Origin of the sequence: Commensalibacter oyaizuii (assembly GCF_029953265.1) — a bacterium.
Taxonomy (GTDB): Bacteria; Pseudomonadota; Alphaproteobacteria; order Acetobacterales; family Acetobacteraceae; genus Commensalibacter; species Commensalibacter oyaizuii.
The window spans coordinates 1,330,172-1,387,842 of sequence record NZ_JASBAO010000001.1 but is presented as its reverse complement, the minus strand read 5'-3'; the positions used below and the strand labels follow the sequence as shown (position 1 = coordinate 1,387,842).

Annotated in this window: 57 protein-coding genes, 1 pseudogene and 1 riboswitch (2 of these 59 running past the window's edge); of the genes and pseudogenes, 28 read left to right on the top strand and 30 right to left on the bottom strand. The window is 38.7% G+C overall.

Annotated features, from left to right (window positions below; genetic code table 11):
• On the bottom strand, positions 1–1,344 hold the 5' portion of the coding sequence (locus QJV27_RS06175; protein ID WP_281448075.1) for a lytic transglycosylase domain-containing protein. It extends 513 nt beyond the left edge of the window; only the first 1,344 of its 1,857 coding nucleotides appear in the window; it begins with the start codon at positions 1,342–1,344; its stop codon lies off the left edge, out of view.
• 125 nt (positions 1,345–1,469) lie between these two features.
• On the bottom strand, positions 1,470–2,240 hold the full coding sequence (locus tag QJV27_RS06170) for a uracil-DNA glycosylase (protein ID WP_281448074.1): 771 nt from the start codon (positions 2,238–2,240) through the stop codon (positions 1,470–1,472).
• A gap of 62 nt (positions 2,241–2,302) precedes the next feature.
• Between QJV27_RS06170 and QJV27_RS06165 the strand changes: the two genes are divergently transcribed.
• The 3 genes from QJV27_RS06165 to QJV27_RS06155 all read left to right on the top strand — a co-directional run bounded on the left by QJV27_RS06165 (position 2,303) and on the right by QJV27_RS06155 (position 5,404).
• Positions 2,303–4,063: a tetratricopeptide repeat protein gene (locus QJV27_RS06165; protein ID WP_281448073.1), complete on the top strand. Its 1,761-nt coding sequence runs from the start codon at positions 2,303–2,305 to the stop codon at positions 4,061–4,063.
• Positions 4,064–4,070: 7 nt separating this feature from the next.
• Complete coding sequence (locus tag QJV27_RS06160; RefSeq protein WP_281448072.1) at positions 4,071–4,961, top strand: 4-(cytidine 5'-diphospho)-2-C-methyl-D-erythritol kinase; 891 nt, start codon at positions 4,071–4,073, stop codon at positions 4,959–4,961.
• Positions 4,962–5,029: 68 nt separating this feature from the next.
• Complete coding sequence (locus QJV27_RS06155; protein ID WP_281448071.1) at positions 5,030–5,404, top strand: hypothetical protein; 375 nt, start codon at positions 5,030–5,032, stop codon at positions 5,402–5,404.
• 75 nt (positions 5,405–5,479) lie between these two features.
• Here QJV27_RS06155 and QJV27_RS06150 read toward each other — a convergent pair whose 3' ends face one another.
• From QJV27_RS06150 to QJV27_RS06135, 4 genes are all read right to left on the bottom strand, one after another.
• Positions 5,480–6,058 carry a YqaA family protein gene (locus QJV27_RS06150; RefSeq protein ID WP_281448983.1) on the bottom strand — a complete coding sequence of 193 codons (579 nt, stop codon included), beginning with the start codon at positions 6,056–6,058 and terminating at the stop codon, positions 5,480–5,482.
• 83 nt (positions 6,059–6,141) lie between these two features.
• Positions 6,142–7,527, bottom strand: a complete 1,386-nt coding sequence (locus QJV27_RS06145) for an ATP-binding protein (RefSeq protein WP_281448070.1) — start codon at positions 7,525–7,527, stop codon at positions 6,142–6,144.
• Entirely contained in the window at positions 7,520–8,239 is a 720-nt protein-coding gene (locus tag QJV27_RS06140) for a response regulator (RefSeq protein ID WP_281448069.1), read from the bottom strand. Before QJV27_RS06140 ends, QJV27_RS06145 begins: the two co-directional genes overlap by 8 nt.
• A complete protein-coding gene (locus tag QJV27_RS06135; RefSeq protein ID WP_281448068.1) occupies positions 8,215–8,607 on the bottom strand; it encodes a GNAT family N-acetyltransferase in 393 nt (130 codons plus the stop codon). Before QJV27_RS06135 ends, QJV27_RS06140 begins: the two co-directional genes overlap by 25 nt.
• Positions 8,608–8,704: 97 nt before the next feature.
• Between QJV27_RS06135 and QJV27_RS06130 the strand changes: the two genes are divergently transcribed.
• Positions 8,705–9,112 carry a rhodanese-like domain-containing protein gene (locus QJV27_RS06130; protein WP_281448067.1) on the top strand — a complete coding sequence of 136 codons (408 nt, stop codon included), beginning with the start codon at positions 8,705–8,707 and terminating at the stop codon, positions 9,110–9,112.
• A 6-nt stretch (positions 9,113–9,118) separates the two neighbouring features.
• Here QJV27_RS06130 and QJV27_RS06125 read toward each other — a convergent pair whose 3' ends face one another.
• On the bottom strand, positions 9,119–10,015 hold the full coding sequence (locus QJV27_RS06125) for a DUF2272 domain-containing protein (protein WP_281448066.1): 897 nt from the start codon (positions 10,013–10,015) through the stop codon (positions 9,119–9,121).
• A gap of 242 nt (positions 10,016–10,257) precedes the next feature.
• On the opposite strand from QJV27_RS06125, the gene panC reads away from it, so the two are divergent.
• Positions 10,258–11,079, top strand: a complete 822-nt coding sequence (gene panC / locus QJV27_RS06120) for a pantoate--beta-alanine ligase (protein WP_281448065.1) — start codon at positions 10,258–10,260, stop codon at positions 11,077–11,079.
• Between the two features lie 47 nt (positions 11,080–11,126).
• On the opposite strand, the gene dksA is transcribed toward panC, so the two are convergent.
• The gene (dksA, locus tag QJV27_RS06115) at positions 11,127–11,558 is read right to left on the bottom strand and encodes an RNA polymerase-binding protein DksA (protein ID WP_281448064.1); all 432 of its coding nucleotides are present in this window, start codon (positions 11,556–11,558) and stop codon (positions 11,127–11,129) included.
• Between the two features lie 424 nt (positions 11,559–11,982).
• Here dksA and speD point away from each other — a divergent pair, with 424 nt between their 5' ends.
• The gene (gene speD, locus QJV27_RS06110) at positions 11,983–12,447 is read left to right on the top strand and encodes an adenosylmethionine decarboxylase (protein WP_281448063.1); all 465 of its coding nucleotides are present in this window, start codon (positions 11,983–11,985) and stop codon (positions 12,445–12,447) included.
• A 98-nt stretch (positions 12,448–12,545) separates the two neighbouring features.
• Positions 12,546–13,415: a polyamine aminopropyltransferase gene (speE, locus tag QJV27_RS06105; protein WP_281448062.1), complete on the top strand. Its 870-nt coding sequence runs from the start codon at positions 12,546–12,548 to the stop codon at positions 13,413–13,415.
• A gap of 69 nt (positions 13,416–13,484) precedes the next feature.
• Here speE and QJV27_RS06100 read toward each other — a convergent pair whose 3' ends face one another.
• Positions 13,485–13,793: a hypothetical protein gene (locus QJV27_RS06100; RefSeq protein ID WP_281448061.1), complete on the bottom strand. Its 309-nt coding sequence runs from the start codon at positions 13,791–13,793 to the stop codon at positions 13,485–13,487.
• 240 nt (positions 13,794–14,033) lie between these two features.
• Between QJV27_RS06100 and QJV27_RS06095 the strand changes: the two genes are divergently transcribed.
• Positions 14,034–14,177, top strand: a complete 144-nt coding sequence (locus tag QJV27_RS06095) for a hypothetical protein (protein ID WP_281448060.1) — start codon at positions 14,034–14,036, stop codon at positions 14,175–14,177.
• An 86-nt stretch (positions 14,178–14,263) separates the two neighbouring features.
• Positions 14,264–14,791 (top strand): histidine phosphatase family protein, encoded by a 528-nt coding sequence (locus QJV27_RS06090; RefSeq protein ID WP_281448059.1) that lies wholly within the window; start codon positions 14,264–14,266, stop codon positions 14,789–14,791.
• Here QJV27_RS06090 and cobS read toward each other — a convergent pair.
• Genes cobS through QJV27_RS06075 form a run of 3 tightly spaced genes read right to left on the bottom strand, consistent with a single transcriptional unit; the run spans position 14,788 to position 17,894 of the window.
• Complete coding sequence (gene cobS / locus QJV27_RS06085) at positions 14,788–15,513, bottom strand: adenosylcobinamide-GDP ribazoletransferase (RefSeq protein ID WP_281448982.1); 726 nt, start codon at positions 15,511–15,513, stop codon at positions 14,788–14,790. The genes QJV27_RS06090 and cobS overlap by 4 nt on opposite strands.
• Positions 15,514–15,552: 39 nt before the next feature.
• On the bottom strand, positions 15,553–16,575 hold the full coding sequence (locus QJV27_RS06080) for a nicotinate-nucleotide--dimethylbenzimidazole phosphoribosyltransferase (protein WP_281448058.1): 1,023 nt from the start codon (positions 16,573–16,575) through the stop codon (positions 15,553–15,555).
• On the bottom strand, positions 16,572–17,894 hold the full coding sequence (locus QJV27_RS06075; protein WP_281448057.1) for a cobyrinate a,c-diamide synthase: 1,323 nt from the start codon (positions 17,892–17,894) through the stop codon (positions 16,572–16,574). Before QJV27_RS06075 ends, QJV27_RS06080 begins: the two co-directional genes overlap by 4 nt.
• 27 nt (positions 17,895–17,921) lie before the next feature.
• Between QJV27_RS06075 and QJV27_RS06070 the strand changes: the two genes are divergently transcribed.
• Positions 17,922–18,989 (top strand): cobalt-precorrin-5B (C(1))-methyltransferase, encoded by a 1,068-nt coding sequence (locus QJV27_RS06070; protein ID WP_281448981.1) that lies wholly within the window; start codon positions 17,922–17,924, stop codon positions 18,987–18,989.
• Positions 18,990–19,347: 358 nt separating this feature from the next.
• Positions 19,348–22,041: a Hint domain-containing protein gene (locus tag QJV27_RS06065; protein WP_281448056.1), complete on the top strand. Its 2,694-nt coding sequence runs from the start codon at positions 19,348–19,350 to the stop codon at positions 22,039–22,041.
• 151 nt (positions 22,042–22,192) lie between these two features.
• Here QJV27_RS06065 and cobM read toward each other — a convergent pair whose 3' ends face one another.
• The 3 genes from cobM to cbiE form a co-directional block, all read right to left on the bottom strand.
• Positions 22,193–22,948, bottom strand: coding sequence for a precorrin-4 C(11)-methyltransferase (gene cobM, locus QJV27_RS06060; protein ID WP_281448055.1), 756 nt, complete (start codon positions 22,946–22,948; stop codon positions 22,193–22,195).
• Positions 22,949–22,956: 8 nt separating this feature from the next.
• A complete protein-coding gene (locus QJV27_RS06055; protein WP_281448054.1) occupies positions 22,957–23,376 on the bottom strand; it encodes a cobalamin biosynthesis protein in 420 nt (139 codons plus the stop codon).
• Between the two features lie 626 nt (positions 23,377–24,002).
• On the bottom strand, positions 24,003–25,205 hold the full coding sequence (gene cbiE / locus QJV27_RS06050) for a precorrin-6y C5,15-methyltransferase (decarboxylating) subunit CbiE (RefSeq protein WP_281448053.1): 1,203 nt from the start codon (positions 25,203–25,205) through the stop codon (positions 24,003–24,005).
• Between the two features lie 192 nt (positions 25,206–25,397).
• On the opposite strand from cbiE, the gene QJV27_RS06045 reads away from it, so the two are divergent.
• The 3 genes from QJV27_RS06045 to QJV27_RS06035 all read left to right on the top strand — a co-directional run bounded on the left by QJV27_RS06045 (position 25,398) and on the right by QJV27_RS06035 (position 28,086).
• Positions 25,398–26,513 (top strand): lipase, encoded by a 1,116-nt coding sequence (locus tag QJV27_RS06045; protein WP_281448052.1) that lies wholly within the window; start codon positions 25,398–25,400, stop codon positions 26,511–26,513.
• Positions 26,514–26,554: 41 nt separating this feature from the next.
• Complete coding sequence (locus QJV27_RS06040) at positions 26,555–27,295, top strand: cobalt-precorrin-6A reductase (protein WP_346771196.1); 741 nt, start codon at positions 26,555–26,557, stop codon at positions 27,293–27,295.
• 62 nt (positions 27,296–27,357) lie between these two features.
• Complete coding sequence (locus tag QJV27_RS06035; protein ID WP_281448051.1) at positions 27,358–28,086, top strand: tetratricopeptide repeat protein; 729 nt, start codon at positions 27,358–27,360, stop codon at positions 28,084–28,086.
• Positions 28,087–28,217: 131 nt separating this feature from the next.
• Here the strand turns inward: QJV27_RS06035 and cobJ are convergent, their stop codons facing one another.
• From cobJ to QJV27_RS06000, 7 genes are all read right to left on the bottom strand, one after another.
• On the bottom strand, positions 28,218–28,979 hold the full coding sequence (cobJ, locus tag QJV27_RS06030) for a precorrin-3B C(17)-methyltransferase (RefSeq protein ID WP_281448979.1): 762 nt from the start codon (positions 28,977–28,979) through the stop codon (positions 28,218–28,220).
• 12 nt (positions 28,980–28,991) lie between these two features.
• Entirely contained in the window at positions 28,992–29,702 is a 711-nt protein-coding gene (locus QJV27_RS06025) for a precorrin-2 C(20)-methyltransferase (RefSeq protein ID WP_281448050.1), read from the bottom strand.
• A gap of 1 nt (position 29,703) precedes the next feature.
• Positions 29,704–30,339 carry a precorrin-8X methylmutase gene (locus QJV27_RS06020; protein WP_281448049.1) on the bottom strand — a complete coding sequence of 212 codons (636 nt, stop codon included), beginning with the start codon at positions 30,337–30,339 and terminating at the stop codon, positions 29,704–29,706.
• A 12-nt stretch (positions 30,340–30,351) separates the two neighbouring features.
• Positions 30,352–31,545 carry a hypothetical protein gene (locus QJV27_RS06015; RefSeq protein WP_281448048.1) on the bottom strand — a complete coding sequence of 398 codons (1,194 nt, stop codon included), beginning with the start codon at positions 31,543–31,545 and terminating at the stop codon, positions 30,352–30,354.
• Positions 31,538–34,882, bottom strand: coding sequence for a cobaltochelatase subunit CobN (cobN, locus tag QJV27_RS06010; RefSeq protein WP_281448047.1), 3,345 nt, complete (start codon positions 34,880–34,882; stop codon positions 31,538–31,540). The genes QJV27_RS06015 and cobN overlap by 8 nt, the downstream gene beginning before the upstream one ends.
• Before the next feature lie 14 nt (positions 34,883–34,896).
• A complete protein-coding gene (gene cobW / locus QJV27_RS06005) occupies positions 34,897–35,931 on the bottom strand; it encodes a cobalamin biosynthesis protein CobW (protein ID WP_281448046.1) in 1,035 nt (344 codons plus the stop codon).
• Between the two features lie 131 nt (positions 35,932–36,062).
• Complete coding sequence (locus QJV27_RS06000) at positions 36,063–36,845, bottom strand: hypothetical protein (protein WP_281448045.1); 783 nt, start codon at positions 36,843–36,845, stop codon at positions 36,063–36,065.
• A 357-nt stretch (positions 36,846–37,202) separates the two neighbouring features.
• Between QJV27_RS06000 and QJV27_RS05995 the strand changes: the two genes are divergently transcribed.
• Together QJV27_RS05995 and QJV27_RS05990 are read left to right on the top strand one after the other, a co-directional pair.
• Complete coding sequence (locus QJV27_RS05995; RefSeq protein WP_281448044.1) at positions 37,203–37,868, top strand: nucleoside/nucleotide kinase family protein; 666 nt, start codon at positions 37,203–37,205, stop codon at positions 37,866–37,868.
• Between the two features lie 35 nt (positions 37,869–37,903).
• Positions 37,904–38,410, top strand: coding sequence for a nuclear transport factor 2 family protein (locus QJV27_RS05990; protein WP_281448043.1), 507 nt, complete (start codon positions 37,904–37,906; stop codon positions 38,408–38,410).
• Between the two features lie 202 nt (positions 38,411–38,612).
• On the opposite strand, the gene QJV27_RS05985 is transcribed toward QJV27_RS05990, so the two are convergent.
• Complete coding sequence (locus QJV27_RS05985; RefSeq protein WP_281448042.1) at positions 38,613–39,647, bottom strand: HoxN/HupN/NixA family nickel/cobalt transporter; 1,035 nt, start codon at positions 39,645–39,647, stop codon at positions 38,613–38,615.
• A gap of 96 nt (positions 39,648–39,743) precedes the next feature.
• A riboswitch (cobalamin riboswitch) is annotated at positions 39,744–39,922 on the bottom strand.
• Between the two features lie 55 nt (positions 39,923–39,977).
• Between QJV27_RS05985 and QJV27_RS05980 the strand changes: the two genes are divergently transcribed.
• On the top strand, positions 39,978–40,415 hold the full coding sequence (locus QJV27_RS05980) for a hypothetical protein (protein WP_281448041.1): 438 nt from the start codon (positions 39,978–39,980) through the stop codon (positions 40,413–40,415).
• 114 nt (positions 40,416–40,529) lie between these two features.
• Here QJV27_RS05980 and QJV27_RS05975 read toward each other — a convergent pair whose 3' ends face one another.
• A complete protein-coding gene (locus QJV27_RS05975) occupies positions 40,530–41,462 on the bottom strand; it encodes a 2-hydroxyacid dehydrogenase (RefSeq protein WP_281448040.1) in 933 nt (310 codons plus the stop codon).
• 114 nt (positions 41,463–41,576) lie between these two features.
• On the opposite strand from QJV27_RS05975, the gene cobU reads away from it, so the two are divergent.
• Genes cobU through QJV27_RS05960 form a run of 3 tightly spaced genes read left to right on the top strand, consistent with a single transcriptional unit; the run spans position 41,577 to position 44,158 of the window.
• Complete coding sequence (cobU, locus tag QJV27_RS05970) at positions 41,577–42,077, top strand: bifunctional adenosylcobinamide kinase/adenosylcobinamide-phosphate guanylyltransferase (RefSeq protein ID WP_281448039.1); 501 nt, start codon at positions 41,577–41,579, stop codon at positions 42,075–42,077.
• Positions 42,078–42,092: 15 nt separating this feature from the next.
• Positions 42,093–42,698, top strand: coding sequence for a cob(I)yrinic acid a,c-diamide adenosyltransferase (gene cobO, locus QJV27_RS05965; protein ID WP_281448038.1), 606 nt, complete (start codon positions 42,093–42,095; stop codon positions 42,696–42,698).
• The gene (locus QJV27_RS05960) at positions 42,698–44,158 is read left to right on the top strand and encodes a cobyric acid synthase (protein ID WP_281448037.1); all 1,461 of its coding nucleotides are present in this window, start codon (positions 42,698–42,700) and stop codon (positions 44,156–44,158) included. Before cobO ends, QJV27_RS05960 begins: the two co-directional genes overlap by 1 nt.
• 275 nt (positions 44,159–44,433) lie before the next feature.
• Here the strand turns inward: QJV27_RS05960 and cbiB are convergent, their stop codons facing one another.
• The gene (gene cbiB / locus QJV27_RS05955; protein WP_281448036.1) at positions 44,434–45,444 is read right to left on the bottom strand and encodes an adenosylcobinamide-phosphate synthase CbiB; all 1,011 of its coding nucleotides are present in this window, start codon (positions 45,442–45,444) and stop codon (positions 44,434–44,436) included.
• An 88-nt stretch (positions 45,445–45,532) separates the two neighbouring features.
• On the opposite strand from cbiB, the gene cobD reads away from it, so the two are divergent.
• A complete protein-coding gene (cobD, locus tag QJV27_RS05950; RefSeq protein WP_281448035.1) occupies positions 45,533–46,546 on the top strand; it encodes a threonine-phosphate decarboxylase CobD in 1,014 nt (337 codons plus the stop codon).
• Here the strand turns inward: cobD and QJV27_RS05945 are convergent.
• A complete protein-coding gene (locus QJV27_RS05945; RefSeq protein ID WP_281448034.1) occupies positions 46,522–48,078 on the bottom strand; it encodes a S10 family peptidase in 1,557 nt (518 codons plus the stop codon). The genes cobD and QJV27_RS05945 overlap by 25 nt on opposite strands.
• Positions 48,079–48,336: 258 nt before the next feature.
• Between QJV27_RS05945 and QJV27_RS05940 the strand changes: the two genes are divergently transcribed.
• Positions 48,337–48,936, top strand: coding sequence for a DUF3106 domain-containing protein (locus QJV27_RS05940; RefSeq protein WP_281448033.1), 600 nt, complete (start codon positions 48,337–48,339; stop codon positions 48,934–48,936).
• 212 nt (positions 48,937–49,148) lie between these two features.
• A complete protein-coding gene (locus tag QJV27_RS05935) occupies positions 49,149–49,628 on the top strand; it encodes a hypothetical protein (protein ID WP_281448032.1) in 480 nt (159 codons plus the stop codon).
• A gap of 56 nt (positions 49,629–49,684) precedes the next feature.
• On the opposite strand, the gene QJV27_RS05930 is transcribed toward QJV27_RS05935, so the two are convergent.
• Positions 49,685–51,520, bottom strand: a complete 1,836-nt coding sequence (locus QJV27_RS05930) for a DEAD/DEAH box helicase (protein WP_281448031.1) — start codon at positions 51,518–51,520, stop codon at positions 49,685–49,687.
• Between the two features lie 323 nt (positions 51,521–51,843).
• Between QJV27_RS05930 and QJV27_RS11140 the strand changes: the two are divergent.
• Positions 51,844–52,487, top strand: a pseudogene (locus tag QJV27_RS11140) (D-lyxose/D-mannose family sugar isomerase).
• Positions 52,488–52,653: 166 nt separating this feature from the next.
• Complete coding sequence (locus tag QJV27_RS05915) at positions 52,654–52,893, top strand: hypothetical protein (protein WP_281448028.1); 240 nt, start codon at positions 52,654–52,656, stop codon at positions 52,891–52,893.
• Positions 52,894–52,970: 77 nt separating this feature from the next.
• On the opposite strand, the gene QJV27_RS05910 is transcribed toward QJV27_RS05915, so the two are convergent.
• The 3 genes from QJV27_RS05910 to QJV27_RS05900 are packed head-to-tail and all read right to left on the bottom strand — an operon-like array spanning position 52,971 to position 55,018.
• Complete coding sequence (locus QJV27_RS05910) at positions 52,971–53,765, bottom strand: DODA-type extradiol aromatic ring-opening family dioxygenase (RefSeq protein WP_281448027.1); 795 nt, start codon at positions 53,763–53,765, stop codon at positions 52,971–52,973.
• Positions 53,762–54,331: a DUF4145 domain-containing protein gene (locus QJV27_RS05905; RefSeq protein WP_281448026.1), complete on the bottom strand. Its 570-nt coding sequence runs from the start codon at positions 54,329–54,331 to the stop codon at positions 53,762–53,764. The genes QJV27_RS05910 and QJV27_RS05905 overlap by 4 nt, the downstream gene beginning before the upstream one ends.
• Positions 54,332–54,385: 54 nt before the next feature.
• On the bottom strand, positions 54,386–55,018 hold the full coding sequence (locus QJV27_RS05900) for a class I SAM-dependent methyltransferase (RefSeq protein WP_281448025.1): 633 nt from the start codon (positions 55,016–55,018) through the stop codon (positions 54,386–54,388).
• A gap of 76 nt (positions 55,019–55,094) precedes the next feature.
• Here QJV27_RS05900 and dapF point away from each other — a divergent pair, with 76 nt between their 5' ends.
• The 3 genes in view from dapF to ftsY are tightly spaced (each overlapping or abutting the next) and all read left to right on the top strand, a layout consistent with a single transcriptional unit that may run on beyond the window.
• Entirely contained in the window at positions 55,095–55,919 is an 825-nt protein-coding gene (dapF, locus tag QJV27_RS05895; protein ID WP_281448024.1) for a diaminopimelate epimerase, read from the top strand.
• Positions 55,916–57,175: a tRNA (N(6)-L-threonylcarbamoyladenosine(37)-C(2))-methylthiotransferase MtaB gene (gene mtaB / locus QJV27_RS05890; protein ID WP_281448023.1), complete on the top strand. Its 1,260-nt coding sequence runs from the start codon at positions 55,916–55,918 to the stop codon at positions 57,173–57,175. Before dapF ends, mtaB begins: the two co-directional genes overlap by 4 nt.
• Positions 57,175–57,671 carry the 5' portion of a signal recognition particle-docking protein FtsY gene (gene ftsY / locus QJV27_RS05885; protein ID WP_281448022.1) on the top strand. It continues 484 nt past the right edge of the window, so the window shows 497 of its 981 coding nt (coding positions 1–497); its start codon is at positions 57,175–57,177; its stop codon lies beyond the right edge, outside the window. Before mtaB ends, ftsY begins: the two co-directional genes overlap by 1 nt.

The window sequence follows — 57,671 nt, the reverse complement described above, 5'->3', positions numbered from 1 at the left end:
AGCAGGATTAATTTTATATCCGTGTCGTGGTTTTAAGATTGGAATAGGCAGTAATGCATCATTTTTAACGTAAGTATCATTACGTTTCAAAATGGTTGACAGCTGATTGGACAGCTCTTTAAAACCCGCTGCTTTTGCAACAAGCTGTATAGAGTGCGATAAAGCCAGGTTGTGGTTGGCTTGCATCCATAATTGTCTTAAAACAACTTCGGCTCTGTCTTTTTCATTCACCTGTAGGAGGGCGAAAAATCGTTTTCCCAAAGCTGTATCTTCTACGGCATTGATATCTGCTGAATTAAGTTGCGTTGAGAAAAGATCAGATTTGTTTTCGTTTAAAAGATGAGTTGCCAATATTCCATAAAACGTATGTGGGGCGTTGGCAGCCTTGCGTAACCATATTTGATAATCGTGTTGATCGTTGACTTTTAATCGGGTACGGGCCGCCCAAAAAAAGCATCCAGCTTGGATATGAGGGGCGGTAACTGTCGCACGTGAGGCTTTAGAAAACAGATAAAATGCCAGATCGTCTTCGTTTCGTTTCCAAGCAATAAGGCCGGCAATATATCCAGCAAGTCCGATTTTCCCTTTGGACAAGGAAAAAGCCCTTTGAGCAATTGATAAAGCCTCGCTATCTTGTCCGATTGAAAAAAGTTGTTGCGCGATTTCAGCTTGCAGTTGCGCAGCATATAAATCCGTCATTCCAGGTGTAGCTTTAATTAACTTCAAGGCACTTTTAGCCCCTTGTAATCCTAGACCACTTCTGGCGTATACTGTACGGTCCAATAAAGGATTGCGTTTAAAAGGTGTGATGACAGGATCAGATTCCTGTGCGATTGGAAAATGTGTTTCTAGCACATTCTTATCTAATACAGGCAGTGAATGATCCACAGGGACTGATGTTGCTGTGGGGGTAATAAGGGTTAATCTTTTGATGATTGCAGATGAATCAGCATAATCAGGAAAATTTTTAAGCCATAGTTTTAGTTGCCCCGTGTTGGGGGTAAATTTTGGGTTAAGATAACGCTCGGCAAGGATATCGCCAAGCAATAAATTATCTGAAATTTGAATCGTTTCAGATTGAGCGGTTGTGAAATCCCCTTGACGTTGAAGATCAAAGATGTGACGAATACGTCGGGCATCTAATGCGTCCAATGGACGTGGGAAACGAACATTTCCATTTGCACCACTGGTAAAATGTGGTGTTATGGTTGCTGTTTCTTCATATTGATCCTGTTGCTTTGGTGTTTGTGCCCTAAGTGTGGACACGGATACACCTGCGAACAAGGTTGCACTTGCGATGACAGCACGCACAACCAAAGGGGAGATAAAATGTATCCCTTGCATAATAAACCAAATTTAGGGGGTAATAGTAATAAATCAAGGGTTTATTTTGTTAATATTTGTTAATATTTGTAGTTGTTGTAAATAAGCTATTACAGATGTAAAGCGTAATTATAAAGGTTTCTATTTTACGTTTTCGCTGCGTGGTTTGGATCTGAGGATAGCGTTGAGCGTAGAATAAGTAAATCTCGCCATGTTTCTTGTCTTATTTTGGCACTGGTATTTAGTTGAGATGGATGACGTAGCGGGAATAGTTTTAATTGTGTGTTTGTACCTGGCAGGGAAATAGAATGCCATTTTCCTTTTAATTGATTCATGGACGCTGTTGTTTTTTGGGTTAATATGCGTGCAGGCAATATCCCAATGCTGATGACAAATTTGGGTTTATAGAGTTCCAATGTTTTATATAGAAAGGGCAAGCATGCTGACAATTCATTATTGGATAGCTGACGCCCCCCTGGTGGGCGCCATGGAATAATTGGCATACGAAAACAAGTATCTAGATTTAAATCAATTAGATTGAACATTTGATTCAACCAAAATTCTGTTTGTCCAAAAAAGACACGACCATTTCGATCTTCGTCAGCATCAGGTACCTCGCCAATAATGAAAATAGAAGACAGAGGATCCCCTTTGGGTAAGACAGAATGCATCGCGGTTTCGTAAAGGGGATAATTTTTAAAATCTTGGATTGCTTGGCAAATTTCTTCAATATTTTGTGCAAGTAAGGGTTGATTTTGAGGCTTGATTGATGAAACTGTATCAAAAGAAGATGTTTTTATTGATGAAACCGATATTGTTGGCTTTACATTTTCTAAATGATTTGTACATAAAGAAGTAAGGGTTTCATCAACACCCCATTCTGAATAAAGACGTAAAAGAGATAAACGATCAAACATGTTGGGTTACGATCAACTACTATTATTGTTTAAGACCCTGCTTAATTGAGAAGATATACATTATGCAATGCCAACGCTTGTTATGCACTATATTTTTATCTATTTCTATAGTTGTAGATGTTCCTTTGGTTCCAAAAGCCCTGGCCATTGCACAAGATCCAGACCCGGTTGTGACGTTCGAGCATAAAAAAGGCGGGTATGGGGATTATTTAGCTGCCGTTTTCGCAGCCAGGACCGACGACAATATGTCGGCTGCATCTTTATACAGCAATGTTTTATCCCAAAACCCCACCGATGAAAAGTTGCGACGTATGACGTTTTATCATGGTGTGTTATCAGGTAATGATATTGCGGTAAAATTGGCTTCTTCGGTCAAAGACCCTATTGCAGATTTGGTTCTGGCCAATGATGCTATTGTAAAGGGGCAATGGGAAAATGCGTTAAAATATTTTTCTAATCCACCAGGTGATGCATTTAGTCAAATGACATACCCTTTGTTACGCGCATGGTGTCTGTATGGTGCTGGGCAAAAAGAGGCCGCATTTGCTTTATTATCTCAAGCTAGTCAACACAGTCCTATAGCAGGTCTTTATTTGCTGCATGAGGCTATGATGTATGCGTTGGATCATCAAGATCAGAAGGCTGGGATTTTGTTTGAAAAGGCTGATAAGCTTTTCCCCGGGGTGGATTTGTTATTGGTTCAAACCTATGGACATTGGTTAGTACAGCATAATCGTGTGGGCAAAGCGGATGCCATGGTTGATAGTTTGGTCGATAATCTGCCTTTTTTGTTAGTTTCAAAAAAGGATCTACAAAATAGTTTAAAACAACTTCCCATTCAAAATGCACAACAAGCAATTGCCCAGGTTTATTTGGCAATGGCCTCATTAATTCAACAAGAATTAGTATCACAATCAGGTGACGATGATGATCAAACAATAGCCAACAAAGTTGCCTTGCATACGGAACAGATCTTTTTGCGTTTTGCTTTGAAATTAAATCCAGATCTATCAACTGCTAAGATCATGTTATCAACGATTTTAGCACAAGATAAAAACCTAACGGCGGCTAAAGATGTTTTATTGCCTGTGGCTTCTAACGATTCTTTAAAGACTGTCATAGAATTACGGGTTGCACGATTAAATGCATTAACGGATTCATCTTTACAAGCTGAAAAAGAATTAAAATCATTACTAATAACATATCCAGAATCTGCTGATATATGGCAGGCATTGGCTGATTTATATTTTGATCAAAAAAATTATAAAGCTGCTGCTGAAACATATACCAAGGTAATTTCACTAACTAAGAATTTGAATAATACTATGTGGCCTGTTTATTTTGCCAGAGCTATTGCGTATGAAAAATTGGGTCAATGGGACAAAGCTGAAAAAGATTTACGACAAGCACTAGATTTTGCCCCTAATGAACCAATGTTATTGAATTATTTAGGATATTCATGGGCCCTTAGAAAGCATAATCTAAAACAAGCGCAAATTTTATTGCAAAAAGCCATTGATATAGCCCCAAAGGAAGGGGCCATTCGGGATAGTCTGGGATGGGCAATGTTAATGAACGGGGATGTTGGTGAAGCGGTAAAGCAATTGGAAAAAGCATCAGAAACAATTCCACAAGATCCAGAGCTCAATTATCATTTGGGTGTGGCTTATTGGAAAGATGGACGTTATCAAGAAGCTGTTAATCAATGGAATGTTGCATTGACCTGTTCCCCTGCACCAGATGTGAAAGAATTAATTTTAAAAGCGTTGCAAAATGTTAAAGAGAATGGATTTCCTAATCCAGTCCGTCAGAAGAAAAGATAAGTAATAAATGTCATTGATCATGGAAGAAAACGCATACGCAAAGATTAATTTATATTTACATGTTACAGGAAAACGGGCGGACGGTTATCATTTATTAGATAGTTTGGCAGTTTTTCCAGAAATAGGTGATAAATTAACAGTTCAAGCTGCAGACGAAGATCAAAAAACATGGGTTGCTTTAGACATTACAGGACCGTTTTCTGGCCCCTTAAAAAATGAAGCGACTGACAATAACTTAATCATTAAAGCGGCCCATCGATTAAGCACCTATATAGGTATGGATTTACCCCCTGTACAGCTTCATTTGGAAAAAATGCTACCTGTTGCTTCGGGAATTGGAGGGGGATCTGCTGATGGGGCAGCCGCTTTACGATTATTAACACGCTATTGGAATTTAGAAATTCCTGCTGCTGTTATGACGGATATGGCGTTGCAATTGGGGGCTGATGTTCCTGTATGTATGACACCTGTTGCCCAGCGAATGGAGGGTATTGGTGAGCAATTGTCAAAATTTCCAATAATCCCTGATTTTGGAATGGTCTTAGTTAATCATGGGGAGGCGGTTCCCACTGCTGATATTTTTCGTAGAAGAGATCCCGTATTTTCTGACCGTGCTGTTTTAAATGGACAATTAGATTTCGAGAAATTTATTCAAAATTTATTAACATTATCTAATGATTTACAAGATGCAGCATGTTCATTAAAACCAGAAATTCTGACAGTGTTGGATGCAATCAAAGTATTGCCTTTTTGTCGTTTTTCCAGAATGAGTGGTTCTGGGGCAACTTGTTTTGGGATATTTGAAAGTAAAGCACAGGCTGTACAGGCTGCTAAATTATTGTCTGAGCGTTATCCATCGTGGTGGATATGGGGTGGGAAAGGACAAGTAAACGATTAATAATGATTTTATTTTGGATTTATAATAAAAGTTAATTAATAAATAGAGAACAAAAAGTAGAGGGTGTTATGAGTACTGATATTAATATCAAAATATCTGAGGATCGAAAAAAAATTACGCTTACTTTCAAAGATGGTAAAATTGAAGAAAAACCTCTTGAGTTAAACCAAGCAGAATTAGAAGATTTGATTCGGGTTTTAGGTACTGTTAGGTGGGCAATGGCAGAGGGGCAAAAATTGCCTGAAATTACGGGGGCTCATATCAAGCCTGCTTATCAAACAAAGTGGGCAGTACAAAGAGATAATAATGTGAACGGTACTCTATTGGCTTTTCAGCATCCTGGTTATGGTGCTGTTGGTTTTGTGTTGTCTGATACACAATTGAAAGATTACACACGTGCTTTGCAAAAAAGCTTAAAAATAAAACGAGTGCCAAATAATTGATTAGTTAAAGGATTGAGACGCTTATCTATTTTTGATCAATATCAGAAAAAATAAGCGTTATATTACACGTTGAATTTAAATATATTTTAACGCAAAAATGCCACCAATGATTAATAGGCAAAAGGCTGTTGCAACCCAGATCATGCGTTTTTCAATAAAATCTTGAATAGGTGGACCAAATTTATAAAGCAATGCTGCTTCAATGAAAAATCTAACACCTCGTGTAATCAAGCTTGCTGTCATAAAAGGAATTAGCGAGAAATGAGCAGCCCCAGATGCTATGGTTACAAATTTAAACGGGATGGGGGTTAGCCCTTTGATCAAAATGATCCAAACACCATATTCGTTAAATTTTTGTTGTAGAGCCAGTAGTTGCCCCTCGGCGTGATAAAAGTGGACAATCGGCATGGCAATATATTGCAATAAAAATGCCCCTATAATCCAACCCAGCAAGCCCCCTAAAACGCTAGATATTGTGCAGACGGTCGCATAAAACCAAGCTTTGGCGCGTTTTGCTAAAATCATGGGACATAATAGTGCATCTGGGGGGATGGGGAAAAAGCTAGCTTCAGAGAATGCAATAATAGCCAACCATAAGGTTGCATAGCGACTGGCAGCTAATTGTAAGGCACGATCATATAAACGTCTTAACATGGCAAAACCTAAACTGGAACACGCATGTTTATGCTGTGCCATTTTTTGCCAGTGAATGCAAGATTTTCCTAAAGTAAAGAGGTTTATCCAACCAGTGTAACTTTGGCGCATAAGCCATGGGGGGATCGATTATATAATATAATATCTCCACCTTGGCCGCGTAAAATATTACGAGTAATTGATAATCCCAAGCCCGTACCACCAGTGGTTCGGTTGCGACTAGTTTCCATACGCACAAATGGTTCAAATACATAGTCCAAGGAGTCTTCTTCTATACCAGGGCCGTCATCTTCGATTAAAATATTGATGCGTTTATCATTGTGAAAATCGTAATTATGGGTTGTATCCACTTCTAAGGTGACAGAGACATTCCCTCCATATTTTAGAGCATTTTCCATCAAATTTTGCAATGCACGCTTTAGATTTATGGGACGACCTTTGATAATAATGTGGGGAATTGGCTCGCATAAAATAATACGATCAGCGTGTTCTGGATGTGTTTCTTGTAACTCATCAATCAGGGTCTGAATTAAAGTGGTCAAATCCAGCGAAATTATAGGTTCATGACGGGCGCTGTCTTTACCAAAGGCAAGGGTTGCATTGATCATGCTTTCCAGTTCGTCGAGATCAGCGATGAATTTACGCTGTAATGTTGGATCGTCAATAAATTCTGATCTTAATTTTAAACGAGTAATTGGTGTTCTCAGATCATGCCCAATGGCCAACAGCAACTGTGTACGATCATTAACAAAACGATTAATACGATGGGCCATATTGTTAAAGGCTCGCGCTGCCCGTGCAACTTCTATTGGACCTGTTTCAGGAAGTGGAGGTGCATTAACGTCTTGTCCCAGACGCTCGGCGGCGGCGGCTAATGTGCCAACAGGGGCGATTAATCTGCGCACCCCCCACAAGGTTAACAATCCTGTTGCGGTTGCCATGACAAAAAAGGCAATCGGAAATGTTGCGGAATTAAAGGGGTTAGGGGAAGAAAGCGTATACGTAATATTCAGCCATTGTTTGTCGTCAGGTAATTGAAAGGCGATGGCACTTTTGTGAGTACGACGATTAGAAGCAGCAATAATTTTAAGAGGCCGCAGTTCGGGGGGAAATAAAACAGTTGTAAGCAGATGGGATACGGTTTGTTCTAGTTTTTGAGATCTAGGTTGTATTTTTTGTAAATCAGGTTTCGAAGATAAAAAAATGGTAAAGCCATGGATAGGGTCAAGGTCATCAATTTCATCAATACGATCTTTACTATCTACCTCTGAAATATCACGATAGATGGCGGTGGCACGGTTTGCAGCTTCTTGTTCTTGGGTTATTCGATCAAAATCAAGTCGATCCATTGTATGGATCAGCAAACCACATACTTCAATCAATCCCATGCCAACGATTAGTAATGTTGCAGTTCTTGCTGCAAGAGAAGCAGGGAAAAAACGCCATTTTTCTTGAAAAAATTTAGACATATCGTACTGGTAAGGCCAAAACATAACCGCCACGATGAACAGTTTTGATAATTTGTGACTGTCTGCCATCATCTTGTAGTTTGCGCCTCAAACGACTAAGCGTTACATCAATGGTGCGATCCAGCGGTGGTAATTCGTGTCCATATAAGATATCAGAAAGAGTTTCGCGGGTTACAACTTGTGGGGCATGTTCGATTAACGCCAGTAACAAATCATATTCCTTTCCCGTTAAGGATATTTCTGTTTTTTCTATATTTAATAATTGTCGAGTGGTAAGGTTTAATGTCCAATTTCCAAACTGTACAATTTTTGTTTGCCCAGCATTTTCTGAAATAATCTGTCTACGAGAGCGATGTAAAACAGAGTGAATGCGGGCCAATAATTCTCGTGGATTAAAGGGTTTTGCCAAATAATCATCAGCCCCCAATTCAAGGCCAATAATACGATCTGCTTCGTCACCCATTGCTGTTAACATAATGATGGGAACATCTTCTTGTTTTCTTAACCAATGAGCAATTTCAAAACCGCTTTCTTTGGGTAACATCAGGTCCAAGATCACCAAATCAAAAGTGTGATTTTTCCATACTTGACGTGTTTCTTCACCATTATAGGCAAAGCTGATCTTAAAGTGGTGACGTTTTAAAAATTGGGAAAGCAGGTCAACGATTTCATGGTCGTCGTCTACGATTAAAAGATGTGCTGAAGATTCCATTGGCCATATACTTTAATTAGGATTGAAGCCCCTTGCGGGATGTATATTTGAGATATAAAAGGGGATAAGGGCGTTTTTTGTAAGACATGGTTAATCGTTTTTCGTCCAATACCCAAATTATGAAAATCAGGGTGAATAAATAATGCTTCAAGATGGGCATGGTCTAAAAGCATAAAGCCAGTAATGACATCATGTTCATTGACAGCAATCGTCACGGGTGTTTTTGAAAGAAAGGAATACACCTCTTGTTCAATGGCATTAAAATCGCTGGGGAATAAAAAAGAATGAGTAGCTTTTACAGTGTCTTGCCACAGTGTAAAAATTGTCGTGAATTGGTTTTGGGTTGAACGTCGAAAAATTATGCGCATTATGATTAATTATTAAGAGTGTCATGAAATCTGTATTAAGTTACCATTATGATAATATATTGCATGATTTATGAAAATACAAAGAAGGAAAGATAAAATGATTGACGAAAAAACACCTAAGGAAACCTGGGAAAACCTAAAAAATGATGGTAATGCTGTATTAATTGATGTCCGTACCCCAGAGGAATGGGCGCAAGTTGGATATCCAGAATTGGCCTCGATTGGAAAGCAAGTGGTAAAGGTTAGTTTACAAACTATTCAAGGGGAACGAAATAGGGATTTTGTTTCTCAGCTGCAAGAGGCTGGTATAACACCTAAACATTCCTTATATTTTATTTGTCGTTCAGGTAAACGTAGCATGATGTCGGCACAATTGGCACAACAGGCAGGGTTTGCAACTGTGATTAATGTTAAAGATGGATTTGAAGGGCCCAGTGATATTGACGGCAAAACGGGCAAAATAGCAGGATGGTTAGCCGAGCAACTTCCCTATACTCGGCTATAGTTTGTTTTAACGATCTGATGGTGGGGTTGTATCTGCTTCGTATAAAACTTGAATAACGACACACCATGGATAACGAGAATCGTAACTTGCCCCTTCGGGACTGGCTATTTTTCCTGTTACATCGGTTGGGACGTGGGTTAGTGCAACGGAATCATCCACGTTTCCCCCAATAATGCTGAGTTGATGTCCAAAAGGTTCTGCATTTTGGTTAGTATTTACAACAATACCGCAATGTGCTGGGAACATATAACCCGTAGGAAGGCTGGAAAAGCGTATGCTGTTTCTATTTTTCCCTCTAGCAGTACAGATCAGATCCCCCAACTGAGGGGCATAAGATGCTGGATCCTGAGCCCTTAAGATAGGAGAGGTGCCAGAGGCTGATGCATTGATATAGGTTGCATGATTGGGTGAATAGGGGAAACGATCATTTGCCCCTGCAATTCGCATAATATAAGAAATGAAAGCAGCAGACCATGCATAATGCCCGTCTGTTCTAAAATCAAAAACAGTGCCATTAGAATTATGCTTGCCAGTATAGCTGGCCTCTTTCATGCTGGGATCCATCCCAACCCACCAATATTCGCCGATACGCTGCCATAGGCCAGGCGCACGTTCTGCTTTAAAGTCGGGCGATGTGGGTTCTGGATGTTGCAAAGGGTCATAATCGGCGATGGGTTGGTTGAATAAACGCCATTCGCGTAAAGCCAATGCAACTGTCTCCTGTCTTGTGAAAGGTTCGTAATTACGGATGGCAAAATCGGGCACACGATCGTTATAGACCGGCCCTTGTTGAATGGTTTTTTGTCCTTCAGCATTATAGACAACACGCTGGGTTTGGTTATTTGCGCCACCACAGGCTGCAAGGAAGCCTAGCAAAAAAAGTGGGGATAATTTGCGAATCATTTTAAGTAAACCATCCTAAAAAATAATAAATGTTGTGTTATTCTTAGGTGAATTTATCTTTTTTTAAAATCATTTTTCTTGTTGTTCTGTTTGAATTGTTAATGAGCTGTTGCTTTTAGACACTTATGTATAAAATGCTCTTTAATTGTAAATTAAACTTTTTACTTTTAAGGTTTGTTTTTGAAACTTTCGCAGTATGATCTTTTTTACACAATATTTTATTAAAATTAGGGTTTATCTAAATGATTGTCGCTCGTAACTTACAAGAATTTTTACAGGCCAGAAGTTCTTTAAAAGAGTATTCTATAGCGTTGGTACCCACCATGGGGGCTTTGCACGAAGGGCATTTGGCGTTGATTAAGCGGTCCAAAGAGTTAGCGCATTACTGTATTGTTACGATTTTCATTAACGAGTTACAATTCGATCAACCCGAAGACTTCGTAAGATACCCAAAAACTGAAGATCAAGATATTAATTTATTAAAACAGCATGATGTTGATTTAGTATGGTTGCCCAGAGCTGGTGATATTTATCCTCAAAATTTTGCAACACATATTGTCGTTGATGGACCTGCATTGTTATGGGAGGGTGCAAAACGTCCTGGACATTTTTCAGGGGTTGCAACTGTTGTATACCGCTTATTTTCTTTGATAAAACCAAACCTTGCTTGTTTTGGTGAAAAAGATTGGCAACAACTACAAGTGATCAGAAGAATGGTTGCTGATTTAGGAATACCGATTTCAGTTTTTGGTGTTCCAACTGTGCGTGAAGATGATGGTTTAGCCAAATCATCAAGGAACCGTTTTTTGTCTAGAGAAGAACAACAAAAAGCAGCATTATTATATAAAGTTTTAAAACAAAGTCATCAACATATACAGTCTGGAAAAAACATTTGTGACGTATTGAAACAGGCTGTTGAAGAATTAACAAAAGAAGGATTTGAGGTTGATTATTTTGCAGCAGTAGATGGTTCATCCTTGCATGAAATATCAGAATGGAAACACGATTCACGTCTAATCACTGCAGCAAGATTGGGATCAGTGCGCTTGTTAGATAATATGTAATATAGAAAGTAAAAGCAATGCTCTTTCGTCAAAGAGCATTGTGGAAATTAGTCTACAGGCAGATCATCTCTGTATATTTTCTCTTTTCTTTCATGTTGTTCTTGTGCTTCGATGGACAAGGTAGCCACTGGTCTTGCTTCTAGTCTTTTAAGACTGATGGGTTCGCCTGTTGCTTCACAATATCCATAGCTTCCTTCCTCGATTTTGCGAAGGGCATGATCAATTTTATTTAGCAGCTTTCTTGCACGATCATGGGTGCGTAACTCTAGGGCACGATCTGTTTCAGAACTAGCACGGTCATTAAGATCAATATCCGTTGGACGATCTTCTGAAAGATGATTAAGCGCCTCAGTTGAGTTTTGTAAAAGTGAATCGCGCCATTTCTCTAGTTTCTGTTTAAAGTATTCCTGTTGACGAGGGTTCATAAATTCTTCGTCATCAGAAGGCTTATAGTCTGGATCTAATGGTAACGTACTCATTATGCACCTATTTTTGCACATGGAATTGAAAATTTTCTTATTTTCAGATGGTTAGCGTTATAATATCAACTATCGATTACGCCAAGCGAAAAATGTAAAATGTGCAAATTCTTTATAATATATGTTAAATTAAGTATAATTAATGGCATAAAATCAGATCGATTTTAGCGAGAAAAAAATTTTTTTTTGAAAATTTTAAAAAAAAACTTGAGATTCATTAGAGATGGGGTCATATAGTAGCTCTAGTTTAACGCGTTGTCGTTATTGTATGGAATGTATTTAGTTAAAAGATTTATTTTTAATATTCGTTAGCGATAAAAAGTAGAATTTTTTTGATTGTAATAGATATGTTCTAATTTTTCGCTCTTCTTTGGCCCAAGGGGGCATTTGCCCAACAGGCCGTCTACTGGTTAAGGGGTACGTGATGAACGCACTTGCTCAACTGGGGATGGTCTCGGAAAATCCGAGAAATAACCAGGTTTCGGCTGATCTTCATGAAAATATTGAGGATCGGAAAGATTATTTTATTGAACGAGACGGTATGCGTTTCGCAGGTACACATTTGCTTGTGGATTTGTGGGATGCAACCAGTCTTGATAACCCAGAGGAAATAGATCGTGTCCTGCGAGAGGCGGCGGTTGTTGCTGGTGCAACGATTTTGCACAGTCATTTCCATCATTTCTCTCCTAATGGTGGGGTTTCTGGCGTTGTCGTATTGGCAGAAAGCCATATTTCAATTCATACGTGGCCAGAACGTAATTTTGCCGCGTTAGATATTTTCATGTGTGGGTCATGTGATCCATACACGTCTATTCCTGTTTTACAGCGTTTCTTTAAACCAGAACGAATCGTTTTGGATGAACAAAGACGCGGTAGAGAGAATCTGTAAGTTTGATATTGATGAACTTACGCAAGATCAATCAAAGCTGGACAGTTTTTATTGTCCGGCTTTTTTGCATTTAAAGAGAATTAATGGGGTCAGATCGAATGTCTAAAAATTGGGTTAATGAAACACTTTATGACGCTTGGCAGCAACGTTTTCGTGTGGATAAAGAATTGGTTCATAAAAAATCTGAATATCAAGATATCCAGATTATCGAAAACGAATTTTATGGCCGTGTGCTTTTGTTGGATGGGGTTACGCAGATTTCAGAAAAAGATGAATTTGTTTATCAAGAAATGTTAACCCATGTTCCTTTGTTTATTCATGGTCATGCCAAGCGGGTTTTAATTATTGGTGCTGGTGATGGTGGGGTATTACGGCGCGTTTTGCAACATCCCGAGGTTGAAAAGGCAACCATGGTTGAAATTGATGGGGAAGTAGTTGCGTTAGCTAAGCAATTTATGCCTGATATTTCAGGTGCTTGTTGGGATGATCCACGTGCAGAATTGATTATCGGTGATGGGATTCAGTATGTTGTCGATGCCCCCAGTGAAAGTTTCGATGTTATTATCGTTGATAGTACTGATCCTATTGGTGTTGGTGAAGTTTTATTTACAGACGAATTTTATAAAAACTCTGCGCGTATATTGACCAAGAATGGGTTAATCGTCAATCAATGTGGGGTGCCTTTTATGCAGGCTGACGAGTTACGTGAAACCAGTTTACGTCGTTCTAAATTTTTTGATTATGTTTCTGCATATGTCGCTGCGGTTCCCACATATGTTGGGGGATTTATGACATTGGGTATAGCTGGTAAAGGGCAAAATAAAATCTATCAGACTGTAGAAGTGATAAAAGAGCGTGCGGTTAAAGCCAATCTTTTAAATAAAACACGCTATTGGTCCCCTGAAGTACAGCTTGCTGCATTTGCTTTGCCCCCATATATATCAGAGCAACTTCCTGAAAATAAATAAGGCACCACGAAAGAGTAAAGGGTTCAATAGAACCCTTTAATAAGTAATATTTATTAAAATTCGCAGTCATTAAGAAGCAGGATCGATTATTTTTAGTTTTTGACGTGCCAGTGCATTTAACTCTTCACTATCGGCCAGTTCCCATCCCTCTTGGCCCAGCATGCGGGTCATATATTGTTTATTATATAGAAAACTAAAAATGATTTGCCACAATCCGCAAGTCAGAAATGATACAATAAAATGTAAAATAGCAATACCTATTTCCCCACGAAAAAGGGGGACAAACCAACCAAAAAATAGATAGGTCCAGCTGTAACCAACATATCCATTTTTGATCATACCAGAGGTTTTATTTTTAATACGAACTGCTTGTGCCATGATATTTTGTCTTATTTGTTAGGAAATAAATCTTAATATTCTCAATTTCTACATCAAGTCAAATTATTTGATAATCAAATAATAGTTTTATAAGAAGCGGTGTAAATTAGACATGTTTTTGAAATTAATATATCCTTCAAATAAATTGATTGTGATGAAGATATAATTTATGCCTGTTATGGTATAATACTGAAATCAATGATTGTTAAATAAAAGGGGACTAAAAACGTGGCTGCTGCAATGATCCTTTTATCTGTTTGTTTAGCATTGTTGATAATGTTCTCCATTTTCTTTTCATTATGGGACGTTTTAGTCGGACGTTGGAGTAAGACGGAACGTAAGCGTGAAGAACAAGAAGACAAAGAGCGATTTGATTATGAATAATTAGTGTTATGAAGATAAAATTGTGGCGTAGCAGTGATTAAGTTAGGTCAGATTGATCTGTTTACTATCAAGTTATCAGAGGCTAAATGTTTCAAATTGGGTTAATTCGTCATCCTCCTGTTAATGTACCCAAAGGATTGTGCTACGGGCATTCAGATGTTCCCTTGCAAGAATCGTGGCAAGATTATGCTGTTTTACCTAATGGTTTTCATGTAGATCATATTTTTTCTTCCCCTGCCTTGCGCTGTTTTGATTTAACCCGTGAATTTGCCAAGCGTTATCAGATATCATATCAGTCGGATGCAAGATTGTTGGAATTCGATTTTGGAGAGTGGGAGGGCAAACTATGGGATCATTTACCAAAAGAATTAATTGATGAATGGGCAAAGGATCCTTGGGGGTGGCAAATACCAGGGGGTGAAAATGGGCAGGCTCTTTTAAAGCGTGTTACCGAGGTGTGGGACGAGATCAAGCAATTACGACAGAACATATTAATCGTTTCTCACGGTGGTCCACTTCGTTTACTGCGACAAATTGTCCAAAACCAGCAGGTTGAACTGCTGGGTCCGTTGCCAGATTTTGGTGCATTAGAAATTTTTAATTTTTATGACTAAGAAAATAAACTGCCCAAGATTAGTATCGTTGTTGCGGTAAGTGTTTGTGTTGCCCCCAAAATATCCCCTGTGTATCCATTAATGTGACGACAGGCCAAGATGCTCATACCCCATCCAATAATTGCGCAGCAAAGAACCGTTATGAAAGCAAAATGCCAAGGATATATAAAAAAGGGAACTATCGCACAGATTATAAGATTGGAAAAAACAGCAGGTTTAGGAACAGCAGATAATTGAGTTGCCATCCCGTTATTACGTGCAGGGTTACCATAATAAATTGGAATAATAATTGTGCATCGAGATAATATGGCGCTCAGAATGATCGTTTCAGTGGCGTGTACAATATGCTTGGTTAAATCAGCTAATGCGCTGGCTTGTAGGCCCAAGATGATTATTAGGGTTAATGCCCCGTAACTGCCCAAACGGCTATCTCGCATGATAGAGAGTTTATGTTCTTTATCTTTGCCTCCCCCCAGTCCGTCGGCTGTATCGGCCAATCCGTCCTCGTGCAAACCCCCAGTAATCAATAATTGAAAGCCAAGGGTAGCAAAAGCAACAATCCAAGGTGATAATCCAATATGGATAAGAACAACAAAGAAAAAGGCTGCAATTACTCCCAGCAATAACCCCACAACTGGCCATGTCCATACAGCTCTGGCAAAAGAAAAAGGAAAATCTGGCCGATATAACCAACCCACAGGAAGGCGCGAGAAAAAAGAAATTCCACAGTAGAGATCGGCGTGAATTTTACGTAAAATGGCTCACGATCCTTGGTTTGGAGGAAGACCAGCATCTTTATAACGGCTCATACCTGTATAACAAGCCAAGGCCCCTTGAAAAATAGGAATAACTAAGGCCGCTCCTGATCCTTCTCCTAGGCGCATGTTAAAGGCGACCAAGGGATAAAGGTTTAAATTTCCAGCTAACAATAAATGTCCTTTTTCTGCGGACAGATGACTAATCTTTGTATGATCAAGTCCAGTAGGATTTAATCTTTGTAATGCAGCAACGGCACTGGTACAAACAAAACCATCAAGAATAACAGGAATATTTAAATGACGGGCGGCGAGGGCTGCCCCTAATAATGCTGCATGTTCATACCCCCCTAAGTGACGGCAAACTTCTAGGGGATCCTCTAAAATGTCTTTGTGCAAAGCCAAGGCACTGTTAACGGCATTTTGTTTATTAGCAACATGGTCTGCACCAGTACTGGTGCCTTTACTGACCCATTGCGCACCATCCCCTCCGAAAAGGGCAGCACTTAAGGCTGCTGCGATGGTTGTGTTTCCGATTCCGACTTCTCCTAGACAAAGTAAGTCGATATTGGGGGTAACTGCATTGTAACCAGTCTCTACAGCTTTCAAGAATTCTTCTTCGCTCATGGCGGGGTATTTACAAATATTTTGAGTTGGCTTCAGATCATGTACGGGGATAATTCGTAATTCTGCGTTGGCAGTATTAGCCAGTTGATTAATGGCGGCATGCCCTTGGTTCATCTGATTGATCATCATCTGGGTAATGACGGGATCATAAGGCGTAACATTTTCTTCTGTTACCCCATGATTGCCAGCAAAAACAATAATACAGACACGATTTAGTGTCGGTGTTGTTTTCCTTTGCCATGAAGCTAACCATGCCACCAAGTTTTCAAGCTCGCCTAGACTGCCAGGGGGTTTAAGAAGTGTCTTTTGATGATTATACGTTGCTTGAGCAGCGTCATCATCTTTGGAAGGAATTTCTGTGCATGCTTGTCTAAGATGTTGAATAGATTTAAATTGTTTCATGGTTGTACTGCAATACTATGGAAAAAACAGCCTGTGCTTAAATGGCGCCGTCCCCCTTCGGGACCGATGGGATTACCTGTACCATCGCTGAGCTCAGCATAAGGAAGATCGTTGCCAGGGTCAATAACCGTTGCATAGTGAAATTCATGACCGTGAATGATATGGCAATGTCCTTGATGGGTAATAGTGGCACGACGATATCCCAAATGAATCTTGCGGTTTTCATAACTACAACTATGGCTTAGCAATCCAGTCATATTATGGGAAATACCATCTTTATCAATTAGTCTTTGCCCCATGACCATATATCCCCCACATTCACCATGCACAGCTTTGTGTTGGGCAAATAATTGTAATCCTTTAATAAAGCGATCTGCATTTGCCAATTGCCCTGCATATAGTTCGGGATATCCCCCTGGCAGCCAACAACAATCACAATCATGAGGTGGTGGCATATTATCCATAGGGGAAAAAAAATGTAAGGAAGCGCCTTGTTGCCGCCATCCATCAAGGAGGTGTGGATATATAAAGCTAAAAGCAATATCTTTGGCAATGGCAATTCGTTGTCCAGGTGGCGGGATAGCAACGATATTTTGATTAAAATGGGGCAAGGTCAAAGGGCTGTGCAGCGATAATAATGCTTCGATATTGACGTGTTTTTCAATAATATCAGCCAAATAATTTAAATGTTTGTCCAAGTCAGGATGTTCTTTGGCTTGAATTAATCCTAAATGGCGTGTGGGTAAATGTAATGATGGATCCCGTGGGATAGATCCCAAGACAGGGATCCCAATACGTTTAAAAGCGGCTTCTGTACTGGCATGATGTCTGGGCGAGGCAACATTATTAAAAATTACCCCTTTGACGTGGATATCAGGATGAATGGTGGCAAAACCATAAGCTGTGGCTGCTGCGGACTGGGCTTGCCCTGTAATGTCTATAACTAAAATGACAGGTAAATGATACCGTATAGCCAAATCGGCACCACATCCGCGTTGTCCATCTTGGGTTTCAATACCATCGAAAAACCCCATTGAAGATTCAATGATAGTTAATTCCGAATCTTGTATGGTTTTAATAAAAAGATTATCCAGTAACGTGTGTGGCATGGCCCAACTATCAAGGTTGAACGAGGTTTTTTGTGTTGCTACCTTGTGAAAAGCTGGGTCAATGTAGTCGGGCCCTGATTTTGCAGCACGAACATTAATGTTTTGGCGTCTTAATGCTGTTAGCAATCCCAAAGTAAGGGTTGTCTTGCCACTGGAGGATTTGGGGGCAGCGATGATGAACCCCTTTGCGTTTTGATCAGAATAGGTCATAGTTTGATAGTGAAAGGATCCTAAATGGTGGTACAAGATAGTAAAAGATTGCGTTATGGATGGACAACGGGTGCTTGTGCAGCTGCTGCGGCGAAAGCTGCATATATAGCATTACATAATGGTTTTTTTACAAATTGGGTAGAGATTACCTTGCCACAGGGTAAAAAAGTTATCTTCCAAATTCAAAGGCAAGAAATTATTAATAAAAATTGTGCTATTGCCTCTGTGATTAAAGACGCAGGGGATGACCCTGACGTAACTCACAATGCTGAAATTACTGTGAAAATCACCAAAATTACAACGGGGTCAGGGGTGGTCTTTAAAGCAGGTCCTGGGGTAGGGGTGGTAACAAAAGCTGGATTACCTTTGCCTGTTGGTGAACCTGCAATTAATCCTGTGCCCAGACAGATGATTATTCGAGCATTATCAGAAGTCATTCCCAATCCAGATATCGAAGTTATGATTAGCGTTCCCAATGGGCAGCAATTAGCACAAAAAACGATGAATCCAAGGCTTGGGATCATAGGAGGATTATCTATTTTAGGGACGACTGGGATCGTTGTACCATTTTCTTGTGCGGCATGGATTGCCAGCATTCATCGTGGGATAGATGTTGCCCGTGCTGCGGGAATCGATCATTTGGTCGCCTCCACGGGAAATGTATCTGAAACTGCGGCTCGGCAGTTATATCCATTGCCAGAAAGTGCTTTTATTGAAATGGGTGATTTTATCGGCGGGGTATTAAAATACCTAAAAACACATCCTGTTCGGCGTTTAACTTTGGCTGGTGGGGTGGCAAAGATGACTAAACTAGCGCAAGGGCATTTTGATTTACATTCAAAACGATCTTCTGTTGATTTTGTTTTGTTGTCACAGTGGGTTAAGCAACTTGGGGGCAGCGATGATTTAGTTGAAAAGATTATTAATGTTAATACAACAGCTCAAGTTTTTTCGCTGTGTCAGCATAAAATTAAACTTGCAGATTTTATTGCTCAAAAAGCACTTGAACAGGTAAAAGAAGCTCTTTTCCCTGTGAATATGCAGTTGGATATACTGCTTTTTGATCGCAATGGTGTATGCCACGGACGTGCGTAATATCTATAAGTTTTACTTATAATACAACTTACATATTTGAATAATGTTTTATTGATAACGGTTAAGTTAATTTGTTTCAAGCGGTTACTTATTTTGTACGCACGTTCAGATTAAATCCATTGTTGCCAGGTCTCATAGTTAATAAATCTATAAAGATAAATTAATAAAAGTATAATTTTTAAAAAAACATAACTATTGACTAAAAGATAAAATTAATATTTTTATACCTAAATAAATTATTAATAATTACTTAAAATATATTTCGATTTTGTAATGAATTGTTGGTTATTATTAACAATTCAAATTGTTTTGGTGTTTTAATATTATTAATAAAGTTAATAGTCTAGGTTTTAAAAATATGGCTGAAGAAATAAACAAATTGATTATAAATACTGGAGACGCCGATTTTCCTGTTGATGAAAGTGTATTCGACACGGATACTGCGATTGCAGGCGTGATTGCACCAGCGTCAAATTTGCCTACGCTTCCTGAAGTTTTGTTATCAGAAAATACAAATTATAATCTGGTTTCCAGTCAGTCTGGAGCTGTGCAAAGCATTCAAGACACAATATTCATGTACGATGATGACGCTACCGACCCAATAAAATTGAGTTTTACGGGATGGGGGAACAGTGCTCAGAGCGTACAATCAGCTACCCCCCAAAATATAGTAAATAATTCATTCAGTTTTACAAATAAACCTGTTCACTTAGTTTTTGGAAAATTCTTAACAATTAACCAAAATGGTTTTGATTTGCATGATGGTTCGACGTTTCAGATAACCAATTATTATGGTGGAATAAACAGTACTTCTTATGGGCAAATTCGAGCCGGCTTTACCAACAATAGGGTTGACCTTGGCAATAATTCAGAATTTAAATTCGTTTTAGATACAAGTTACTATACGGACAAAGGTTCGGGAAGTATCAATGCTTATGATTTTTCTGGAAATATATTAACATTAGGTAATAATACCAACGTTAATTTAAGCCTTGGCACCGATCTCCCTGGATTAGGCAAGACCTTTGTTGGTATACCTGTTTATACGAATAATGTATTCTTTTTGTCAGAGAATAGTACGTTAACTTTTGGTCAATCTTATACTGTTTCTGACCAAAATAAGATTTATGTAGCTTCTAATAGTACAATTAATTTTCAAAACAATCATCTTTCTTCGATGAATAGCCCTGTCTACGGAACTTTCGAGGGTAAAAAATCAGTTCAGTCTCTAGTAGGCGGTACAAATGCTACTAGTCAATGGGGAAGTAATAATCAGTTTTATGTTGATGCTGGCACATCTAACGTGACGATTAATGTCGAAGCAGGGTTTAATTTCACCATTCCCACATGGGATACGGGGATTAATAGCACTGTTAATTTTTCTGGTTCACTTAACCAAAACAGTCTTAATAAGACAACTGTTCAAGTGGGGGATGGATCAACATTCAATCTTATTGGAGCAACGTCATCAATAAATAGCACGACTTTTAACTTAGGCAAAGGTTCTTCACTGACTATTGACAAAGACGTATTGTTGGCAACAGTAAACAAGTCGGGATCTTATTTCCCAGGTGCTGCAACAGTTTATTATAAAGATCCAAATACAAAAACCGTTGTCAATAATGATCCTAATTTTTATAATGCGGTAGGAGGTATTTATAATTCAACGGTTAATTTTTCCAACGGGGATAAGGATACAAGGCTGACTATCGGAAACCTACAATTAACAGCAGGTAAAGAATTAACCTATCTTCTTGCTATTCAGGGGTTTGATGCTGATCATGGCAATATTTTATTGGAAAATTTAAATGGATTTCAAATTGATACAGTTCAATTTTTCAATCAAAGTCCTGAAGGCTCAGCCGCTAATAGCAACGCCTATGTAAAAATAAATTTCATTAATGATGCAGGTGAAACAGCAGTCCTTAATTTGAAAATGGACGTACATGGGCAGTTATATTATATCCCAATTACAGATGGATCAGGTAATGTTGTTTCTTATGAAATCCTGGTTTGCTTTAATGAAGGAACGTTGATCCAAACAATTGATGGGGTTAAACCAATCGAGACTCTCCAAAGAGGGGATATGATAAAAACCAAGGATGGTGCACGAGCTGTTACATGGGTTGGACATAAATTCAAACGATTAAATCAGTTCAGTAAAAAAGAAGATCATTTGGTTTTAATAAAGAAAGACGCTCTTGCAGACAATATACCTTGCAGAGATTTGAGGGTGACAGCAGAACATTGTTTATACGTTGATGATAAACTTGTTCCTGCACGTATGTTGGTGAATGGTACAAGTATAACTTATGATTTTGAAATGCAATCCTATACCGTTTGGCATGTGGAATGTGCAAAGCATCAAATTATATTTGCGGAAAATGTCCCTGTTGAAAGCTATCTTGATACAGGAAATCGATATACGTTTGAAGGTTGTGAAAACGTTTCGTCAGTTTATCAAGCAGATAAATGGCAATCTGAAGCCGTAGCAGAGCTTTGCACTGATGCTTCGTTTGTTGAACCTATTTGGAAACGTTTTCACCAACGTGCAGTCGATTTAGGTTTTTCAAAATGTATTGAAAAAAACCTAGAAGAGAACGATATGCCAAACCTATATCTTTGTTTGGATGATGGGCAGATTGTGAATCCTATCGATATTCAGGATCAGGTTTACAGTTTCTCTTTGAACAGGCCTACAGAATTCGTCAGTATTATGTCGTATGTCTCTAAACCAGAGGAAATATTTGGCAGCTTTGTTGATGATCGCCGAAAACTAGGCGTTGCAGTAGGGTCTGTTCAACTAATTTCTTCAAGTGGTCGCGAAGTATCAATTGATTATCATTTGGCGAACAATAATGTGGTTGGTTGGTACGGTTTGGAAGGCCAAGGCATCCAATATCGATGGACAAAAGGATGTGCATATTTGCCTCTTGACTTAGATTTGATGACGGAAGATACGTATACATTACGCATTCAGGTTGTTTCAACTTTACCTAAATATTTCAAAGAAACAGTAAATTACGATTTTCTATTTAAAAAAGTTTCGTAAATATTGGTAATAGTGACAAGGTTGTATGTGATTTACAGCCTTGTCATTGTAAATAGTGTGGCTTCGTAGTCAATTTGAAGTGTTATATTTACGTTAGGTTCTATGTAAAAAATATAAAATCGATCGGCATAACTCATAATGTCCTTTTATATTAGTATTCCTTAAAACGGCGATGATAGTTGGGGCGGTACAAGGCACTTTCTTGTGAATGCTCGTTAGATAATGCAGGGCCAACCATAATCAAGGCGGTGCGCTCAATGGGATTTCGTTGTAATTGTTGGATAATGGTTTCCAATGTCCCTTGTAAAATATGTTCGTTGGGCCAAGTAACGCGCGCAGCAACGACAATAGGGCACGTTTTGCCATAATAGGGCACTAATCGTTCGACAATTTCATCAAGACGATGAATGGCCAAATGTAAAATTAACGTGGTCCCTGTTTGTGCGTAGGTTTCCAGTTTTTCTTTTTCCGGCATTGTGGAGGCACGCCCAGAAATACGGGTTAAAACAATAGATTGCGCAACCTCGGGTATGGTTAATTCTTTTTCGATGATGGATGCTGCTGCAGAAAAAGCAGGGACACCAGGGGTCAAGGTATAAGGGATACGATTTTTTTTCAAACGACGGATTTGTTCAGCAACTGCACTATATAAGGATAAATCACCAGAATGCAGACGTGCTATATCCAAACCTGCTTGGTGGGCTTTAATATATTCTGCCTCGATTTGATCAAGGTCCAGTGCCGCAGTATCAATTAATGTGGCATTTGCAGGACAAAAAGATAACATTTCCTTGGGAATAATTGATCCGGCGTATAAGCAGATTTTGCATTCAGACAGGATTTTATACCCTCTAAGGGTTAATAGGTCTGCAGCCCCAGGGCCTGCACCAATAAAATGAACAGTCATAGAAATTTTTAACCTTTTACAGCAACGGAAATGGTAAATTTGTTATAAATGATTTTAGGGATCAGTAAACGATCATTTTTATTCATAAGTGCCAAGACACAAGCCTCTGCCACAGCTCCAAGGCCAGTGTGACGATAAGAAGCTTCTGAAAAATGGCTGCATTTAGGCTGTAAATCAATCAGTATTTTTGTGGAAATTAGATAAATAGGTGTCGATGTTAATTTTTTTAACTCGTGAATATTCAGATCATTTTGTTTAAATGCAGGTAAAGCAATATCCGTTGCTTGATATTGATGTTCTTGCAAGAATTTATTTAAGGTTTGAAATAATTCAATAGCAGATGCTTTCTTTGAAAACCCCATACCAATAATTGCTGATTGTAAGGGGGGAAAAGATTTTATGCGATTGTCACAAATAATGGGTTGCATCTTTATAAATTTTAAAAATATGCTTACTTCTTCATAATAGTTTGTTCTGTTTCTAATGTAAATTGTTGGAATCTGGATTTATTTTTTCTATAGGAACTAACTGGTTTCCTTGAATTGTAAATATAAGCAGCTGTTATCGTTTTTGCAAAAAAAATGATGTGATTAGTAGGCGCATTTTGTATCTCTTTATCATCTGGGGTTACATATATAGTTGAGATAATAATTGATCCACAAGCAGGCAGTAATGTTAATTCTTTGAATAATACGAGGGATGACCTTCATGAAGGATCGGATATGTTTATATGGTTACCGTTATGAGGGTTTTTTGAAATAGAAAGAGGTTGTTAGATGCGTCATGGCCTCTAGAGGAATTTTTAAATCTTGATTGGTGTTATTTTTAATACTGATATCTAACTATACTAACTATAGTGTTTCTTTTTTCGAATAAATACATTGTGGATTATCAGGGCAGCTTACGGATGAACTAAGCAAATTACCATCTTTGCTAGTAATATTGTATGCTTTGCTTGGTTGAATAGCAAAAAGAGTTATGGCAGATAACAATCCAATGATTTGTTTTGACTTGTTTAAATAACATTGTATCGACATCATATTTTTATACTTTATTAAGGCTTCTGAACAACATATTGAGTAATAGCACGTGCAGGTTTAAATCCATGATAGCTTCCCAAAGATTCATAATGTTCAATATGTAAACGTGTGATCTCACCCCCCCATTTTTCTTTGGCTTTGAATAACAAAAGGTCGCCTTCAATTGTTACGGAATTGATAACAAGTCTGCCCAATGGACGCAAAGCATTCCAAACTGTTTCTAGTAGATCTGGCGAGGTTAATCCCCCTCCAATAAATACCGCATCAGGAGGGGGCAGGTCTGGCAATATTTCAGGGGCTTTCCCTTTAATAATTTGTAAGGATGGCACCCCAAGGCGAACAGCATTTTCCTTGGCACGATCGGCACGATCTGCACGAGCTTCAATGGCAATGGCTTTGCATGTTGGGTGTGTTAACATCCATTCTATGGCAACAGATCCAGAGCCTGTTCCAATATCCCATAACACAGCACCAGGATAAGGTTGTAATGCAGATATTGTATTGGCACGAATGGCTTGTTTGGTTAATTGCCCATCATTTGCAAACCAATGATCCTGGCGGCCGTGGGTAAATGGAAGTGGGCAAAAATTATCCAGCTCTAAAGCAATGATATTTAATGGATGAATATCTTTAGGAAGTGTATCTGTGGAGGAAAGAGCCATAATATGTTCATCGTTACCTCCTAGTGCTTCTAGGATATAAAAATGCTTATAAGAAATATTCCATTCTTTTAAAATGTTATGGACTTTATGAGGTGTTTCTTCATTAGCGGACAGAATGAATAAGCGTCTATTGGGGGTCAGGGCAGGGCGTAATGTTTCAATAGGTCGTCCACATAAAGAAACCGTTTGTATATCTTGTCCATACCATCCTAAACGATTACATGCCAGTGTACAAGAGGAAATTGCAGGGAAGCTTTCCCATTCTGCAGGTTTTAATGTTTTAATAGCTAAAGGCCCAATACCATACCAAAACGGGTCTCCAGAGGCTAAAATCACTACAGGATTTGGTTTATACTCTAAAATCTTTTGTAAGGAAGATGTAATGGGATTTGACCACGTTTCTTTTTCCCCTTGAATTAACGAATTCGCATGGGCAAGATGGCGTTTCCCACCAACGACAAGGGAGGCAGTACGCAATCGATTTTTGGCAACTGAAGCAAGCGAGCCTATGCCATCTTCTCCAATACCAATAATGCTAAGAAACGGATGTGTCATGGGTGTTTGTCATTTTGTTTTATAAAAAGGATTATTTTTAACATTTTTAGTATTTTATTGAAGATATAAAATGACGAATAAACAATATTAATATTTGATAGGAATTATTTTATTAAATGTTAATAATAAAATATTTGACTATTTAAAATGAATTATATTTATTACCTTTAGTAATGAATATAAGGAGTTGTTATGAGTCAATTTACAACAAAGCTCTGGACCTGGGGCCGTAAGTTAGCATCTTCTATTATTGATGATGTAAACGAAGTATTCAATTTTTTAGGCATTAGTCAAGCAGTCAGTTTTATAGCTTCATTGCCAGATAATATCATTAATAACACAACCCATACAGATTTATCTGTTTTAAAAAATGATTACTCAATTGCAGCGCCAGTGGATCAGGATCTGGATAAGACTCCAACGGTTTCACAATTTTTAAATGCTGCGAATACAGAATATTCTATTAATGGTTATCCTGATGGTATGACACCTTTTTTAGTTGATGGTAAGCAGCTGGCAATACAAAATAAAATATCAGGAATGGCTGCTAAGGTTTGGGTTACAGATCAAAAACAAGTGATCATTGCGTTTCAAGGTACTGGTGGGGGTGATAATTTAATCATAAACCCATTAATGACAATCAGTCAGGTCGCATCCGATATTCAGGTGTGGAATCAAGAAGTATCGGTAGCAGAGAAAGATGCCTTAAATTTCACCAAATATGTTGTGCATCAAGCCCAATTACAAGGGTATTCCACCAATGATGTGTTTTTAACTGGTCATTCATTGGGCGGTATAGAGGCTTCTTACGTAGCTCAACAAACTGGATTAGCAGGGATGGCATTCGAGTCAACAGGAATTCCTGAATCAGCAACCGCAAAAGGAAATGGGGATAATTTTATCAGTCTTGTTACCTATGGTGATCCTGTTGGTGAATATGCGTCTGATACTCAGGGACAATCACCCTTTGTAACCTCTATGACCCCTGGATCAGAAGGCAAGTTTAACCATTATGGCCAGGTCGTATTTGTCGGTGATAAGGCGGACAGTGCTGCTATGCAGGGGAAATTAGACGATTGGAATGCAAATAGTTTCAAAAATGTTTTTAGCCTTTTAGATGTCATTCCCGATTTCTTAAGATTTCATTTACCAGGTACACAAGCTGCGGACATAGGGGCAAAGCTAGACCCTTACTCTTTGTTGTATGATACGATTGTTACTCAACACGGGGCTGTTGTTCCAATTGCAAATGATACTCTTGCGCAGGTACGTGATGATGTTTTACAATTATCAGGACTGCAATATTAACAAGAGTAAAGCACAAGTATGCTGGTTCATTATAAAAAAAAATATTAATTTTAGGTGGCACAACTGAAGCTATTCAGTTGGTAGGAGGAATATCCACAGATAATAAATACGACGTTATTTATTCTTTGGCGGGTGTTACAAAAGCACCCGCTTTTCCTCCACAAGTTACTACCAGAGTTGGTGGATTTGGGGGGGGCGTTAAGATGGCACAATGGGTACAGGACCATCAAATTGATGGTATTATTGATGCCACCCATCCATTTGCCCAGCAAATTACCAATAATGCGTTTCAAGTCGCACAAATTACCCAGATTCCTTATTTACGTTTAGAACGTCCTGCATGGGAAAAACAAACTGGCGATCGATGGTTAGAGGTTAATTCCGTGTCGGAGACGGTAGAGGTGTTGGGGCAACATCCTCAGCGGGTTTTTTTGACGATTGGTCGTAAGGAGATATTGCCATTTAAAGCATGTTCTGTACAACATTCTTATGTGATTAGAAGTGTCGATTATCCTGATAAAGTTTATATCCCACAAAATTCCCATATTATACAGGCAAAGGGTCCTTTTCTTTTATCTGACGAGTTAATGTTGTTAAAACAGTTTGACATTAATTGTATTGTCAGTAAAAATTCTGGTGGTGAAACGATTTACGCAAAAATTATTGCTGCACGGCAATTAGGAATTCCTGTCATCATGGTAAAAAGACCTACCATGCCTTGTATGCCAACGATAAACTCGTGGCAGGAAGCCTATCAACAAATTAGCCAAATTTTTGGATAATTTAAGAAACAGGCGTATAGTTTTTAAATAGAGTATAATGTTTATAATATGGGATAAGACAAATGCTAAGACGATTACAGTATATCGTTCTTACAACTAGCTTTCTAATTCAAATTCCTTGTGGTTATGCAGATCCTAAAGAGGATGAAATTAATCTTCAAAGATTAAAAGAACATGCTGCGAAAGGGAATGCGACGGCTCAATATAATTTGGGAATTCTTTACGATAGCGGGAATGGAGTTCCGGCAGATAAAGTCATTGCAAAGCAATGGTATGAAAAAGCAGCGAAACAAGGGATTATGGAAGCCCAGTATAATTTGGCCATTATGTATGATACGGGGCAGGGTGGGGCCTTAGATCCTGTTAAAGCAGCTGAGTGGTATAAACTGTCGGCAGGGCAGGGATATGCGCCTGCGCAATATAATCTTGGAATGGCATATGAATATGGGCGTGGGGTCTCTAAGGATGATGCCAAAGCCTTTCAATGGTTAAGGCAGGCAGCTTTGCAGGGGGACAAAGATGCGGAATATAATATGGGTGTTTTATATTATGACGGAATAGGGGTTTCTCAAAATTACTCTACTGCTGCAAGGTGGTTAAGGCATGCGGCGTATCATGGTGATGTTAATGCTCAATACGATTTGGGTGAAATGTATTGGCAAGGGCAAGGCGTAACAAAAAATATTGCTAGAGCTCAAGCTTATTTTAAGCAAGCATGTTCACAACAATTGACAAAAGCATGTCGTGCATATCGTAAGATTAAACGCAACGCAGCCATAAACAATAAATGATAATTTAATATATTATTATTATGGTTAGAATAGTGACGTTTTGCAATTTATGTATGATGTGATGGTCGATTTCAGATAAAGTTAATGACTAGAATGTTTTGAACAAGGATATAATGGCCAATCTATTTTTCTTACTTTTTGGTAATAGATCTTGGGGTATAAAACCATGGATTACAATCAGATAAGGGTTGAATCACTCTGCTATATCGACTGCCAATAATAACCAAGGTTTGCATATCCCCCATTGAAGATTTGGCATTTTTTAACGTGGTTAATTCAATATGTTCATCTTTCCTTGATATTGCACGACAAAAAGCCACTGGAATATCAGTAGGCAATTCCTTTCGCAACAGGTCAAACGCAGTGTCTAATTGCCAAGGGCGTGCTTTAGAAACAGCATTATAGAGGGCGATAACAAAATCTGCCTGTGCTGCTAATTTCAATCGGTGCAGGATTAACTCCCATGGTTTTAGATTGTCTGACAATGAAATTGCACAAAAATCATGCCCTAAAGGTGCCCCCAACCGTGCCGCGGCGGCAAACATAGCGGATATACCAGGTAATACGGTTACTTGGATTGTTTTAAGAGAAATATCTCCTTGGTCGATGGCCTCGAAAACAGCACTGGCCATTGCAAAAACACCTGCGTCACCTGACGATACAACACCCACCCGGTGACCTTGTTGTGCCAGGGTTAATGCATGATGGGCGCGGTCTAATTCTTGGCGATTATCGGTACCATGTTTGCGCACGGTGTTTGGTACTTCAACACGTTCTACATAAGGGCCGTAACCAACGATATCAGTCAACGTGGGTAAAAGGGATAATACTTCTAAAGTTAGTAAATTTTGATCCCCAGGACCAAGGCCAATGATATATACATGTCCATTTATCATAACGTTGTATTATCCAGTAATTAAAATCAGAGAAAAATAAGGGGCATGTTCTTGGGTTAATTCAGTCATGGGTAAAATGCGTTGGTTAAGTTGCGTACCACGTTCAATATAAACAGCTTTGTTTAATAAATCTGTTGTTTGCAATGCTGATTTAACTTTTGCTAAATGACGACCAATTTTCATAATAACTACGGAATCACTATGGTATAATTTATCTGTCAATTGTTCTAGTGGCAGGGTTGCAGGAATAACGGTTAAGGTTTGCTCATATTTGACGATGGGTAATTTTGCGGCACTCCAACATCCATTCATTGCACAGATACCAGGGACGATTTCCGTGGTATAAGTTGGTGATAATCGCTCTAAAATATACATAGCCGAGCCATAAAGCAATGGATCTCCTTCACATAGTAAATTGACCGTTTCGCCTTGATCTAGATGATGTTGAATATGATGTGCAGATTGATCGTAAAATTGTTGTAAAGCCTGTTTATATTCAATATGTTTATGCGGAATCTCTGTTGTTATGGGATATTCAAAACGCAGTTCTTGATGAGTATTGGTAATGAATTCTTGGGCAATGTGCCTGGCATGCCCTTTTTCCCCCTTTTTTGCGAAATAAGCAAAAATAGAATGGCTGCGTAATAGGCGTTCTGCTTTTCTGGTAACTAGTTCTGGATCACCAGGTCCCATACCTAAAATATTCAGTTTTCCCTGCATGTTACAATTCCTGCTTCTGAGCAATGGCATTTACGGCTGCAACGGCCATGGCACTGCCCCCTTGTCGTCCTTTAACAATTAAATAAGGAATTTTATTCCACTCAACTAAGGCATCTTTTGATTCTGCAGCCCCTACAAATCCAACGGGCATGCCAATAATCGCTGCTGGGGCTGGAATTTTTTTTACTTCTAGCAAGTTAATTAAATGAAATAGGGTGGTTGGTGCATTTCCCACAACAACAACGCTACCTTCCAATGCATCCCCCCATAAATGGATGGCTGCAGCTGAACGGGTATTTTTTAGGTCGCTGGCAAGAGATGGGGTCTGCGGATGATTTAGCGTGCAAATAATAGTATTATTGGCGGGTAATCTGCGTTTAGTAATACCATGTGCGACCATTTCTGCATCACAAAAAATGGGTTTTCCAGCTTGTAATGCAGTTTCTGCACAATGAACAAAATCGTGATGAAATAAAATATCTTTGGTAATTTCAGTACGGCCACAGGCATGAATGATTCTGACGACGATACGGGATTGATCTTTGTCAAAAATGGATAAATCAGCCTCACTACGAATAGCGGCAAAGGATTTTTTGTAAATGGCCTGACCATCATGGATATAATTATACAAAGACATTACGATTTTTTCTTACAAAGTAGAAGATGAGTGCGTTTTTAGCAAACTTATGATTTCTGTCAAATTAAGATCTTGATAAGAGGTTTTTTCAGTCGCCTTGCCATCAAAGATTAGGTTATATCCAGTCGATGTTGCGCACAAAGTGATCGGGTTTGATTGTGGTGATGCACACCCTTTGGCACATCCCGATAGATGTATAGGGGCTGTATAAGAGGATAAATGGGGTAATAAACGGGTGATATCTTTTAAGGTTGGCTGTTGTCCCTGAATACAAAAAGGTTTACCAGGACATAAGATAACGTTCAGGCGTGGATCTTCTGGGGTGATTATAAAATCTGTAAGGGATGACAAATTACGAGTAGAACAATTGGGTAAAATTATGCTGTGCCAAGGGGTAAGTTGTAAGGTGGCATTGCCAAATTGTTGGGCGATCACTCCCAAATGTTGTAGCTGTGTCGCTGTTAATAGACCAAAGGGGATACCCACATGTATTCCGATATCTTTAATGTCCCCAACTGGGGGTGTGGTCATTATTTTTGGGGTATAGGTAAAGGTTGGATATGATGTTTGATCTAAAAAGAGTTGCGCGTTTTTTGGATCTATTAAACGTTTAATGTTGTTATTGATACAAAACTGTAAAATTTCCAAAGCAATATAGGGCGCTGTTTGAACATCACAAGCGATCACAGAGGGATAACGACCTAGTTGGATACACCATTTGTGATGGTGGGCGCGAATATTAATATCGCTATAATGTTGATCCAAGGAAAATTGTCCCTGACCATCGACTAAAAAGCTGAATTTCCCAGATAAAGGATGCAGTTGGCAATTTTGTAAAATCAGATCTTGCAAGGTCACGGCCAGGTTTTTTGTTTCTGGGTGACATAAAGGATCAAGATCAGTAAAAGGAGAAATTAGGAAGTTTCGTTTTTCTTCTGTTTTTAAATCGGGAGAGGCTAGATGGTGCTCTACAATGGATGGGATAAGGTGGGATATATCCTTTGGGCTAAAACCACGCAGCTGTAAATTGGCTTTTTGGGATATATTCATATAACCATTGCCATAATCTTTGGCAATTTGAGCAATAAAAAATGCTTGATCGCTGGTGATGGACGAGAAAAAAGGTTTAATGCGGCATAAAAAACCGTCCCCTGTTTCCATAGGCCGATATAAAGATGGACACCAGCCACGGCGTATATTATTCACGGTCTTGCTCCAATATCATGGCCACACTGTTAGATTTCGGATGCCATAATCCACGATCTCTTGCCTCTGAAAAACGACGGAGCATGGTTCGGTATGCTGCAAGATTGGCATCTTTTAAAAAAGATCGAACCGTATCGTCGCCCAATGTCGCTTCAAAAACTAAATTAAATTGCTGATCAAAACGGTGGGGCAGGGTTGCTGAAAACGCAAATAATGCATCAACAGAACGGGCAATCTCACCCGCCCCGCGATAGGAATGATTCATCATGGAGTGTATCCATGTTGGATTGGCTGCCCGTCCACGGGTGATGCGGTTAACCTCCTCGACCAACAATCTGATTTTGGGAGCTTCGGGTGTGGATGTGTCTGCATGATATAAGGTTGGTTGGTTATTGAATAATTGAGCTGCTGCTGCAAATCCTCCTTCGTGGGCGGCATAATCGGGACTGTCTAATAAATCAATTTCACTGTGATCTTGGGTATGTATAAATGCCTGTGTGGTTTTCAAACGATCAGATAGGCCCTGTTCATCATATTCTCCAGTTTTATGGCGACCATAAGCATAAGAAGAATTTTTAATCCATAATTCGCCCAACTCTTTTTGTTCCTGCCAGTTGCTAGTCGTTAAATTATCCTCGATCCCTGTTCCATAGGTCCCTTGGGCAGTGCCATAAATTCGTGTGGGGATTTGATTATTGGAGGGGGAATGTTGATACAAACCTGCTAATGGATTCCAGAATTCGTCTTCATCACGTGTGGCGATGGCTTCAACAGTTTGATCAAATGTATTGATTTGTGCCTCGAATGCATCTCGAAAAAAACCCGAAATGCGCAAGGTTACATCCACGCGGGGGCGATCCATTTTGGCCAAAGGAAGGATTTCAACCGCCGTAACCCGACCCGAGGTTGGGTCCCAAATGGGTTGTGCGCCCATTAAAATATAGGCAAGGGCTAGATCTTCCCCACCTGTGCGTAAATTGGTACTGCCCCACAGATCAATGACAATCGTGCGTAAATGATCCCCGTTTTCTTGCATATAGCGCAGCAATAAATGCTTGGCCGCATTTTGTGCCAGAACGTAAGCCGTTTGGGTAGGAATAGAGCGTGGATCAACTGTATATAAATTACGTCCCGTCGGCAGAACATCCAAACGCCCCCTTGTTGGCGCACCAGCAGGGCCAGCCTCGATAAAACGACCGTTTAACGCTTGTAGTAAAGCTGATTTTTCATTGTTTGCACATTGATACAACTTTTCTTGCAGGGTTTGTGCTTGATCGGGGGCATAGGCCTGAATGATGGTTAATAATTGCTGATATTGTGGGGGAGTATTTCCAAAGATATGTAATCCTTCGCGGATTTGTAGGTCTTTGACATCGCATAAATAGGCATCTAGATGACTTAAAGCAACTTCATCGCCACTTTCTTTTCGGTTGATACCCGTTTCTGCCAACAGACCACAACGTTCAGCTTTGTCTAAAATAGCACTAAGCAGGATTTGACTGCGTCTACGATCCAGCCCATCTGCCTCAGCATAATCATCAATCAATCGTTCTAATTCTGCGGCTGGGCCGCTTAATACGGCTTTACTGACAGGGGGGGTTAGGTGTCCAATAGTAATAGCCCCCAATCTGCGTTTAGCGCAAGCAGCCTCGCCTGGGTTATTAACGATGAAGGGATAAATAACGGGTATCCCCCGTAATAATATAATAGGTGCGCATTCATGCGACAAAGCGGTTGCTTTGCCAGGTAACCATTCTGTTGTGCCATGGGTACCAAGGTGAATTAATGCATCTGTACGTATTATTTTTCGCAGCCACAAATAAGTTGCAATATACCCATGACAAGGGGGGGTATCGGGGTCATGATATAGGGTTTTATGTGTTTGCTGGGTTGCCCGTTCAGGTTGTACAGCGACAGTAACATGGCCCAACGTTAAATAGCGAAGGGTTAGAAATTGATCGTGAATTGTTTCATCAAGGTTTATGTCAGGCCAAGATTTTAGAACCGAGGTTTGAAAAGATTCGGGGAGTTCTGAAAATAAAGCTTGATATTGAGGGACAGAGAGAATGGGTTGTGGTGCTTGATGGCATAATATTTTGGTTAATTCTTGCTGAGCAGGAATAGGCCGGGGGCCCAGATCGTATCCCTCCTGCTTTAACCATTGTAAAATGTGATATAAACTTGCAAAACTGTCCAATCCCACGGCGTGTCCTTCCTGTCCACCAACACCAGGATAATTGGACAGGAAAATGGTTATTTTTTTTTCTTTATTGGTTTTACGAGCAAGATCGATCCAGCCCAGTGCACGCTCTACAACCAGATCGATACCTTCAGGGTAAGGATCGTAATAAATTTGGCCATTTTCTTCTTTTTTAAAGGCGATGGCAGTGGTTAATAATTTTCCATCGAGTTCGGGTAAAACAACCTGCATCGCCAGATCAGTTTGGGATAATCCACGAAAACTTGTTTCCCATAATTGTTGCGAATTACTGGGTTGAAGTAATTGTAAAACAGGAACATCTATTTGTTTGAAAAGAGAGTTTTGTGAGTCTTGTTGAACAGAAAAATACGTAGCATTCAGGATTAAATGTGAAGGGGTGTTTTGTAAAAAATTATGCACCCAATATGAAACAATGGGATCTTTTAAAGAGCTGACATATATCGCTCTTATATTAATTTGATTTTGGGATAATTGATGGGCCAATGTCAAAATTGGTGTAATATTATTGGCCAGCAAATGGGTGCGATAAAACAAAATAATTGCTGTAGGTTGATGATCGTGTGTCGGCAAAGATAAATCGTACTCCCCAACCATTGGTAATGTTTCTGGATGAACCTGATAGGGGGCTTGTGTTAGATAACTGGCAGCCAGATGTAAAATATGGGAAAAATTGACAGGCCCACCTTCATAAAACAAAGTTTTAAATTGGGTAACTAGGGCCGGGGGTAAGGTACATAATTGATTTAGAGTTGGATCATCATACCCTTCGCCAGGTAAAACCAATAATGGTATATTTTTTGATTGGCATAAAGCAACCAGCTCGTCGGTACCATATCGCCAATATTCTATTCCCCCCAATAGACGTAAAATAACGAATTTGGCATGACGAACAGTATCGTCCAAATAAAGATCAACCGACATCGGATGGCGCAGACGATTCAAAGGTGCCAGTCTGACCGTTGGAAAAGCCGTGGGCAATTTTTCCAGACATTGTCCCATAATTTTTAAATCATTGTTTGAAAAAGAAAAAAAGATAATGTCCGCTGGTTCATGTTGTAAATCTTCGGCTATGGCCTGTTCGTCTAGGCTTTTTATTTCACGAACCAGCAGATGCATTATTTTATCTTTCCTTAGACTTGTAACGCTTGTTGGATAGCATTTTGATCAATGCCAGTTTCACCAATAATAATTAGGTTACCGTTACGCTGTTCATCTTTACGCCATAGACGGTCGAAATGATAATTAAAGCGTTGACCCACCCCGTGAATTTCTAAACGCATTGGTTTATTTTCAATATGAACATATCCCTTAATTCGTAAAATATCATGAGTGTTGGTTAATTGAATTAATTTTTGAACCAAGGCTTCTGGATCCTTTACCATGGGAACGGAGACGACAAAACTGGTGAAATCATCATGTTCGTGGTCTTCTCCTTCTGTATCGTGATGGGATGGGCGGGTATTTAGATCATCTTCTGCCCCAGCATGAATGCCTAAAACAATTTCGGGATCAATTTGCCCCTTTGAAGATTGGATGATTTTAACCGCTTTGGGGATTTCCTTTTGAATATCTTGGCACAGTTGTTGAGCTTGTTCAGAGGTAATTAAATCGACTTTATTTAAAATAATTAAATCAGCTGAACAAAGTTGGTCTTCGAATACTTCATGTAGGGGATTATCATGATCCAATGATGGGTCAGCAGCACGTTGTTTAGCAACAGCATCAGGATCGTCAGCAAATTGACCTGCCAGTACAGCAGGTGCGTCAACAAGGGTTACCACGCCATCAACGGTCATTCTGGTTTTAATACTGGGCCAGTTAAATGCCTTAATTAACGGTTTTGGTAAAGCCAGACCAGATGTTTCAATAATAATATGTTCAGGGGGATCAGCACGGTTTAACAGTGCCTCCATCGTGGGCAGGAATTCATCAGCAACCGTACAACAAATACATCCATTAGCAAGTTCTACAATATTTTCTTCTGTACATCCTGGTACGCCACAATTTTTTAAAATTTCCCCATCAAATCCCAAAGATCCGAATTCATTTACAATAATCGCGATTTTTTTGTTGGTTGTTTTTTCCATTAAGGAACGTAATAGTGTAGTTTTACCAGCACCTAAAAAACCAGAAATAATCGTGGCGGGAATACGCGCGGATTGCATGATGGGGTCCTATACTTCTTGTGATAAATAATAACAAACTAGATTATCTTTTTTATTATCAGAAGAAAAGGTGCTGTAGACATGCAATCCAGATTTTTAATGGGGATAGATTATTATTAATTTAAATAATTTTATTTCTGACAGGGGGGTGGGGCATATTCGCTATCTTGTGGAAAGGCTTGTTGGGCACATTTTGGAGGTGTTTGTGGTAATAAAGGGAAAACGGCAACCCCGATCACGCCAGTATTACTGATGTCTCCTGCAACGGAATGTGCGGCATAACTGTGTTCAGGTTTTGAAAAGCGAAATGCTGCAACATCAGATTGGCTTTTGCGAAAACCTGCAATGGTTAATGAAGTTTGCGGTGAAATGATGTATCCCCTGCGCCGAACAGACCCAGTTTGTCCAGAAACAACGTCAATTCCATCAACAGTTGTTACAACTTCATAACTTTGTTCGGGGCTGTTGTTATAGAAATAAAGCTGATAGCGTTGTCCTTCTTTACCTTGTAAAGTATAGTTATTATTTCCATTAGGATATAATTTCATTTTTCGTTTATATGGATCTTGAACTTGCATTAGGATTTTGTCCAACGCAATATAGCTGGTTGGGTAAGAACGGTCGGGGTTAGTACTGTAATAAATACTGGCCATTGATGTTGGTGTATTGGTTTCACGTGTGGCTTGGCGGGTGGTGACAGAAGAAGCAATATTTTCCCCCCATTTCGTTCCTAATTTTTCAGAAGTCGTTTTGGAATTAGATCCACCAGCGTTTGTTTGGTAAGGGGCTGTTGCAGTATTTTGAATATTATTTTGCGAAGATGCAGTCACTGGGGCCTGTTGATTTCCGCATCCAGTCAGAGAGCTGAGTAATATAAAGGCTGAGGATATCGTAAATTTAGAAGAAAAGGACATATGCTTTCCTAAAAATTAAAAAATAATAACATTATGAAAGATTTCTGAATACAAATATTTACTGTATGTATACTGTAAAATCTAGTCGTCTTTTGTTTATCATAGAATAATAATAAGAATTTGATAAAAAATTATCTGTGATTTTGTTTAGTCGGGGGAAAATCTACCAGATGAATTGACTTATGAACAATTACCTCTTTATTTTGAGTGGGTATTATTGACAATAAAACCTCTCAGAAGGGATAATATACCTTGGTGTAATATTATAGTCATAATTAATAAAGATAGGTGTTTAAACGAATAGCTTAATTCTATAATATCTTTAATATTTTATAAAAGGTATAAAGGTGTTAGGTCATGGAAAGTAAAAGTGAAACGCCTGTTGATGGATTGGTCTTATCACAAGAATATATTGATAGAGCTAAAAACTTGTGTAGAAATGGCAAGCGTATTATTTTGGCCATTGCAGGCGCCCCAGGGTCTGGCAAGTCAACAGTTGCTGGTTTACTGCATAAAGCTTTGGCAGATTGTTCAATGGTTGTGCCAATGGATGGGTTTCATTTATCAAATAAAGAGCTGGAACGTTTGGGGCGCAAAGGACGCAAAGGGGCCCCTGATACGTTTGATGTATGGGGGTACAAGTCCCTGATAGAGCGTTTGAAAAATCAGCAAAAGGGCGAGATTATTTATGCCCCTGAATTTTATCGTACAATCGAAGAGCCTATTGCTGGGTCTATTCCTATTTTTGATGACGTTCCTTTAATTATCACCGAAGGAAACTATTTATTATTATCTCAAGGGGAGTGGAATCCATTATCGTTGCTTTTTGATGAGAGGTGGTTCGTGACCGCACCTTTATTAGAACGTCAGCAGCGTTTGGTAAATCGTCATCATTATTTTGGACGTTCAATAGAAGATGCCAAAGCTTGGGTGGTAAATACGGATGAACCTAATGCACAATTAATTGAAAAACATCATAAAAATGCAGATTTAATTATTAATTGGGCAGACCCTAAAAAGTAATTTGATTTGTTATAACGCGGGCAGGATAAGCATCAATGATGTTTGTTCATATCCGCACGAAAGATTATAATATGATCGAAATTCGTTCTCCGCTACCCCCGTTTACATTAGATACTGCTATACAAAAAGTTAGGTTAGCCGAAGATGGCTGGAACAGTCGTAATCCTGAAAAAGTTGCGCTGGCTTACACCGTGGACAGTGCGTGGCGTAATCGCGATCAGTTTATCAATGGCCGACGGGAAATTATTGCGTTTCTAACGACAAAATGGCGCGATGAGCAAGATTATCGTTTAATTAAAGAATTATGGGCATATCATCAAAACAGAATTGCTGTTCGTTTTGCCTATGAGTGGCATGATGGTCAGGGGAATTGGTTTCGATCTTTTGGAAACGAAAACTGGGAATTTGATCAAAATGGACTGATGTGTAAACGATTTGCTTGTATCAATGATTTAGCCATTAAAGAAGCTGATCGAAAATATTTTTGGCCTTTGGGAAGAAGACCTGATGAACATCCTAGTTTAACAGATTTGGGGGTTTAGTAATCGTAAATAAATAAAATCTATACGGAGCAATAGGCTCACAAATTTTTTTTTAGTTCAAATTATGAACATATTACTTCACTATTTTGATCTTTATTTTAATATATATAATAATAATTGCTAATAATAGATTTAGTAACTAAAGGCTTATTTTAGAGTAGTTTACCATGATAAGCCTTTATAGTTTTAATATGATAGATGGTTATTCAATTTTCTGAGTTTTATAAATGATATATGAAATTAACCATGCTAAGATAAATATGCCAATAATAGCGTAACCTAATTCATTGAAGTTGCTGCTTAATTCACTGATGATATTCCAAAAACTGCCTTGTAAATTAAATTGATCAGCGATCAAGCTTAATGCTTCTATTCCACCAATAAACAAGGCAACAAAAATTGAAACCAAGGTAATAGACATATTGTAAAACAGCTTGCGCATGGGTTTAACAAAAGCCCAGTCATAGGCTTTTAACATCAAGATCCCATCACTGGTGTCGACAAGGGACATACCCGCTGCAAATAAAACAGGAAACACCATAATGGACGTTAAAGGAATACCTTGATTAATCTGTGATGCAGAAACAGCAAACATTGAAACCTCAGTTGCTGTGTCAAAGCCCAGACCAAATAAAAAGCCCAAGGGAAACATATGCCACCCCTTGGTAATTAATTTAAAAAGAGGACGAAGTAAGCGTGATAAAAACCCACGGTTATTTAACAGTATATCCAAGTCTTCTTCGACATAATCCCCGCCATTTTTAACTCTTTTATAAGTTTTATAGATTGAGATAAAAATGAAGATATTCATTACTGCAATAATGATTAAAAAGAAGGCAGAGATGCAGGTACTGATAATGCCAGTAATATTTTGCAAATGTTCAAAGTTACTTAATGCATTGACGGTTATGGCAACAAGAACAGCAACAATAAAAACAACTGTGGAATGTCCAAGGGAAAAGAAAAAACCAACAGAGACAGGGCGTTGTCCCATTTGCATTAATTTACGGGTTACATTGTCAATGGCTGCAATGTGATCAGCATCCACAGCGTGGCGTAATCCCAATCCATATATCACCAAAGAAATCCCCAGTAACGCAGGTTTGTTATGAAACGCAACAAAAGCCCAGATCCATGCCCCAATGTTTAATATAGCCAGTGCAGTATAAATGGTGATTAATCGTGCTTTTAATTCTGATGAACTTTCATCAAATAAATGTTTTACAGACGTAAACATGAATAGTGCCTTACGGTAATGTTCATGTCATTATGAAAAGAAAAAGGTAGTAATTACCTGTTTGCGACATTGGGTCACCCCGCCCAATGTTTTCACGTTGACCAATGGTTGATGGCAGGTCTCCTGACTGATCGTTTTATTATTATTTCAACCTTCCCAGTAATGCACCAGTGGTATGCAGAAATAATATACGAAAATCACAGTTGCGGGGGCAGTTACAGAATTACACTGTATTCCCTATTAATTCCTAAGAAACCATCATAGATTGTTATAATCAAAATGATAAAAAAACACTATGGGAAAGATGGGTTATTTGAATAGAAAATTTTAATGTCGAAAAACGCTGTAAAGGGAACAGATATAATGAAAAATTCATGGATATTATTGAGCCTTATCATAATATTGTCGTCAATAGAACCAGTTTTGGCAAAAAATTTCCAAGCCACCTCATGTTATGGATATTTAACAGAGCTGGTCAGAAGTAGTAATTTTCCATTTAGAGGGATCAAAAAGAATGAGATTTCTCTTATTATTGATGATGATAAGGGAGATATGATTTCAGCCCAGGTCGGTTATGATCAGAAAAGAATAAAACCAGATATGAATTCTTTTGTTTTAATTGGTTGGATTAAATATGATATTATTCATCATGTTTTATGGAATAATTCTGCTGATTTAAATGAACATCCAGTTAAATTGAAGTTCAATCGTAACCATGTCATTCGTTTTGAAAAATGCCGTCAGCTTCGAAATGTTAATCAAAAATGATATATATTTGCGAACATTATGAACGTAATAATTTACAAATAATCAGCAATGATCAACGATTTTGTTATAACGTTGAATTACATGCTGATTCTTTAGCGTTTGAAAGTCAAGAAGTTAGAGTTTGACCTCATCAGGCAGGGCTTTTCCTGCAAAAAAAACCTCCAAAGATTGTAAAACTTTTGTTGCTGTGGCCTTCGATGTTTCAAAAGTTGCGCCTGCTGAATGGGGTGCCATAACAACATTGGGTAATTCTTTCAGGCATTGAGGAACATGTGGTTCATTCGCAAAAACATCCAAGCCTGCGCCTGCAATTTTTTTCTGTTGTAGACATCCAATCAAGGCCTCTTCATCAATGGTAACACCACGTCCAATATTAATTAAAAAGCCACGTTCACCAATTGCTTCAATAATTTCTTTATTGACTGCTTTTCGCGAATTATCCCCCCCACTGGCTGCTACAATAAAAATATCTGATTGTTTTGCAAGATCCAAAAGGGACGGTACAAAATTCCATTGTACATCAGTATGTTGGTGACGAGCCGTATAAGAAACTTCATTATCAAAAGCACTGATCCGTTGTGCAATTGCCCGTCCAATTGGACCCATACCCATAATTCCCACTTTTTTATTCGAAATAGAGGTCCCTTGATAAGGGCATCGTTCATGTTCCCAACGACCGTCACGGATAAATTGATCACGTAAATTAATTTGACGTGCAACATTTAATAATAAAGCCAAAGCCATATCAGCGACATCAACCGTGGGGGCTCCTGCTGCAATGCTTAGCTTAATGTTTCTTTGTTTTGCTAGCTGTGTATCAACGTTATCGTATCCTACACCATGTACTGTAATTAATTTTAGGTTGGGCAGGCTATTCAGAAAATCCGTCGGTGCGCCGATCACACCGTTTGTAATAACAGCTTCAATTTTATTCAAAATATCCGTATCTGGCAGACCATTAAGATGGATATGAGTGTTAAATTTTTGGTTAACTTGTTCTTGAATGCTTTTGGTCATAGGAACAAGTTGTAGAACTTCATGTTGCATTGTATTTTCCTCGAGTATGGGGTGGGTTGTAAAATTTTTATAGAATGTTGATTTATTATAATCATAGTGTGCTATGTTTTTGTAGGGTTTCAACAAGAAATTGTAACATATAGTATGATTAGTTTTATTTTAGGTGGTGCCAAATCAGGCAAAAGTGGTTATGCCGAAGAACAAATAATGCAGTTACCTGCACCATGGATATATTTAGCAACAGGAAGGGCATGGGATGATGAGATGCAACAAAAGATTATCAATCATCAAAAGCGTCGCGGTCAAGGATGGCAAACCATCGAAGTACCCATACAAATTGCTAAAGCTTTACAACAGTTAAATAAAGAGCCCGTTTTAATAGATTGTTTAACCTTGTGGTTAACCAATCTTATGATGGATCATTATCATATTGATAATGAAATAGAGATATTATTATCAGGATTAAAAGCATATCAAGGGGATATCGTGATTGTTAGTAACGAAGTGGGGCAAGGAATTGTTCCCATTGATCCAATGGCCAGAGCATTTCGAAATCATGCAGGGGTGTTGCATCAGAAAGTTGCCAAGATTGCGGATCGTTTTACATGTATTATTGCGGGATATCCCGTATTTATTAAACCATAATCAAAGGATATTCATATGAATCAAGATGCTGAGTTGCATAAAAAAAAGATGCAAAAAAGAAAAGAGTTACAAAAGGAGCTTGTGTCTTCTAAAAAAGAAGAAAAAGGCCTTGTTATGGTGCATACAGGCTCTGGCAAAGGGAAATCAACAGCGGCATTTGGTCTGGTTTTTCGGAATTTGGGATATGGGCGGAAATGTGCAGTCGTACAATTCATTAAGGCACCTGAATGGCAAACTGGGGAACGTAAAATGGCAGATATGTTCCCTGATTTATTAAAATGGCATACTCTTGGCGAAGGCTTTACATGGGATACGCAGGATAAACAAAAGGATATTGCTTCTTGTGCCAAGGCATGGGCTGTTGCACTTGAATATTTGCAATGTGAAGATATCGCATTGGTTGTTTTAGACGAGTTAAATATTGCACTGCGTTATGATTACATTGCAATGGATGTTGTCTTAGAAGGCTTACGAAAACGTCCCGCAATGCAACATGTCGTAATTACAGGACGCAACGCAAAGCCAGAACTTATTGAAGCTGCTGATTTAGTCACGGAAATGAATTTGATTAAACATCATTTTGACGCTGGGGTCAAAGCTCAAAAAGGTGTCGAGTTTTAATGTCAAAGGCCTTAATGTTTCAAGGAACAGGATCCAGTGTTGGTAAATCAGTATTGGTGGCAGGAATTGCGCGGGCATTAAGGCGACGAGGATTGAAGGTCTTACCCTTCAAACCTCAAAATATGTCGAATAATGCTGCCGTGACTGTTGATGGCGGTGAAATTGGCCGTGCTCAAGCATTGCAGGCCATAGCTTGCGGGGTAGAGCCTAGCATTCATATGAATCCCGTTTTGTTAAAACCTCAAAGTTCTGTAGGGTCACAAATCATTGTGCAGGGTAAAATATGGGGCCAAGCAAAAGCAAAAGAATATCAGACCCTTAAAGCGAAATTACTACCTTATGTGCAAGAAAGTTTTAATATACTATCCAGTCAAGCTGATCTTGTTTTAATTGAGGGGGCAGGGTCTGCATCAGAAATTAATTTGCGTCATCATGATATTGCAAATATGGGGTTTGCACAGGCTGTTGGGGCACCAGTTATTTTGATTGGGGATATTGATCGTGGTGGGGTAATTGCTAGTTTAATTGGCACACACGCCGTATTATCTGTCGAAGATTTAAAATTGGTCAAAGGGTTCATTGTCAATAAAATGCGTGGCGATGCTTCTTTGTTTTCGGATGCGATGTGTTGGATTGAACAAAAAACACAATGGCAAACTATAGGGTTGTTGCCATATTTTCCTGATCTACGTCAGTTACCCGCAGAAGATGCTGCGGACTTAAATGGAAAATTACATGATAAGGAAAAAAATAAACTTCATATTTCGATTTTGCTTTTGCCAACAATATCTAATTTCGATGATTTTGATCCATTGCAATATGAACCTGACGTTCAGGTAAATTTCATAGAAGTTGGCAAACCTATTCCCCAATATACGGACGTTATTATTCTTCCAGGGTCAAAAACAACCATTGCTGATTTAAAAATATTGTATGAAACAGGATGGGATACTGATATAAAGGCCCATCTTCGCCATGGTGGGTTCGTAATGGGAATTTGTGGCGGATATCAAATGCTGGGAAGCGACATATCTGATCCCCATCAAATTGAAGGCGACCAACAAAGGATACCGGGCCTAGATCTTTTAAAAATATCAACCACATTAGATCAGAAAAAAACATTATCTCGGATCAAAGGAATAATCACATTCGATCAATCGCCATGTGTAGGTTATGAAATGCATCTAGGTGTTACAATATGTCACCAGCGTTATAAACCTCTTGTTCAATTTGATCAGAATAAAGCTGATGGTGCGGTATCTGATGATGGTCGTGTTTTGGGAACCTATATTCATGGCATTTTTCATCACGATGATGCACGTCGATCATTATTACGTTATTTTGGATTAAAAAATTCAGCTACACAGTACCAAAAAGAACTAGAGTTTACCTTAGATCGCTGGGCAGATCATATTGAATCATATTTAAATCTTGATTTATTAATAAAACAAGCAATGTAATAAGATAAAAAAATCCCCCCAAAAGGATGGGGGGACCAAAATAAGTAGTTAGGTAGTTAATAATAGAGATTCAAGTAAAAGGCAGTTATTCGTAATCTCTTGATAGGCATCAGGCTATCTCGTATATAAACATCAAAGACCTATAGTCAAAGATGTGCTTTAAATAACCTTTTAACTGTATAGCGTATATCTAGTAGGTTTGGCAATACGCTTTTTAAAAAATACAGTAATGATTTTGTGTTTTTACTTAACTATATGAAATAAATACTTAACATCTATTTAATATTTATTTTGATACTGAAATAAATAAATAAGATGCACAGTAAATTGAAACGACATGAGATTTGAAATACTCGCAGGGCATTTTTAATATCCTGATAGGATAAAATTTTTCGTCCATTTCCAATCCAGTCAGTGTCAACTGTCCCTTCTTTGTATTGTCGTGGCCCTCCCAGTTGAATTGATAAACCTAGTGCCATCGCTGCTTCTGGCCAACCTGCATTAGGTGAGTTATGTTTTTTTGCTTCTTTTTTAATTTTTTTTATTGTCTTAATTAGGTTTCTTTTAACGGCTAGAGTAATCCATAAGGCAGAAAGTCTTGAAGCTGGGTAATTAATATAATCATCTGTTTTTGCGGCAGCATAACCAAAATATAAATATTTTGCTGTTTTATGACCAATCATACTATCAGCTGTATTGATGGCTTTATAAGCAATAATACCTGGTAATCCTCCAACACATCCCCAAAAAATAGGGGCAATAACACCATCAGAAAAATTTTCAGCTAGGCTCTCAATGGCTGCTCTGCATATTCCAGATTGATCTAAATGATCAGTTTTACGTCCAACAATTTGACTGACTGCAATACGAGCTGCGGGGATATTTTGGGTATGTAGAGGTGTTTCAACAGCTTTTACATGTTCGTATAAAGAACGTTTAGCAATAAAAATACTGGTAATGAATGCACATATCAATATTGCTATGGATTTTGGTAATATTTTAAATAATATTTTTTGAAGTATAGTCCCAATAATCATAGGAATAAAAGTTGCAATAGCAAGCGCAAAAAAACCGTTTCTTTTTTGAATAAAAGAAGGGTCATTATGATGATTGAGATGATGATCCAGCTTATGAATCAAAGTGCCAATCCAAATAATAGGATGGGGGATTTTTTTATAAATTGTTTTTGGATCACCCCACAAAGAATCAATAATAATAGCAACAATAATGACTTTTAAATTGCAATGTAAAAGATGAAGGTAAGTTGAAACAAGATTTTTATACATTTTATTAAAATAAAGTTGAGACAAGATATGATATAGGTTGGCTTTATTCATGTATCAGATTTTAAGTTAAAAGCAGAGGAAAAAGCATATGTATCATGGTGGGCAATTAGGAGAAGCCAAAAGACAATTTCCCAATGCAACACAACCTTGGCTTGATCTATCAACTGGGATTAATCCGTATGCCTATCCATATTCTTGTATTTCTATTGACCATGCAATGAGGTTGCCATTCCCAGAGGATGAAGAAAAATTAAGAGCGCAAGCCAGTAAATCTTATGGCCTGTTGAACAAAGAGTTAATGGTATCTGCACCAGGGACACAGATTTTAATTTCTTTGTTGCCTTATATATTTGACGTGCGGCAAGTCTGCGTTTTATCGCCAACTTATATGGAACACATATTGACCTGGAAAAAAGCTAATATTCCTGTGTATCCAGTTTATGATTTTGATCAATTTTCTAGTTTCTCAGGGCAAAAAAAAACATTAGGCATTTTGTGCAATCCTAATAATCCTGATGGGCGGATATATAGAATAAAACAGATAGAGCAATTAGCAGATCGATGGTCTGATTGCGGAAATCATCTACTTGTTGATGAAGCTTTTATGGATTTTGAAGATAAGGGCGTGGCCTCATTATTGCCTCATCAGGGGATCAGTATTTTACGGTCTTTTGGGAAAACATACGGGTTGGCAGGTGTTCGACTGGGGTTTTTATTATCTGATTATCAACGTGTTGAAAAATGCAGACAAATACTGGGACCATGGGCGGTTAGTGGCCATGCAATACAAATTGCTTTGCAGGCCTTTAAGGATCGTCTGTGGTTTGAAGCTACTAAAGCTCAATTAAAAGATCACATCCAACGTTTTGATCGTTTACTCGCACATTATTTATGCCCAGTAATAGGGGGCACCCATTTGTTTCGCTTAGTTGAATATGAACAGGCAAATGCATTATGGCACTGGTTGGCGAATTGTGGTATTTGGGTTCGTCGTTTTGATTATAATCACCGATGGTTACGGTTTGGATTGCCCCATTCAGAAATAGAATGGGACAGATTAGAAAATGCATTAAAAGATTATTTTTCGTCAGTTGTGGTTTGATCTTTTTCGTATAGTTTTCTAACATCTTGGGTTAATGCTGCTCGACTATCAGGGCGAGTATATAGCATATGCCCGCCTTTATACAGTCTCAAAGTAATGCGATCCTTTCCAACAGGCATTTGATCGGCAATCCAGCGCGATGTTGCAAATGGGCAGACAACATCAAAATAGCCATGTCCAATAAAGATTTTTAAGGATGGATTTAAGGCCAATAATTTACGCAAAACAGGCATCCCACGAACAATTGAGAAATCTCGATCATGATAATTCCACTGACTATTTAATTTCATATTTAATAAATTATACGTTAATGGTGTTGGATAATTTAGGTCTTGGGCAACATAATTGGCGAACATATTTCCATATGCTTTGCCAAAACCTGATAAAACAGGTTCAGGACTATCTTCATTATTCGTGCCATCGGGATTTGGATCGGAAATAGTCAGTGTGTAATCATACAGGCTGTGCAATCGCCCATCACGACTACGAATGTCATGGGCAGAAGGGTCTAAAACGGCTTTATGTTTTGCAATAATAGTTTCAGGTAGTCCAGTTTTTTGGCTAAGATCCTGATAAAATTGTGGCTGTTGTGCGGATGGAGTAACCATTTTTTGTAAATATTCCCCCAGGGCATAGTGATAAGCATCATTAACTGCTTCTTCGGTTAATTGATGAGTATTTTCCAATTGGCTAGCAATATAAGAAGGAATCAAAAAGGCGTTTGCCATTGGATTGTCAGATTGATCCAAATATCCTAATTCAATCGCTGGCGAAATCATGATAATGCCTCTGATCAAAATATTTTGCTGATCTTGTAAATCTTTGGCAACCATGATGGAACGTAATCCACCGTAACTTTCCCCAACCAGCCATATGGGTGGGTCATTACGATTGTTTTTGCTAAGCCATAATTGAATTGCTTTGGCAAAAATTTTTGCATCTTGTTTGGTGGTATAAAACTCTTTGGCTGCATTTTCTGGTTTGGCAGACAGACTGTATCCAGTATCAACTGCATCAATAAAGACCATATCTGTAAAAGGTAACCAACTGTCAGGATTAGATGTGCGCTGCGCATGAGCACCATCGGTTGGGTTATTTCTAGGGAAATTAATGACTTGTGGGCCAGCCGCACCTAAATTAAGAAAGGCACTGCCTGCACCAGGGCCGCCGTTGAAAAAGAAAGAAACAGGACGATTTTGATTTTTTGGGTTATTTTTTGTATAAGCAACGTAAAATAATTTTGCTGTTGGTTCGCCTTTATCATTCCGAATAATTAATGTCCCCGTATGCGCGGTATAATCGATGGTTTGATGAGCAAGGACTAGTTTGTGTTGAGTAAGGATGTTTGGGGGAAACAGATCAAAACGATCTTTGGTTGTTTCTTGATCAATATTAACCTGGGAATAATATGATTTACTAATGGTATATTTAGAAGATGATTGGCGAGCCATGGTTTGAGCTTTTGGATAAATTAAAAAGCTGCTGCATAACAAAACTAGGGATAGATATTTAAAGAAAGAGATATGTTTCACGAGAGTAATACTTTGAATGACAAAAATGACTAGGCAAAGTTTATCATAAAATAATTAAGGAACGGATAATTAAAATAGAGTTAATTTTGATCTATCAAGGGGCAGTTTATATTAATTTTTTGGGCCAATGACGGTATATTGCTATTGATGAAGGTTGAATGACTTTAAAAAAATTGTTACATTTTTGCCTTAATCTAGCCCGATTTATAGATTGTTCTACTATCATTAATTATTAGAGGTATTTAAGGAATAACGACCATGTTATCAAAACGTTCTGTTTTCTCTGCTGGGCTATTTAGTGTTTTTATGGCTGGTGCTGCTTTTGCCCCTGCACATGCACAAGGTGTGTTGCAAGATCTACAACAAAAAGAAGATAACTTGCATAATAAAATTACAGAGCATAACCAAAATATGCAAAACCGTATTCAAAATCAGCAAGACCAAATTAATCGCTACAAAAATCTCCCTCAAGAACAAAGACAACGTTTAGAGCAACAAAGACAAGAATTTAAAGATAAAATCGATGCTCAGAAGCATCGCGGTCAAGAAGAGATTGATCGCTACAAAAACCTTCCTAAAGAGCAAAAAGAACGTCTAGAGCAACAAAGACAAGAATTCAAAGATAAAATTGATGCTCAAAAACGTCGCGGTCAAGAAGAGGTTGATCGTTATAAAAATCTTCCCAAAGAACAAAAGCAACGTTTAGAAGATCAAAAAAATAGATTCAAAGACAAAATGAATGCTCAAAGAAAACAATCTATGGAAAGACAACGCCAACAACGTCAACATTGGAAAGATTTGAAAAATAATACCAAGCGCGATGTTAAAGATTTAACCCATCCTTTCGGACATAGATAATATTTTATTATCAGATTACCATATAGGATTATCTCATCGTAATCTTAATCTGTGATAATGAAAGCCAGTTATATATTGATAATATAGCTGGTTATTTTTTGTTTAATTCATTTTTTCTGGGTTTGCTTAAACACTATTTATATTGAGTATTATTTGGTAAAAATGGTAATGTGTTTTAAACTTATAGATTGGCTTTAAAAGGATTTAATATAATGATAAAGTTTATGTCAAAACGTTCAATAGTGGCTGGTGCGTTTAGTGCACTGATGGCAGTAGGCAGCCTTTCCGTGGCAAATGCACAAAATGCATCTCAATTGACACCAGCACAACAACAAGCTTTCGAAGCTGCCAAGGCACGTGCTAATGATGAAATTGATCGTTTTAACAAAATGTCTCCTGCAGAGAAAAAAGTGTATATGGAGCAAGCTCAAAAACAAGCAGAAGAACAATTAAACAGCATTGCAAAAAATTTAAATCCTGAACAACGCAAAGCGCTTGAAGCTGCTAAAGAAAAAGCAAAAGCAGAAATGGAACGTTTCAATAAAATGTCCCCTGAAGAACAAAAAGCTTATATGGAAGCCGCTCAGAAAAGAGTTCAACAACAATTACAAAATCTTACTCCTGAACAAAAAGCAACTATGCAGCGAGGCATGCAACAATTAGAACAAAAAGCTAAAGCTGCAGGTCAATAAATTATTAACATAGTGTAATTTAAAAAAAGGGGCGATTATTATCGCCCTTTTTTTAATTATTTCCTTCTTTTTCTAGAAGAAGCCCCTGGTGCTTTTGCAATGGATGGTGCTGCGGCAGGTTTCTTCCTGCCTCCACCTTTGCGGTGTTCAGATTTTGGGCGATCTTTATCGCGTTCGCTGCGACCTCTACCACCACCAGCTTCTTTTCTAGGGCCACCGCGTCCTCCGCGTCCTTTATATCCCTCTCTTTTAGAATCAGAAAATGAGTCTGGTGAAGAAGGATATATTTTTGCAGAATCGTCTTTTACTTTTGCTATTGCTTTGTTGAAATCATCAACTTTATCAGCAGCAATTTCGAATTTGGTAACCTTATCAGAAATGCGGATGCTGCCGATGTCTTTCTTTTGAATATTACCTGCCTTACAAATCATTGGAATAAGCCATTTTGGATCTGCTCGTTCGCTGCGTCCAACAGGAATTTCATACCAGCTGCCAGTCGCAAAGGAATGAGTTGATCTTCTGTCGCCGCGTTCATGAACGTTATCGCGACCCATACCACCGCCACGTTTACTGTCAAGCGTGATTTCAGTGATTTCTTCTGGATTAGGAATAATGGAACGGTATAGAGAAATAACAGCATTTGCTAGATCATTGGTTGAGAATTGTTCTGTTAATTGCTCAATTAAATGCTGATCTTCTGATAATATTTCTTTACTACCAATTAAAGAAGGATGGCTTAACAAGCGTTGATTATCTTTTTCACGAATAGCGGCGATATTAGGTGGATTTTCCCAAGTTGCAGAGATTTTAGCCTTGCTTAACAATCGTTCAGCACGATGACGTTGGTTGGATGGAACAATTAACGCACATATGCCTTTACGGCCCGCACGTCCCGTACGTCCAGAACGATGCAACAAGGTTGCGTGATTTGTAGGAAGGCTTGCATGAATAACAAGATCTAGGGTAGGCAGATCCAGTCCTCGTGCGGCAACATCAGTTGCGACGCAAACACGAACTTGCCCTGTTCTAAGACTTTTGATGGCGTGGGTGCGTTCTTCTTGTCCCAAATCACCTGACAAAGCAACACACGAAAAACCACGTTCAATAAGGGCCGATTGCATGTGTCGGACCAATTCGCGCGTGGCGCAAAAAACCATTGCCGTTGGGCTGTCGATAAAGCGTAACAGATTAACAACGGCATTATCGATTTCTTTGGGGTGGGTTACGGCTGCACGATACTCAATATCTCTGTGTTGCGTATTAGAAACTGTATTAATACGCAAGGCTTTGTTTTGATACCGTCTTGCAAGCGATTCAATTTCTTTATCAATCGTTGCGGAAAATAATAAGGTTCTGCGGTCTTTTGGGCATGCGGAAAGCAATTCTTCTAATTCGTCACGAAAACCCAAATCCAACATTTCGTCCGCTTCGTCCAAGACAATGACTTGCAGGTTTGATAAATCCAGATGATGTCGGCGGACGTGATCACACAATCTGCCTGGTGTTCCAACAACAATATGGGCCCCATGATCTAGGGTATAAGCCTCTTTACGGACATTCATTCCACCGATACATGTGATAATTTTTGCTTTTGTATCGGCATATAACCAACACAATTCCTGATGAACCTGTAGTGCCAACTCCCGCGTTGGGGCAATGATTAAAGCTTGGGGTGTTGAAGGGGCTTGGAAGGTTTTTTTCTCATCAAGTAATGTGGGTGCCATGGCAATACCATAAGCAACCGTTTTTCCAGAACCTGTTTGTGCGGAAACGAGTAAATCCTGCTGAGGATTTTCGTTTTCCAAGACAGCTTCTTGGACAGGGGTAAGGGAGGCATATCCTTTGTGCTCTAAAGCTTGAGCAAGAGAGGAATTAATTTTTGTAAACGGCATATAAAAATCCGGTAAAGTTTGTTTTTATTATAGAATGGCCAGAATAGGAACAGGGCCAAAGATTACTGTGGATAAGGTTTGGATTTATGACGACTGGGAATAAATAAGCTAAATATTGGGGGAAATGAAGTTAGAACCATTAAAACCTGATAGATGATTATAAATCTTTAATCTTTAATGAATTTTTTTGAAAACAAAGCTCACCAAGACGTGAAGATAATAATTAATATATAAACATTATTATTATAGATATTCAATTTTCCACAAAACATCAAGGAGGAGTCTTCGTGAAACGTTCAGAAATTAATCTAGCTGTTAAAGAAATGCAACATATGATTGAAAAAATAGGTTATTTTTTGCCTCCTTTTCGTAATTTTACCCCCAAAGAGTGGGAAAATAAGATTCATGAATATGTTGAGGTAAAAGATAATTTATTGGGTTGGGATGTTACGGATTGTGGTAAAGGAAAATTTGATAAAGTCGGTTTTACCTTGATTACATTACGAAATGGCAATGTAAAAAACAAAAAATATAAAAAACTTATGCTGAAAAATTGTTATATTTAAAAGAAGGTCAGTACTCCCCAATGCATTTTCATTGGAACAAAATGGAGGATATTATCAATCGTGGCGGTGGAAATATGCTGATTCGTGTCCATAATGCAACAAAGGATGAAGATTTGGACAAAGTCAGTCCTGTAAAAGTGCATTGTGATGGACGGGAATTCGAGGTGCCAGCTGGAACCCAAGTTAAATTAACACCAGGAGAGAGTATTACAGTTTATCCTTATTTGTATCATGATTTTGAGATCGAGAAGGGAACTGGTTCTGTTTTATTAGGTGAGGTGTCCATGTGTAACGACGATGAACATGATAATCGTTTTTATAAAAAAATGGGTCGATTCCCTGAAATTGAAGAAGATGAGCTCCCATACCGTTTGCTATGTACAGAATACCCAAAGGGTTAAATACGATTCTTAATCAGGAGAATGCTATGTACAAGGAAATTATTTTTTAAGTAAATTTCTGTATTTGATAATTAATTTATATCTGATGACTAATCGATAGACAAAGGCTAACAGTTTGTATTAATTATGAAATAATGCTGTACAATTCATATTTAGGTAATAATTCATGATTTTTGTTCTTATCATTGCTGTCATGGCTTTTGTAACAATTCCTTTTGCCAAAAAGCAGGCTGCTAAAAAGGGAACAACCTTTAATTTGGTTAAACATCTCTTAAAATTTGCAGGTTTGATCGTTGGTATTATTGTTGCCAGTTTAATTATCGAGTCTTTTAACGGGTCATCTCAACAATCTGCTAATCAACCAATACCTCATATTCCAACGAACGTACAGCGTAATCTTCAATAATTTATCGTGGTTGTCTATGAAAGATCAATAATAAGATGTGTAGCTGTTAGAAATTAATAAATTACCTATAGCCTTTGTTATCCAAACCGATACCCTGTAATAGGTTTTTGCAGGATAATATCTTTATAAATGCAGTGGCCTATATCCTGATCTGCTGCACCAGCAATTACCATTAATGGCAGTAAATGTTCCGCTCTGGGGTGACTTGATCGTGCACCAGGGGCGTTTTCCCAATCAATAAGGGCTTGATTGCGTTCCGCAATATCAGGATTTGTAAGCGTTGACGCGAGCCAATGATGAAATGCAAATGCTTCCTTTGTTTCTTGACCTGAAAATAAATAGGGCAGGTTGTGGTAACTCATCCCGCTGCCTAAAATTAAAATATTTTTCTTTCTTAAATAGGATAAATTTAGTCCTATTTTTATATGAAGCTGTGGATCTAAAGAGGGATGCAAGGAAATTTGAACAATTGGAATGTCAGCATTAGGGAAAATTACCTTTAATGGGATAAAAACGCCATGATCCCACCCGCGCTCATGTTCAAATTCTGCTTTTATGCCATGGATGTCAAAAAGGTTTTTAATTTTTTGTGCCAGCTGTGGGTGTCCATTTGCTGGATATTTCAATTGATACGTATGTTCGGGAAAGTCATAATAATCATAATATAATGAAGGGTGGGCAGCGTTCTGTATTCTTATAGGTGCGTTTTCCCAATGCCCTGAAATAATAATAATTGCAGAGGGTAAACAAGGTAGACTTTGGGGCAATTTATGTAAGAAATTACCCATATTGGTCCATACATCATGGGGATCATCCATAAAGAAACAAGGACCACCTCCATGGGGAATATAAAAGGCAGGTTGTTGGGTCACGACGATTTTCCTTGTTCTTTACGCTGATTGCGTTTTTCTCTAGCTAGTTCAAGCTTTCTAGGTTGGGTATATAATTCCTCTAACAGGGCAATGATAAAGTCAAATAAATCTTGAAGATTATTTTGGTCTATTGTGCCTTCATGTACTGCAATATTACCCTCTAATCGAATTTCATTTGCAAAATCACGTAATTTTTTCGTGATGTGTTGAGTATCGAAGAGAAGTTCTATGCGATTATATAGATTCTGTTGTCTGTCCTCTTCTTTGACCAATAGATTTTTTGTAACGGTTTCCAGACAAAGCCTTAACATTGCCGTACTGGCCAAGAAATAATTGTGGCTGTAACATTGCGATGCTTCATCAAAAATATTCTTGATTGTTTCAGGGGTGTACTGGGGACATGGGTATGGTAAGGTTTTTATTCCTACGGTTCTGAGAGTGTTGTGCTGACTGTCTATGTTTTTTGAAAATGTAACAACTTTACCGCAATTATCACATCGTGTTTCAGCGTAACGAATATTGTCATTATAATAATCTGTAGAGGTTGAATAGACTTCAAATACCATATTTTTGCTTTTGCAATATGGACAGTCAAAAACTATTTTGTTCACATCATTTTCTTATTTCTGGGCAATCACGCTGTAAATACTGTCTTTCCAAACGGGATGGTCTGCGGGTGGGTGGACTTCGCCTTGGTCAAAATGGATAAAGCCTGTTCGTTGTAAAAAGACTTTGATTAGTTTTTGGCGGTCTTGGTTGGATAAAGCCTGCCATAAGGCCGTGGCCCTAAGAGGAAGGAAATGAGACGAAAAAGAAATAATAATCCGTCCAGAAGGTTTTAGAATTCGGTAGCATTCGGAAAAAATTTCAATTGGATTGCGCAAATATTCGACAACACAGCACAAACAGATATAGTCCGCTGTGTTATCTTGCAACGGAATTTGGGGATTTTTATAAAGATCTTGAATAATTTTCTTGGTTAAACGTGTATTTTCATGTAACGCTTTTTCATTAAGATCAATACCGATCAGGTGTTGATATTCAATATCGTTGGGCAAATGGCTGTCAGAACCGCACATCAGATCAACGATGGTATCGCTTTTTTGTATCAGAGTATGATATAAGGCCTCAATGGCTTTGTATCCGCCTTGATCCATCAGGGGGGGGATGGTACGAGATGTATAATATTGGTAATCATTTTCTTGATCAGCAATATCAAAAGATCGAGGATGAAAATCTTGTAAGTGATTCATAGTGTAAAAGGTGTATGCTTTTTATGATATGTGGATTAAGTAGTTTTAAGAAATAATATTTACGTTTAGAAGAAGAATGAATATTCCTTTTTATAAAATGCACGGTATCGGCAATGATTTTGTCATTATCGATAATTCTGTCAATAGTATCCCTTTTAATGAACGCCGTATCAAGGCATTATGTGATCGCCGTTATGGGATTGGATGTGATCAATTAGTAATTTTGTCTGCACCTGTGGATAAAAAGGCTGATGTTTTTGTTCGTTTTTTTAACGAAGGTGGCGACGAAGCAGGGGCCTGTGGCAATGGTTCGCGTTGTGTAACGGCATTGATGCACCATCAATATCAACGTAAAGAATTTATTTTACAAACCAATGCAGGTCTTTTGCCAACCCAGGTCGTTGATACCCATATTATGAAGGTCAATATGGGCAAACCCAAAACGAGATGGCAAGATATTCCCCTTCAACACGATGTGGATAGTTTATATTTACCTTTGGCCGGTGAACCTGCTGCGGTTTCTATGGGAAATCCTCATGTTACGTTTTTTGTTGATGATTTATCAACGGTCGATCCTGTTTTTTGTGGCAAGGTATTGGAAAAAGATCCCCTATTTCCTGAAGGGGCTAATATCGGATTTGTTCAAATGCTTGATCGTCAAAGTATGCGCGTGCGGGTCTGGGAACGAGGGGCTGGTTTAACATTGGCTTGTGGTTCTGGAGCATGTGCATCGGTGGTTAATGCTGTGCGTCGTGGGCTTGCTGATCGATATTGCGAGGTTAAAATGGATGGTGGAAATTTAATTATCGAATGGAACGAAGCTGATGACAGCGTGTTAATGACGGGGCCGACATGTTTTTCCTTTCGAGGAGAGGTTGATTTGGATAACTATCCGCTATGACACAGACGGGCCGTCCCAAACCCCAGATTTTAACGTTCGGTTGTCGCCTTAACCGTTATGAAAGCGAGGTTATGGGACAATATGCTGATGGTTTAGAAGATGTTGTGGTTGTGAATACCTGCGCCGTAACGGCCGAGGCTGAACGGCAAGCAAGGCAAGCTATACGTCGTTTAAATCGTACAGATAGTAAACAGCGTATTATTGTAACTGGATGTGCAGCCCAATTAAATCCTGAAAAATGGTCTTCTTTACCTGGCGTTGTTCAGGTTTTAGGGAACGAGGATAAACTACAAGAAAAAAATTGGACAGATGATGCCATAACGTCTGGAAATCAAGTTTCTGATATCATGGCTGTCAAAAAAACAGCAGCGCAGGTCGTTACGGAATTTACGGGACGGACGAGGGCTTTTGTCCAAGTACAGCAGGGATGTGATCATCGTTGTACGTTTTGCATTATTCCATTTGGGCGCGGACCGTCACGTTCGGTTACGGTTTCTGGGGTTATTGATCAGGTTAAAGCTTTGGTTGCGCGTGATTACAAAGAGGTCGTACTAACAGGGGTTGATATTGCTTCTTGGGGTAAAGATTTTGATGGCAATATCGCCCTTGGGGATTTATGTAAAGCAGTTTTAAATGCTGTGCCAGCATTGGAACGGTTACGTTTATCCTCAATTGACCCGATTGGGTTCGATGATACTTTATGGGATTTATTAGCTACTGAACCAAGGTTAATGCCACATGTACATTTATCGGTTCAAGCGGGTTCTGATATGATTTTGAAACGGATGAAACGCCGCCACCTGACTGCAGATGTCGACCAATTGGTTCGAAAGCTGCGTGCGGTTCGATCTGATATTGGATTAAGTGCTGATATTATTGCAGGCTTTCCCACAGAAGATGAAATTCATTTCCAAGAAACCTATGCGTTTTTAAAGGAACAAGCTTTTCCTTATTTGCATGTTTTCCCTTATAGCGAGCGTAAAGGAACACCCGCAGCACAAATGCCAGCAGTTTCTGTTGCTGTTCGTAAGGAGCGCGCTGCTAAGCTACGCGAACTTGGCGTTGAATCTGCAAAGCAGTTTCATCAATCTTTGGTGGGCAAGCAGGTTCGTATTTTAATGGAAACGCCAGATCGGGGACATACTGAACAATTCGCTGCTGCAATAGCAAAAGGGGTGGAGGCAACACCTGGTGAAATTCTGACAGCCGAAGTTATTTCGGGTGATTTTGATGGAATAATAGTGGAAAGAAAATAATGGCTCTTGGTTTTTTCTCGCGCCTTAAACAAGGATTATCACGCTCAACGCAAAAGTTGGGGACAAATTTAACCTCTGTTTTTACCAAACGAAGGTTGGATGAGGGATCTCTTGAACAATTAGAAGAAGTTTTGATTGCTGCCGATTTTGGTCCAGAAGTCGCAGAAAATGTTATTGAAACCTTCCGTAAAACACGCTTTGGTTCTGAGGTTACAGATAAAGAGATTAAAGACGCATTAGCAAAAGAGATTGCCAGAGTACTACAACCTGTTGCGGTGCCATTTAAACCTAATTTAGAGTTAAAACCCCACGTAGTATTGATGGTCGGGGTAAATGGTACGGGTAAAACTACAACGATTGGCAAGCTGGCCAGGTTTTATGGTGAGCAGGGATTAAAGGTCATGATGGTGGCAGGGGATACGTTTCGTGCCGCTGCGGTAGAACAATTGCAAATATGGGGGGAACGTGTCGGTGCGCCAGTGATTGCGGGTAGGCC

Bases quoted from the DNA above. Each gene is read 5' to 3' on its own strand.
- QJV27_RS06095 (WP_281448060.1), top strand. From the start codon at position 14,034: ATGATCCTTTTATCTGTTTGTTTAGCATTGTTGATAATGTTCTCCATT.
- cobD (WP_281448035.1), top strand. From the start codon at position 45,533: ATGTATCATGGTGGGCAATTAGGAGAAGCCAAAAGACAATTTCCCAAT.
- QJV27_RS06045 (WP_281448052.1), top strand. From the start codon at position 25,398: ATGAGTCAATTTACAACAAAGCTCTGGACCTGGGGCCGTAAGTTAGCA.
- QJV27_RS05975 (WP_281448040.1), bottom strand. From the start codon at position 41,462: ATGCAACATGAAGTTCTACAACTTGTTCCTATGACCAAAAGCATTCAA.
- cobM (WP_281448055.1), bottom strand. From the start codon at position 22,948: ATGACTGTTCATTTTATTGGTGCAGGCCCTGGGGCTGCAGACCTATTA.
- QJV27_RS06130 (WP_281448067.1), top strand. From the start codon at position 8,705: ATGATTGACGAAAAAACACCTAAGGAAACCTGGGAAAACCTAAAAAAT.
- cobO (WP_281448038.1), top strand. From the start codon at position 42,093: ATGAATCAAGATGCTGAGTTGCATAAAAAAAAGATGCAAAAAAGAAAA.
- QJV27_RS06020 (WP_281448049.1), bottom strand. From the start codon at position 30,339: ATGTCTTTGTATAATTATATCCATGATGGTCAGGCCATTTACAAAAAA.
- QJV27_RS06065 (WP_281448056.1), top strand. From the start codon at position 19,348: ATGGCTGAAGAAATAAACAAATTGATTATAAATACTGGAGACGCCGAT.
- cobU (WP_281448039.1), top strand. From the start codon at position 41,577: ATGATTAGTTTTATTTTAGGTGGTGCCAAATCAGGCAAAAGTGGTTAT.
- QJV27_RS06100 (WP_281448061.1), bottom strand. From the start codon at position 13,793: ATGGCACAAGCAGTTCGTATTAAAAATAAAACCTCTGGTATGATCAAA.
- QJV27_RS06035 (WP_281448051.1), top strand. From the start codon at position 27,358: ATGCTAAGACGATTACAGTATATCGTTCTTACAACTAGCTTTCTAATT.
- QJV27_RS06165 (WP_281448073.1), top strand. From the start codon at position 2,303: ATGCAATGCCAACGCTTGTTATGCACTATATTTTTATCTATTTCTATA.
- cbiB (WP_281448036.1), bottom strand. From the start codon at position 45,444: ATGTATAAAAATCTTGTTTCAACTTACCTTCATCTTTTACATTGCAAT.
- QJV27_RS05930 (WP_281448031.1), bottom strand. From the start codon at position 51,520: ATGCCGTTTACAAAAATTAATTCCTCTCTTGCTCAAGCTTTAGAGCAC.
- QJV27_RS06025 (WP_281448050.1), bottom strand. From the start codon at position 29,702: ATGCAGGGAAAACTGAATATTTTAGGTATGGGACCTGGTGATCCAGAA.
- QJV27_RS05905 (WP_281448026.1), bottom strand. From the start codon at position 54,331: ATGGTATTTGAAGTCTATTCAACCTCTACAGATTATTATAATGACAAT.
- QJV27_RS05935 (WP_281448032.1), top strand. From the start codon at position 49,149: ATGATAAAGTTTATGTCAAAACGTTCAATAGTGGCTGGTGCGTTTAGT.
- QJV27_RS06055 (WP_281448054.1), bottom strand. From the start codon at position 23,376: ATGCAACCCATTATTTGTGACAATCGCATAAAATCTTTTCCCCCCTTA.
- QJV27_RS06140 (WP_281448069.1), bottom strand. From the start codon at position 8,239: ATGGAATCTTCAGCACATCTTTTAATCGTAGACGACGACCATGAAATC.
- QJV27_RS06145 (WP_281448070.1), bottom strand. From the start codon at position 7,527: ATGTCTAAATTTTTTCAAGAAAAATGGCGTTTTTTCCCTGCTTCTCTT.
- QJV27_RS05940 (WP_281448033.1), top strand. From the start codon at position 48,337: ATGTTATCAAAACGTTCTGTTTTCTCTGCTGGGCTATTTAGTGTTTTT.
- dapF (WP_281448024.1), top strand. From the start codon at position 55,095: ATGAATATTCCTTTTTATAAAATGCACGGTATCGGCAATGATTTTGTC.
- QJV27_RS05915 (WP_281448028.1), top strand. From the start codon at position 52,654: ATGATTTTTGTTCTTATCATTGCTGTCATGGCTTTTGTAACAATTCCT.
- cobN (WP_281448047.1), bottom strand. From the start codon at position 34,882: ATGCATCTGCTGGTTCGTGAAATAAAAAGCCTAGACGAACAGGCCATA.
- speD (WP_281448063.1), top strand. From the start codon at position 11,983: ATGAACGCACTTGCTCAACTGGGGATGGTCTCGGAAAATCCGAGAAAT.
- QJV27_RS06075 (WP_281448057.1), bottom strand. From the start codon at position 17,894: ATGACCTATTCTGATCAAAACGCAAAGGGGTTCATCATCGCTGCCCCC.
- QJV27_RS06000 (WP_281448045.1), bottom strand. From the start codon at position 36,845: ATGTCCTTTTCTTCTAAATTTACGATATCCTCAGCCTTTATATTACTC.
- QJV27_RS06080 (WP_281448058.1), bottom strand. From the start codon at position 16,575: ATGAAACAATTTAAATCTATTCAACATCTTAGACAAGCATGCACAGAA.
- cobW (WP_281448046.1), bottom strand. From the start codon at position 35,931: ATGCAATCCGCGCGTATTCCCGCCACGATTATTTCTGGTTTTTTAGGT.
- QJV27_RS06155 (WP_281448071.1), top strand. From the start codon at position 5,030: ATGAGTACTGATATTAATATCAAAATATCTGAGGATCGAAAAAAAATT.
- mtaB (WP_281448023.1), top strand. From the start codon at position 55,916: ATGACACAGACGGGCCGTCCCAAACCCCAGATTTTAACGTTCGGTTGT.
- panC (WP_281448065.1), top strand. From the start codon at position 10,258: ATGATTGTCGCTCGTAACTTACAAGAATTTTTACAGGCCAGAAGTTCT.
- QJV27_RS06125 (WP_281448066.1), bottom strand. From the start codon at position 10,015: ATGATTCGCAAATTATCCCCACTTTTTTTGCTAGGCTTCCTTGCAGCC.
- QJV27_RS05980 (WP_281448041.1), top strand. From the start codon at position 39,978: ATGTCGAAAAACGCTGTAAAGGGAACAGATATAATGAAAAATTCATGG.
- QJV27_RS06135 (WP_281448068.1), bottom strand. From the start codon at position 8,607: ATGCGCATAATTTTTCGACGTTCAACCCAAAACCAATTCACGACAATT.
- cbiE (WP_281448053.1), bottom strand. From the start codon at position 25,205: ATGACACATCCGTTTCTTAGCATTATTGGTATTGGAGAAGATGGCATA.
- QJV27_RS05900 (WP_281448025.1), bottom strand. From the start codon at position 55,018: ATGAATCACTTACAAGATTTTCATCCTCGATCTTTTGATATTGCTGAT.
- QJV27_RS06090 (WP_281448059.1), top strand. From the start codon at position 14,264: ATGTTTCAAATTGGGTTAATTCGTCATCCTCCTGTTAATGTACCCAAA.
- QJV27_RS06170 (WP_281448074.1), bottom strand. From the start codon at position 2,240: ATGTTTGATCGTTTATCTCTTTTACGTCTTTATTCAGAATGGGGTGTT.
- QJV27_RS05985 (WP_281448042.1), bottom strand. From the start codon at position 39,647: ATGTTTACGTCTGTAAAACATTTATTTGATGAAAGTTCATCAGAATTA.
- QJV27_RS06160 (WP_281448072.1), top strand. From the start codon at position 4,071: ATGTCATTGATCATGGAAGAAAACGCATACGCAAAGATTAATTTATAT.
- dksA (WP_281448064.1), bottom strand. From the start codon at position 11,558: ATGAGTACGTTACCATTAGATCCAGACTATAAGCCTTCTGATGACGAA.
- QJV27_RS05960 (WP_281448037.1), top strand. From the start codon at position 42,698: ATGTCAAAGGCCTTAATGTTTCAAGGAACAGGATCCAGTGTTGGTAAA.
- QJV27_RS05990 (WP_281448043.1), top strand. From the start codon at position 37,904: ATGATGTTTGTTCATATCCGCACGAAAGATTATAATATGATCGAAATT.
- QJV27_RS05995 (WP_281448044.1), top strand. From the start codon at position 37,203: ATGGAAAGTAAAAGTGAAACGCCTGTTGATGGATTGGTCTTATCACAA.
- speE (WP_281448062.1), top strand. From the start codon at position 12,546: ATGTCTAAAAATTGGGTTAATGAAACACTTTATGACGCTTGGCAGCAA.
- QJV27_RS06150 (WP_281448983.1), bottom strand. From the start codon at position 6,058: ATGTTAAGACGTTTATATGATCGTGCCTTACAATTAGCTGCCAGTCGC.